Origin of the sequence: Rhodococcoides kyotonense (assembly GCF_900188125.1) — a bacterium.
In the GTDB taxonomy this organism is placed as follows: Bacteria; Actinomycetota; Actinomycetes; order Mycobacteriales; family Mycobacteriaceae; genus Rhodococcoides; species Rhodococcoides kyotonense.
The window spans coordinates 173,015-218,328 of the sequence record NZ_FZOW01000012.1; the positions used below are offsets into that span (position 1 = coordinate 173,015).

The following is a 45,314-nucleotide window of genomic DNA, read 5'->3' on the forward strand; positions in this document are numbered from 1 at the left end:
ATCGCAACGGTGTCGTCGGCATCTCCATGGGTGGATCCGCTGCCCTGACGCTGGCTGCCTACCACCCGGACCAGTTCTCCTACGCGGGATCGCTGTCGGGCTACCTGAACATCTCGGCGCCCGGCATGCGCGAGGCGATGCGTCTGGCTCTGCTCGACTCGGGCCGATACAACATCGACGCCATGTGGGGCCCGCCGTGGAACCCGGCATGGCTGCGCAACGACCCGTTCGTGTTCGCACCGCGTCTGCGCGACAACGGAACGCGCGTGTGGGTGTTCGCAGGTAGTGGATTGCCGGGTGGTCTCGACCAGCCGCGCAGCTTCATCGACTACTACAACACCGGCAATGCGATGGGCCTCGAAGCGATCGCTCTCGCCAACAGCCGCGCATTCCAGGTCCGTATGGCGAGCATCGGCGCCAACAACGTCACGTACGCGTTCCCGGCCGTCGGAACCCACCAGTGGGGTTACTGGCAGGAGCAGGTCCACATCATGGCGCCTGATCTGAGCGCCAACATCGGCTAGGCATTGGTTCGACGCCCCCGCACGACAACTCGTTGTGAGATTTAACCAACTCGACGGGGTGTTCAGCGGGGGCTCGGCAGGATAGTGTCACAGCTTGATATCGGCCCCGAAGCAAACCTGAGATCTAGATCACGGTTTTGCATCGGGGTCGTCGAGTGCAATAGCCTGCCATTTGGCTTCGGACGCTCGAACGCTGGTACTTAAAAACTGAATGACCCGTACTACGGCCCGACAGGGCCGAAGAACAGCCCTGTTGGAATGCCGGGGGCCGCAGCAGACGCGGAATCCGCAGAAGACGAGAGAGAGCACGATTCATGCGATTTGCCGGCCTCAGCCAGAAACCGAGGTTGACCCAGCGATGGCGTCAGCGACTCATGGGACTCGGTGCAGCCGCACTCGTACTTCCGATCGCTCTCGGCGCAGTCGGTGGAGCTACTGCAGTAGCAGCTCCCAGCCCCATCACGCACAAGGCTCCCGCCGGCGGCCGTGAAGACCTCTGGGTCCCGTCCGAGATGGGCCCCATCAAGGTTCAGGTCCAGTGGGCAGCCCGTGGCGGCAGCTCGGCGCTCTACCTGCTCGACGGTCTGCGTGCCCGTGACGACCGCAACGCGTGGACGTTCGAGACCAACGCTCAGGACCAGTTCGCGAACGACGACGTCACGCTCGTGATGCCGGTCGGCGGACAGGCCAGCTTCTACAGCGACTGGTACGCCGCATCGAACCTGAACGGCCAGGAAGTCACCTACAAGTGGGAGACCTTCCTGACGCAGGACCTGCCCGCGTTCCTCGAGGGCTACGGTGTCTCGCGCACCAACAACGCCGTGCTCGGCATTTCGATGGGTGGCTCGGCAGCTCTGACGCTCGCCGCCTACCACCGCGATCAGTTCAAGTTCGCCGGATCCTTCTCGGGTTACCTGAACATCTCCGCTCCCGGCATGCGCGAGGCCATCCGCGTCGCGATGCTGTCGCAGTCCTGGTTCAACGTCGACTCCATGTGGGGACCTCCGTGGAGCCCGGCGTGGCTGCGTAACGACCCGTTCGTCTTCGCTCCGCAGCTGAAGGGCCTGTCGATGTACATCTCGTCGGCCAGCGGACTGCCCGGCGAGTTCGACAAGCCGCGCGCACCGATCGACTTCTACAACACGGCCAACGGCATGGCTCTCGAGGCTCTTGCGCTCGCCAACAGCCGCGCATTCCAGGTCCGCCTGGCCACGCTCGGAATCCCGGCGACGTTCGACTTCCCGTCCAACGGAATTCACTCGTGGCCGTACTGGTCCGCAGAGCTCTGGAAGGCCCGCGGTCAGATCCTCGAGGCTCTGAACGCCTGATTCGGGCTGTTTCACACATGATCCACGAATGCCGTCCTGCGTCCTTCGCAGGGCGGCATTCGTTTTTGCCCGAACCGGGCAAATTCACAATTGCATCACCAGTCACAGCGAGCCTCGATCGCTTCGGCGTCGTTCGCGTGTAAGAAAGACAGCTACAGAGGTCTGTGATCCACCCCCCTCGGGACCTTTCGACCCCGGGTGAATCGGACTTCGGCAGCAGCACCTGCAGAAAGAGAGTCACCAACATGCTTGCTCGGACCGATCGGCGCCGCACAGCCGGAATCCAGGCTCGTAAGGCTGCGATTGCCGCGGCAGTCGCCGTGGCATTGGCGTCGCCGTTCGGTGCCGTCGGGATCGCGCAGGCCACGCCTGCCGCGGCGTCGCTGCCCGGGCTGGCACTGCCTGCTCCGACGCAAGCGCCGTCCGGTGCGACCGTCACGGCAGTGGATTGGCTGTCCGACCGTCGCGTCGCCCTGTGGATCCAGTCGCCGTCGATGGGCACTCCGATCCAGGTGCAGCTGCTGCTCGCCCGTGACTGGAACCTCAACCCGCAGGCGAGCTTCCCGTCCGTCTGGATGCTCGACGGACTGCGCGCCACCGACATGGAAAGCGGCTGGACCGCCGAGACCGACGCGGAGTCCTACTTCGCGGACAAGAACGTCAACGTCGTTCTTCCGGTCGGCGGACAGTCCAGCTTCTACTCCGACTGGGTCGACCAGGACAACGGCAAGAACTACCAGTGGGAGACGTTCCTGACGAAGGAACTGCCCCCGATCCTCGAGAAGGACTGGCGGACCAACGACACGCGTGGCGTCGTCGGCCTCTCGATGGGTGGCACGGCCGCGATGTTCCTCGCCGCACGCAACGAAGGCTTCTTCAAGTTCGCAGGCTCGCTGTCGGGCATGTTGACGACGACGACGCTCGGCATGCCGCAGGCGATCCAGTACGCGATGGCCGACGCCGGTGGCTTCGATTCGAAGGCCATGTGGGGCGCACCCACCAACGACCTGTGGGCTCAGCACGATCCGTACCTGCTCGCCGAGAAGTTGAAGGGCGTCAGCCTCTACATCTCGAGTGGCAACGGCGCCGCGGGACCGTACGACGCACCGTCGGGAATTCCCGGTGTCAGCTCCAACTACGCCGGTATGGGCCTCGAGATCCTGTCACGCCTCACATCGCAGACGTTCGCGACCAAGCTCAACAAGCTGGGCATCCCCGCACAGGTCAACTACCGGCCGTCGGGCACACACTCGTGGGAGTACTGGCAGTTCGAGCTGCACCAGCTCTGGCCGCAGCTCGCGAACGCCCTCGACGTCGAGGTCGACAAGCCCGCATGCAGCCCGACGGGTGCCATCGGCAACGCGTCGGGAGCCAACGCGTGGCTCGGTGACTGCCTGACGCCGGAGTACAACGTGGCAGGTGGCCGGGCTCAGGACTTCCGCTTCGGCCGGGTGTTCTTCTCGCAGGACAGCGGCGCGCAGGTCGTCGCAGGAGCCATCGGCGGTAACTACCAGGCTTCGGGCGGACCGGCAGGACCGCTCGGCTTCCCGACGACCGGTGAATTCGGAACTCCCGACGGCCGTGGTCGCGCCAACGCATTCCAGAACGGAATGGTCTACTTCACCCCGCAGACCGGCGCGCACGCAGTCCGAGGTGCCATTCTCGACGAGTGGGCCCGCCAGGGCTACGAGGGTGGACCGCTCGGCTACCCCGTTCTCGACGAGGTCGCGACGCCGTCGAAGCCGGGTGCCGTCCAGGGCTTCGAGATCGGTGCCATGTACTACAGCCCCGACCTCGGGACGCACTCGGTCCAGGGCATGATCCTCGACAAGTACGGCCAGTTGGGTTGGGAGAACGGCGCTCTCGGCTTCCCGAAGACCAGTGAGATGGGCCCGTTGAAGGACGGTGGCCGCTTCAACGAGTTCGAGGGTGGCAACATCTACTGGAGTCCGCTGACCGGCGCGTGGGCAATCCGCAACGGCGAGATCTTCGACGCGTGGAAGAGCGTCGGCTACGAGGGCGGCCGCCTCGGTTACCTCACGAGCGATCAGTTCGAGATGGACGGCGGAGGCATCCAGCAGAACTTCCAGTTCGGCATCATCACCGTCAAGGACGGCAAGGTCACCATCGCGCCGTAACGATTACCCACGGGAACTACTCAGATATCTCTCAGTGGTTCTCTGTACCGTGACGCGTTGAACCTCGACCAAGGACTGGACACGATGATGCACAAGACCCTGGCCCGGACACTCTCCATGGGAGTACTTGCCGTCGCCGCCGGCGGATTGCTCGTGGCGTGCGGCAGTGACGACTCCACGGCGACCGGATCGCCGTCGACCACGACGTCCGCCGCGGCGGAGTCCACGTCTACGGAAGCGACGACGTCGGTATCGGAGACCACCAGTTCGGCAGCGCCGACGACGAGCCCGGGCGAGGCAGCGACTGCGCCTCCCGAGCAGCCGCAGCCCGTGCCCGACGACTTCCCCGGTACGACCGAGAGCCCCATCGACGCTCGCGGTCAGGCGTTCCTCGCCGAGCTAGAGAAGAACGGCGTCACGCCTGCAGGCAACGGCGAGATCGCGATCTCGACGGCCAACTACATCTGCTCTGCGCAGTCGCAGGGTGTTGCAGCGGACGAGATCTCGACGTTCGTGACCGCGAACGTGGGCGTCGAGGCCAGCGCGTCGGGCACGCAGATCACCGCCGAGCAGGCGGGTGAGATGGCTCAGACGTACATCACCGCCGCTCAGAACACCTACTGCAATTCCTGACGAGACCTAGCCGATGGCAAATCGAACGAAACGCAAGAGGCGACTGCTGCCCAAGCTCCTCGCGGTGGTGGTCGTCCTCGGGCTGATCATCGTTGCGCTGTGGTACCTGCTCGCAGGCAGGCTGCCCCAGGAGATCCCGTCGCCGATTCCCGGGCCGGGACCCGAGGAACCGTCGTCGCAACCCGCTGATTGTTCCGACGTGGCCGTCATCGCGATTCCGGGCACGTGGGAGTCGTCGGCCGCCGACGACCCGTACGCGCCGACGGCCAATCCGGCGTCGCTCATGCTCAATGTGACACGCCCGCTGCAGCAGCAGTTCGATTCCGCTCGTGCCACGGTCTACACGGTTCCCTACGTCGCGCAGTTCTCGAACCCGATCGCGTTCCCGCCCGACGGCCAGGAGTCGTACAACAACAGCCGTACCGCGGGCGCTGCGGCCGCGCGCGCCGAGCTGACTCGCTACAGCGAGCACTGCCCTCTGACGGACTACGTTCTGGCCGGTTTCTCGCAGGGCGCCGTCATCGCCGGAGACATCGCAGCGGACATCGGCGCGGGCAACGGACCGGTTGCCGCTGACCGCGTTCTGGGCGTGACGTTGATCGCCGACGGACGGCGCGACGGCACGTCGGGAACCGACATCGGACCGGCTGTCGACGGCGTCGGCGCGGAGGTCGCGTTGGGTGGTCTGGATCTGCCGGGCATCACGATGACCGGGCCTCGTGCGGGCGGCTTCGGTGCGCTGGACGACAAGGTCTTCTCGATCTGCGCGGCGGGCGACTTGATCTGTGCCGCGCCCTCGGAAGGCTTGTCGCTGCGCAACATTCCGCAAAGCGTCGGCATTCTTCTGGGTGCCGCGGGTAACCCGGTTCACGCGTCGTACAACAGTTTCGTCGTCGACGATGCGGGTACCACTTCCACGCAGTGGACGGCCGCGTGGGCGGCTGGTCTGATCGAGTCGGCACCGGAGATTCCGCACTCCTGACCGGTGCCGTGTAGTTCTCACAAGGTCGCCCAGGGCACTCGATGATCGGGCACAAAGCTCGTCGTCGGGGACCCCGCCAGGTGTATTCGCACGTGGCGAACCTATAGAGTGACGCCTTGGACCAGCCGAGATCGGCACCGAAGTCGATGCCGAAACCTGCACCGAGGAGACCAATAGATGTGTTCCGCCCAGGCCCCAGGTTTGTCTCCCGGGGGCTCAGATCAGCCCGCCGACGGGCAGACCACGGCACTGCGCAAGTTCCGCTTCGCCGCAGGCGGAGAGGGCAATGCCGAAGAGGGCGGGGCGCGGAAGTTCGTCAAGCTGGCGCAGCAGGCAGAGGAGCTGGGCTACGACAGCTTCATGATCCCGGATCACCTGGGTAATCAGGTCGGGCCCATCGCTGCGCTCGGAGCCCTCGCGATCGCGACGGACAAGATTCGTCTCGGTACGGCAGTTCTCGCCAACGGCTTCCGGCACCCGGCCATCCTCGCGAAGGACGCCGCGACCATCGACGTCCTGTCCGGTGGTCGTCTGGAACTCGGTCTAGGGGCCGGGTGGATGCGCGACGAGTACGACAAGGCCGGCATCGAGTACGACCGGCCCGGCATCCGCATCGAGAAGCTGGAGGAGAGCCTCGAGATCCTCGATACGTTGCTGCGTGGCAAGGAGTGCAACTTCGAGGGCAAGCACTTCACCATCAGTGGTCTGAAGGGCAGTCCTCGTCCGCGTCAGGGGCCTCGCCCGCCGATCTGCGTCGGCGGTGGCGGACCAAGGATGCTGGCGCTTGCGGCGAAGTACGCCGACATCATCTCGGTCGTGCCGAGTACCACCAAGGACGGCAAGCTGCGTCTGTCCGGGATGACCCTGGACAAGACGCTGGAGCGTGTCGAGCTGATCCGCAAGGCGGCAGGCGATCGATTCGATTCGATCGAACTCAACTGGGCCATCACCACCATCGTCGTCACCGACGACCGCGAGCAGATGGCAGAGATGGCGTTGGCTGCATTGGACAACGGTTATCCGCCCAACGTCGACGTCGACGTCAAGCTGACTGTCGAGGACATTCTGACGTCCCCATACCTCGCATTCGGGACATACGAGGAAATCGCAGACCAAATTCGTAACGTTCGCGAGAAGACGACGATGTCCTATGTCGGGGTTTTCCCCACTCAGATGGAAGCGTTCGCGCCTGTCGTTGCGTTGTTGAAAGGCGAATAACTCTCGAAAGGCTGTCGATACGATGATTCCGGTGTCCGACCGGAGCGTGAATCGACAGCGGACTAGCTACTTGTAAGTAACATCAAGCGCTGTGTGCGTGGGTGTCGGCGGTATGTCGGTCGCTCGCTGTGGCCGAGAGGCTGGGCAGCCGGCAGGCGTACGGACAGCGGATTCGTGTCGGAGGAGATTGAGCACAATGAGCCACAAGTTCGATGACTACATCGACGAGAACGGCCACATCACCATCGCGGAGGGGCTGACTCTCGTCCGCCACGTCGAGGTGAACGTGGCCGAGAACGCAGACACACTCGCGTACCGATACATGGACTACTCGCGCGAGCGTGACGGCGAGGCACACGAGCTCACCTGGTCTCAGTTCGGCCGACGCCTTCGTGCCGTCGCAGCCCGCTTGCAACAGGTCACGCAGCCCGGAGACCGCGTCGCGATTCTCGCGCCGCAGGGACTGGATTACGTCGTCGCATTCTTCGGTGCCGTCTACGCGGGCACCATCGCCGTTCCTCTGTTCGACCCCGACGAGCCGGGTCACAGCGACCGCCTCCACGCTGTCCTCGGTGACTGCAAGCCCACCGCGATTCTGACGGCCACGAGCTCTGCCGCCGGAGTCCGCAACTTCTTCCGTGCCCTCCCCGCCGCCGAGCGTCCGCGCGTCATCGCCGTCGACGCCATTCCGGACAGTGTCGGCGAGACCTGGGTCGAGCCAGGCGCGACGCTCGACGACATCGCATACCTGCAGTACACGTCGGGATCGACGCGCACACCGGCCGGCGTCGAGATCACGCACCGCGCAGTCGGCGTCAATGCACTCCAGATGGTCGACGCGATCGAACTGACCGAGGATTCCCGCGGCGTCACGTGGCTGCCGCTGTTCCACGACATGGGTCTGCTGACGGTCATCCTGCCGGCCCTGGGCGGCAAGTACATCACCATCATGAGTCCGCGCGCGTTCGTGCAGCGTCCGTGGCGCTGGATCAAGGAACTCGCGGCCGTCTCCGACGGTGCAGGCACGTTCGCCGCGGCACCGAACTTCGCATTCGAGCACGCTGCTCAGCGCGGACTGCCGAAGAACGGCGAGGCGCTGGATCTGTCCAACGTCATCGGCCTGATCAACGGCAGCGAGCCGGTCACGACGTCGTCGATGGACAAGTTCAACGACGCGTTCGCGCCGTACGGACTGCCCAAGACGGCGATCAAGCCGTCGTACGGCATGGCCGAGGCCACGTTGTTCGTTTCGTCCACCAAGCATTCGGACGAGGCCAGAGTCATCTACGTCGATCGCACCGAACTCAACGCAGGCCGGCTGGTCGTCGTCGACAAGGACGCGCCAGGCGCCATCCCGCAGGTCTCCACCGGTTACGTCGCACGCAGTCAGTGGGCTGCCATCGTCGACGCGGATACCGCCTCCGAGGTTCCCGACGATCACGTCGGTGAGATCTGGCTGCACGGTGAGAACATCGGCCAGGGCTACTGGGGTCGCGATCAGGAAACCAGCGAGACCTTCCACAACAAGCTCGTCAGTCGCGTCGCGGAAGGTTCGCACGCCGAGGGTGCATCCGAAGGCGCGAACTGGATGCGCACGGGTGACTACGGCGTCTACCACGGCGGCGAGCTCTACATCACCGGCCGCGTGAAGGACCTCGTCATCGTCGACGGTCGTAATCACTACCCGCAGGACATCGAATTCTCGGCTCAGGAAGCCAGCAAGGCATTGCGCCCCGGCTTCGTCGCAGCCTTCGCGGTTCCGGCCAACCAGCTTCCCGACGTCGTCTTCGAGTTCTCCGGCTCGGCGCTGACGAAGGATCCGGGCGACGCCTCAGAGCAGCTCGTCATCGTCGGAGAACGCGCCCCGGGTGCAGGCAAGGCCGACCCGCAGCCGATTGCCGACGAGGTCCGCGCAGCTATCTCCGCGCGCCACGGCGTCACGGCACGCGACATCCTTCTCGTGCCCGCAGGATCCATTCCTCGTACGTCGAGCGGAAAGATCGCCCGTCGCGCCTGCAAGGCCGCGTACATCGAGGGAACGCTGCGCGGTGGTTACCAGCAGACCGCGTTCCCCGACGCGGTGCTGCCGGACTGACACCGGCGCGCACAGTCCCGTTCCTAATTCGACAGGTAGCTTGGTGAGTTGATGGCAGACCACGTGAACGATGCTGAAGAAGTAACAGTCACCTCCGGCGAAGGCGGTGAGATGACGGTCGCTCAGCTTCGCGCATGGCTCCGCAACTGGGTTGCCGAGGCCACCGGCCAGTCGGTCGATCTGATCTCCGACGACCGCCCGATGGAGGAATTCGGACTGTCCTCGCGTGACGCCGTCGCGCTGAGTGGCGAGATCGAGGAACTGGTCGGCGTCACGCTGACGGCGACGGTCGTCTATCAGCACCCGACGATCGCGTCTCTCGCGACCATCATCATCGAGGGTGAGCCCGAGGTGAACGACGCGGTCGACGACTCGTTCTACACACACGGTCTGCAGACCGGCGACTCGCACGACATCGCCATCGTCGGTGTGTCGACGCGTTTCCCCGGCGCCGGTACGACGCCCGAGGAGATGTGGGCGCTGCTCAGCGAAGGGCGCGACGGCATCACCGATCTGCCCGACGGCCGCTGGGAAGAGTTCACCTCCGACCCGGCGATCAAGGCAGCGGTCGACGCCACGATCACCAAGGGCGGGTACCTCGACGACGTCAAGACGTTCGACGCAGAATTCTTCGCCATGTCGCCCAACGAGGTCGTCAACGTCGACCCGCAGCAGCGTCTGGCACTCGAGCTGACGTGGGAGGCGCTCGAGCACGCCCGGATTCCCGCGAGCTCGGTCAAAGGCTCGCAGGTCGGCGTGTTCATCGGCAGCTCGTCCAACGACTACCAATTGTTGGCCGTCAGCGACCCGAAGGCCCACCCGTACGCGCTGACCGGAACATCGACGGCCATCGTCGCGAACCGCGTCTCGTACTTCTACGATTTTCGTGGCCCGTCCATCGCGGTCGACACCGCATGCTCGTCGTCGCTCGTCGCGGTGCACCAGGCCGTTCGCAGCTTGCGCTCGGGTGAGTCGGATCTCGCGCTCGCCGGTGGCGTCAACATGTTGCTCGCCCCGCCGATCACCGTCGGCTTCGGGCAGACCGGCGTGCTGGCACCCGACGGCAAGATCAAGGCATTCTCGTCCGACGCCAACGGCATGATCCGCTCCGAGGGCGGCGGTCTCGTCGTACTCAAGCGACTGGAAGACGCCAAGCGCGACGGCGACGACATCCTTGCCGTCATCGCCGGATCTGCCGTCAACCAGGACGGTCGCTCCAACGGACTGCTCGCGCCGAGCCCCGACGCCCAGGCCGACGCTCTGCGATTCGCGTACCGCGACGCCGGCATCGCCCCGTCCGGCGTCGACTACATCGAAGCGCACGGCACCGGCACCATCCTCGGCGACCCGATCGAGGCCGACGCACTGGGACGCGTCGTCGGACGTGGGCGCGATGCGGACAAGCCTGCGCTGCTCGGTTCGGCCAAGACGAACTTCGGGCACCTCGAATCCGCTGCAGGCGCAGCAGGTTTGATCAAGGTCGTCCTCGCGATGCAGCAGAACCGTCTGCCTGCGTCGCTCAACTTCGCGGGCCCCAACCCGTACATCGATTTCGACAAGGCGCACCTGAAGGTCATCCCCGAGGGTGCGGAATGGCCGCGCTACACCGGTAAGGCCGTCGCAGGTATCTCCGGCTTCGGGTTCGGTGGAACCAATGCGCACGTCGTCGTGCGTGAGTACGTGGCCGACGAGGTCTCCGAAGGTTTCGACGCGTTGTCCGTGGATCCGGAAGCTGTTCTGGTCGAGGGTGTTTCGGAGATCGTCGAAGCCGATCCGGTTGTCGAGAAGGCTGCCGCCCCGGATGCAGCTCCCGCGACCGTCGTGCTCGCGGTGTCGGCGGCGCTGCCGTCGCGGCGTAAGCGTGCGGCATCGGATCTGGCCGACTGGCTCGAAACCGAAGAAGGCAGCACGACGCCACTCGTCGACGTCGGTCGCGCGCTGGCCAAGCGCAACCACGGCCGTTCGCGCGCAGTCGTTCTCGCATCGACGACGGCCGAAGCCATCACCGGCCTGCGTGCAATCGCGGCCGGTAAGCCCGGTCCCGGTGTGTTCTCGGCGGATTCGCCTGCGTCGAACGGCGCGGTGTGGGTGTTCTCGGGCTTCGGTTCGCAGCACCGCAAGATGGCGTCGCGGCTGTATCGCACGAACACCGTGTTCGCATCGGCTGTCGACGAGGTCGACGAACTGCTGATCGACGAGGCCGGATACTCCATCAAGGAGATCATCCTCGACGACGCGCAGACGTACGAGTTCGAGAACTCGCAGGTCGCCATCTTCGTCATCCAGATCGCCTTGGCCGCAACGCTTCGCGCGCACGGCGCCGAGCCGACGGCCGTCATCGGGCATTCGATGGGTGAGGTCGCTGCGGCGTACGTCGCCGGTGGTCTGAACCTCGAGGACGCGGTCCGCATCATCTACGCACGGTCCCGTCTGCTCGCCGAGGGCCAGGACGGGCTCGGGGCGGCGTCGCAAGGTGCGATGGCACTCGTCGAATACACACCCGACGAGGTCACCGCACTGACCGACCAGTACCCCGACGTCGAACCCTGCGTTTATGCTGCGCCGACGCACACCACCGTCGGTGGTCCGCGTGAACAGGTGGAAGCACTTGTCGCGCAAGCGGAAGCGGCCGAGAAGATGGCTCGCGTCCTGGATGTGAAGGGTGCCGGGCACACCGCCGCGGTGGATCCGCTGCTGGGAGAACTCGCTGCCGAGCTGGCAGGCATCGAGCCGGGCAAGCTTCGTGCAGGTGTCTACTCGTCGGTGGACAAGGAAGCGCACTACCGCGCCGGACACGAGCCCATCCACAGCGTCGACTATTGGACCAAGGGCATGCGCCATCCGGTCTACTTCACCCAAGCCGTCAATGTCGCTGTAGGAGATGGGCATACGACGTACGTCGAGCTCGCTCCGAACCCGGTCGCGCTGATGTCCGTCGCTGCGACGGCATGGGCTGCCGGAGTCGCCGATTCGACACTGATCCCCACGCTGAAGCGCAAGGAAGACGAGGCGGAGACGTTCCTCGCTGCGCTCGCGCAGCTGTACGTCCACGGCCATGCGCTCGACCTCGCGACGCTGTTCGACGACGGCTCCTATGCTCCGATCCCGCGTACTGCCTACTTGCGCAAGGAATTCTGGCTCGGTACACGTGTGAGCTCCAGCGGCAGCGGTCGTATCCCTGGCGCGCGGGTTGCGTTGCCGGACGGCCGCCACGTGTGGGAAGTCGAGGCCTCCGCAGTGGACTCTCTGGATGCCTTGGTGAATGCTGCTGCTGCGCAGGTATTCTCGGGGGTCGCAGTCGGTGCGTCGGTGACGCATGCGTCGGTTCCTGCTGGCGGCACACTGGTGACGACGCTGGCGTCGCACCTCGGTGGCGCGTCCGTGCAGGTTCACTCGCACGTCGGTTCGGCGTTCACGCTGGTGCACGAGGCCGTCGTGACGTCGGGTGAGCCGTTGCCGGAACCTGTTGTCGCAGAGGTTCGGTCGAGCTCGCCGCAGGAGCGGAGCCTGCGGAGTGACCAGAACGGGGTGGAGGAACTGCCCGAGGTTGTGGAGACGTTCGGTGACCGGTGGGACCCCAACGGCACCCAGCGGATGGAAGATCGCCTCGCGATCATCGTCGCCGACTCCATGGGATATGCACCCGAGGATCTGCCTCCCGAGATTCCGCTGATCGAGCTGGGCCTCGATTCCTTGAGCGCAGTGCGCATCAAGAACCGTGTCGAATACGAATTCGACATCCCCACAGTGCAATTGCAGGCTGTGCGCGACGCGAACCTGCTCGAGGTCGAGAAGTACCTGCGGTACGCGCTCGACAATCGTGACGAGGTGCAGGCGCTTGCCGACAAGCAGGCTGCGGAAAAGGAGGCCGAAGCGGCTCCTGAGGCGGTCGTCGCCACCCCGGCAGCCGAAGTTCCGAGTGCCGACTACCAACCGGTGCCCGAGGCTGCGGCTACCGACGTCGGCAACCGTGAGGCATTCGCAGAAGCCGCGGGATCGGATGTGCCACCACGCGACAACGCCGAGCGGCTGACGTTCGCGACGTGGGCCGTCGTGACGAAGGAGTCCGCGAAGGGCATCTTCAACACGCTCCCGATCCTGGACGACGAGACCGCGGAGAAGCTCGCTGCTCGGTTGACCGAGCGTGCGGGCGGCGAGGTCACGTTCGACGACGTTCTCGATTCCGAGACCATCGAGCAGCTCGCCGAGAAGGTGCGTCCGCACCTCGAAGACGGTGAGATCGACGGACTGGTGCGCAACCTGCGTCCACGTCCAGAAGGATCCACGGCCACACCGGTTTTCGCGTTCCATTCGGCCGGTAGCTCGACCGTCGCGTACGAGCCGTTGCTGCGCAAGCTGCCCGCGGGCACGCCGATGTACGGACTCGAACGCGTCGAAGGGCCCATCTCGGTCCGTGCTGCCGAGTACGTGCCGCTGATCCGTGAGATCCAGCCCGAGGGGCCGTATGTGTTCGTCGGCTGGTCGCTCGGCGGCATCCTTGCCTACGAGGTCGCTCGGCAGATGGAAGAGCAGGGCATCGAAGTCGCGTACGTCGGGCTTCTCGACACGGTCATGCCCGGCACCGAGATTCCGGACACTCAGGACGAGGTCCGCAGGCGTTGGGAGCGGTACGCCACGTTCGCGAAGAAGACGTACGACGTCGACTACCCAATTCCGTACGACAAGCTCGTCGAAGCCGACGACGAAGGCCAGATCCGCATCATCACCGATCTGGTGAAGCTGAGCGGCGCGAAGATCCCGGGCGGCATCATCGAGCATCAGCGGACGTCGTGGCTCGACAACCGGGCGATCGCGACCGCAGAGCTGAAGCCGTACGGCGGTCACGTGACGCTGTACATGGCCGACAAGTATCACGACGACGCCATCGCGCTCGAACCCGCCTATGCCACTCGCGAAGAGCACGGTGGGTGGGGTCCGGTCGTGAAGGACCTCGAGATCGTCTACATCGGAGGCGACCACCTTGCCGTCGTCGACGAACCGTACATTGGACGAATTGCGGCCCACCTGACGAAAACGCTGAACGAGATCGAGTCAGCAAGAACCGGAGCTTAGAAACTTGACTGGTACCACCGCGGAAAAGCTGGCCGAGCTACGCGCCAACCTCGAACTTGCCAAGGAACCGGCAGGCGAGATCGGTATCGCCAAGCGAGCGAAGAAGGGCATTCCGAGCGCGCGTGAGCGCATCGACCTGCTCCTCGATCCCGGCAGCTTCGTCGAGATCGGTGCGCTGGTCAAGGCTCCGAACGACCCGTCTGCTCTGTACAGCGACGGCGTCGTCACCGGTCACGGAACCGTCGACGGCCGTCCCGTCGCCGTCTTCTCGCATGACCAGACCGTCTTCGGCGGAACCGTCGGCGAGATGTTCGGCCGCAAGGTCGCCGGGCTCATGGATTTCGCGATCAAGGTGGGTTGCCCGGTCGTCGGCATCAACGATTCCGGCGGCGCGCGCGTGCAGGACGCCGTGACGTCGCTCGCCTGGTACGCCGAGTTGGGCCGTCGGCACGAGCCGTTGTCGGGAATGTGTCCGCAGATCTCGGTCATCCTCGGCAAGTGCGCTGGCGGTGCCGTCTACGCACCGATCAACACCGACATCGTGGTCGCCACCGAAGAGGCGTACATGTTCGTCACCGGACCGGACATCATCAAGTCCGTCACGGGTGAGGACGTCAGCCTCGACGAGCTCGGAAGCGCACGCAAGCAGGCGCAGTACGGCAACGTCCACCACGTCGCGCCCGACGAGAAGGCCGCGTTCGACTGGGTGCGCAACTACCTGAGCTACATGCCGTCGAGCTGCCAGGAAGATCCGCCCGTCGTCAACCCCGGTCTCGAGCCGGAGATCACCGACTCGGATCTGTCACTGGACAAGATCATGCCCGACGCCGACAACGCCGGGTACGACATGCACGACATCATCCTGCGCCTGTTCGACGACGGTGAGTTCCTCGAACTGTCGTCGGAGATCGCACCGAACGTCATCACCGGTCTGACGCGCGTCGACGGTCGGTCCGTCGGTGTCGTCGCCAACCAGCCGATGTACCTGTCCGGTGCGCTCGACGCCGACAGCGCCGACAAAGCTGCCCGCTTCGTCCGCATCTGCGACGCCTACAACATTCCCCTGGTGTTCCTCGTCGATACGCCCGGATTCCTGCCCGGCGTCGACCAGGAGAAGGTCGGCGTCATCAAGCGCGGTGGCCGATTCCTGTTCTCGTACATCGAGGCATCGGTTCCGAAGATCACCGTCGTCGTTCGCAAGGCCTACGGCGGCGGTTATGCGGTGATGGGATGCAAGCAGCTCGGAGCGGACATCAACCTCGCCTGGCCGACGGCCCGCATCGCGGTCATGGGCGCCGAGGGCGCGGTCAACATCATCGGCCGCAAGCAGCTCGCGGCGGCAGGCGAGAACGCTCCCGCGGTGCGTCAGCAGCTCATCAACTTCTACAACGAGCACGTCGCGACGCCATGGGTCGCCGCCGAGCGCGGGTACGTCGATGCCGTCATCGAGCCGTCGAGCACTCGCCTCGAGCTCCGCAAGGCGCTCAGAATCCTGAAGGACAAGAAGATCTTCAAGAACCCGCGGAAGCACAATCTGTTTCCGATCTGATCGGCCTGTGGTCGCTTGAATGGGCGCCCCCTGGTCGCTTGAATGTGCACCCCTGTGATCGCTTGAATGGTCCATTCATACGGACAGATAGCTTGGGTGCGACATTCAAGCGGTGGGCGGTCCGGCCTGTGATCGCTTGAATGGTCCATTCATACGGTCAGATAGCTTGGGTGCGACATTCAAGCTGGACCGAGGCGCAAGTTCGGCCGCGGACGCGCGAGCGCACGTTCGTATCCGGCAATCAGGTCAGCGACGACGCCCGCTGGGTCGTCTCTGATCTGCGATGGCAGGTGAGACACCATTATGGCGCCGGCTTTCTCCATTGCAGCGCGCTTGGCCATGGTGGCGGCGTGGTCGGCAGGACTCAGGTGATGCGCGAGCGAATCGATCTGCCATCCGAAGCAGACGAGGTCGATCCATCCGTCGGGAATGCAGATCAGTTTCCCGTCGGGGCCGAGTACGGGTCGATTGTGGACCATCTTCGGTAGATCCGTTGTGGCATAGAGTTTCTGTGCTTGGGCTTCCGCGACGGAGTGTGCGTCGTCGGCGAGGTCGCGCACCGCCATCCGGGCGACAGCTCCGTATTGCCGTGGCCCTTCCGTGAGCTCACGAACGAGGTCGCCGAGTTCGACGGATCCGCGTTGAATCGCCTGAGCGAACAAGTGGGTGCATCGGGTGGACGAGTGCATCGATCGTGCTGCGTCAGCGAGCGCACGGACCAGGGGCGCCACTCGCAGCTGTCCCCGCCGTTGCATTTCCGGCATGCGGGTCGTTCGTTCGACCCGAACGAAGGAAGTCGATGCTCGACGCATCGTCGACGGAACGAGAATGTGAACGTCGCCGCCGACGCGGTCGAAGCCATGCTGCTGCACCGCGGCGCCACCGGTGAGCGCACTGTGCTCACCTCCGTACAGAAGTGCAGCTGTCTGTTGCTGAAGCGCAGACGGGTTGCCGTTCTGCAGTAGGACGATTCCAGGTAATATTCGACGCCATTTGCCGTCGTCGGCTGTCCTCGCGGTGATCGATCCATCGGAAACACCGCACTGCCGCAATGCCTTTCGGGTGATCACCCCGTTCACCGACGCTGCGTTCAGTATTTCGCGCTCTGTTGCCCATTTGCCACGTTTCATGCACCGGACAGTGGCACGTCCGCGCACCGTCGCAGCTCGCGTGACCAGCCAGTATGCAGACCCTGTGGATGACTGCCGACGCTGTGGACAATGTGCCCGATTCGGGTACCGGCGGAGTCGAGGTTGTCGGGGACGTCTGCTAGGGGCTCGACCGGCCCAACTGCCCACCGCTTGAATGTCACCCACACGCTATCTGTTCGTATGAATGGACCATTCAAGCGATCACCGGCCCAACCGCCCACCGCTTGAATGTCGCACCCAAGCTATCTGTCCGTATGAATGGACCATTCAAGCGATCACCGGTCGAACACCCTCAAATTCCCCGGCGTCCAGAGGCCCGACCTGGTGACCTCCGAGGTCTCCACGGTCGCGGGGACGGCCTGGGGGTAGTAGGCGTCGTAGCGCTCGAGGGAGCCCCAGTCGCGGGCCCAGTCACGGTCGAGGTAGGTGGGCACGGTGACGGGCTGGGCGAGGAGTTCGCTCCAGCCGAGTGGGCCACCGTTGTCGCCGGACTGCCAGGTGTCCGTGGAGCTGACTGCCAAAGGACGGTCCGGGAGGATGCGGTAACCCGGCACCTCGGCGACGCCGTACTCGTGGTCGAACGGCCGCTGGCACGGGAACTGAAGACCGACAGCCCAGTCGAGCAACACAGGCTGTTCGCTGCCGATTACGGAGTTCAGTGTTTCGAGCTGCGGGACGCGCGGGGGTGTGAACGCGAACCACTGATCACCGGTCAGGTTGGGGTCGTTGGCGACGACGCGGACGGCGTCGGCGTCACCCGGTAGGTCGGCGATCGGGATCCGCAGGTTGCGCCACGACGGTGCGGGCCCGATGTCGCGGGGCAGGTAGGTGCCCTTGACGTCGACGGTGCCGTCGGGTTGGCGTGTGCCGTACTCGACGAGCAAGGACTGGCCGTACGTCATGGCGCCGGTGTCGTCGTAGGACAGGATGCGGCCAGCTGCCGAGATGACGATCAGCGGTGCGGAGTCCGAACGTTCCGGCAGCGCATACCAACTCGACGTCGCAGACGCGGGCTCCTGGATGCCCGGCTGGTAGGAGCCGAGCACGGGCGTCGTTGCCGGGTCGAGTCCGAACGGCAGTGCAGCGGTGGAGCCGTTGACGCCGCGGGCGCCGATGCCGCCTCCCGTACCGGAGCTCTGGCCTTCCTCGAACGCGGGTCCGACGCTCTGCTGGTCGGTATTTCCCTGTCCTGGTTTGACTTCCACGGCGTCGGCGCTGAGGTCGGTCGGTACACCGTTGGGGGTGAAGTTCGACGGGCTCTCGCCGCCGAGAGGCCCGGTCTCGGGATCGAACTCTGCCGGAATCGGTTCGAGTACACCGGAATTGGCATCGGACTCGACCAGAACGTCGTTCGCGAGGCCGCATGTGTTGCCGGTCAGTGCCTGAATGTTCGACCGCGCAAGGGAATACGCCGGATACTGCGATACCGCGCCCTTGACCAGCGACAGCACTTCGAACAGAACCATGAGTCCGGCGATGACGGTCAGTGGTGCAGCGGCGAATTTCTTGATCCGTCTGCCGCGTTCGGTACCTGCCCTCGGCTGTGGCGGTGCGTATCCCTCACGGAGGTACTGCCACGCGGCGAGCGCGAGTGCGAGACCGAAGAGTACGAGGAACAGTGTGTTGGACTGGTTTCCGCTCAGCGAGACCGTCTTGTCGAACCACGGCACACCGTAGCTGGAGACGTACCACCAACCGTTGATGCCCGAGAACGACAGTGCCAGAACGAACATCAGGCCAGCGAGGAAGATCGTCCGGTTACGACGCGACCGCAGTGCACTCGCCGACACTGCGACTGCCGTCAGTGCGGCGAGGCTGCCTGCGATGCCCGCGTACGACCCGAAGTGGTGCGTCCACTTGGTCGGGTTGAACATCATGAAGAAGATCGTTCCGAAGACGACGCCGATCAGACGCCATGCCGGGCCGTTGGAGATGCCGGGAACTCGACGACGACGCAGCAGCACGAACAGCGTCGTGAACAGGCACAGCAACATCGTCAGGAATGCGAATCGTCGGGCGACGGACCCGTCGACGGTCTGAACGAACAGGTAGTAGTAACGCAGGAAATCCTGGTACCACGCCTCGCTCGGGCCGATGGCGGTTCGCACACGCGTCGACTCCATGACCGTCGCGAAGGTCTGGTCGGCGAACACGACGACGAGTACGAGGAAGCCGGCAGCGGCGAGCGGCGCCAGCAGCGGCAGCGTTCCGACGAGACGGTGACGACGCACGACGATGCGGGCCATCGGGCGTGCACCCGCGAGCAGCGCAGCCACACACATCAGTCCCGTGGGCGCGGACGCCAGCGTGAACGCGCCGATCAGGAAGGCCGTGGCGGCGGGGAGCAGTCGTCCGGTCGCGATGGCACGTTCGATCGAGCACCACGTCAGCAGCGCGCCGACTGCGACGATGGGCTCGGGGCGCAGGCCGTTGTTGTAGGGCAACCAGAACGCGAGGAACACCAGGCCGCCGGTCCACAACGCGACATTGGACTTGCGTACCGCACGGCCGAGTCGCGGGACGACCTCGCGGCTGATGACCATCCAGCACAGGACACCCGCGATCAGCGCGGGCAGTCGCATCCAGGGGCTCGCCGTGGAGATCTTCGCGAACACCGCGAGCACGTCGTAGTACCAGCCGAACGGGGCTTCGGGGACGCCGAACCAGCGGAAGTAGTTGGCCATGTAGCCGGATTGATCGGCCGCGCGAGCCATCGTGAGGAGATAGCCGTCGTCGGAGGTGTTGGCGCCGACGAAGTGCCAGCCGACGAGCGCACCGAGGACGGTGACGTCGACGCCGGTGAACTTCCACCAGTGCGACGGGAAGAATCGGCGGTGGCCGCGACCGTCGATGCCGTCGAGGCGCCCGAGCGCGACCATCGCGAGGATGGTGCACAGGACGGCGACGAACATCGCGAGTAGTTTCAGGATCGTCGGGCTCGACGAGAAGCGCGAGTCGACGTCGATGGTGACGGACAGGCCCGCCGGAGCCGCGCCCTGCAGGTCGGTGAACACGCCGACGACCTGAGGCCGCAGGTCACCGTCGAGACGCCCGGTGCGGGGGTTGCCCGCGTCGTCGGACAGGCCGGTGAACTCGGCGGTGGTGGAGTCGATGTCCGAGCTGATCTCGATGGACCCGCACGCTGCGCCCTGGACGTCACCGCGCGGCGCCGACGCGACGACGACGTTGCGGTCGAGGACGTCGACAGAGCCTTCGCTGACGCGGACGAACAGGCTGTTGAGAGCGGCGCCGTCGCCCTGAGCCGGGGCGGTCGCGAGCAGCAATCCGCCTTCCGGGGGCAGCTGCGCGACCGCGCTACACGGAATGCTTGCGCTGAAGTCGAGCGGCGCCTGCGACACGAGGGGTGCGTCGATGTCCTCGATCGAGCCGTTCTGCGGCCACGAGATGGTCGACGTCGTCTGTACGACGGGTAGGAACGGCGTCAGGATCGCCAGGAACGCACCCAGCAGGCCGGTGATGATCGCGACCAGGCGCGTCGTACGCACCTGGGAGCGCAAATCGACCGCTGAACCCTTCTTCGATGGAACAGAGGGCACGGCGGATGAATCTGTCACGGCGTCGGGCACGATTGACGATGTTATGCGAGCGTGACAAGAAGGGCACACACGCCTGGTCCAGACCGGCGGCCTGGACCAGACGTCGAAACCGGGTGATCAGTTGTTTTTGATCGGTCCTGGGCTGAACAAGCCGGATCGCGTCGCGTCGGTCACCGTCACCGTCGCAGGTGTGGCGGCCGAATCGAGTGGGGAGTATCTCTCGATCGAGCCCCAGTCGCGGTCGTAGTCGTCCTTCAGATACGACGGCAGTGTCTGTGCCCCGAGCAGCTGTTCGGTCCAGCCGAGCGGTCCGCCGCCGATCCAGTCCTGCCACGCGTTGGTGGCTTCGGCGCCGGTGCGATCGGGGAGGATGCGGTATTCGGGAACCTCGGCGACGCCGTAGCGGTGATCGAACGGCCGCTGGCACGGGAATGCGAGTCCGACGGCCCAGTCGAGCAGGACGGGTGCGTCCGAGCCGACGACGTCGTTGAGCGACTGCGTCTGCGGGACACGTGGGGGAGTGATCGCGGCCCACTGGTTGCTGGCGGTGTCGGAGTCGTCGACGACGATGCGGATCGCGTCGGCCTCGGCGGGCAGGTCCGACAGCGGCACCCGCAGGTTGCGCCACGACGGCGCAGGACCGATGTCCGACGGTACGACGCGGCCAAGCGCTCGCACGTCCGAACCGTCGCGCACGCCGTATTCGACCTCGACGCTCGTGCCGGAGGTGACGATGCCGTCGGAGTCGACCGATCTGATGCGTCCTGCGGCGGCGATGGTGACGAGGTCGCCGTCGCCCGGGAGGCCGTACCAGTCCGTCGTCAGCGACGCGGGTTCCGAGGCCCCGAAACTACCGAGGACAGGGGTCGACGCCGGATCGAGTCCGAACGGCAGCGACACGGTGCTTCCGTTGATGCCTGCGTTGTCCTCGGTGCCGCCGGATGTGCCGGAGTTGTTGGTCGAGACGGTGGTGCTGCCGTCGGTCGGCGCAACGGAATTGGCGCCGCCCTGGGTCGATTCCTCGGCGTCTGCGGTCAGGTCGGATGCGACGCCGTTGGGTGTGAACCCTGTGTTGCCGCCAGCGGCCAGGGGATCGCTGCTGTTCGAAAGTGGCTGTAGCACTGATGCATTCGGATTCGTTTCGACGAGTACATCGTTCGCGAGACCGCATGAATTGCCGGTCAGCGAATCGATGTTGGATCGCGCGATCGAGTACGCCGGGTACTGCGCGACGGCCCCCTTGAGCAAGGACAGCACCTCGAACAGCACGACACCACCGGCGACGACGGTCAGCGCGGACGGCGAGAATCTACGACGCTTCGTTGTCGGCGGCTTCGCGTACGGCATCCGAATGTGTTGGTACGCAGCGTAGATGAGAGTGAGGACGGTGAGCCCGAGGAACAGCGTCGAGAAGCCCTTGCCGAGGAGCTGCGGCGGCTTGTCGAACCACGGGATGCCGTAACTCGAGACGTACCACCACCCGTTGGAGCTGGTGAAAGCCAGTGCGGTCAGGAACAGGACAGCGGCGGTGAACAGCGTTCGGTTGCGCGGCGACTTGATGGTCGCGGCAGTGACCGCGACCGCGGCAAGGGCGGCAACGGATCCGGCGAGTCCCGCGTAGACGCCGAAGTGGTGAGTCCATTTGGTCGGGGTGAACATCATCAGCGCGATCGACCCGATCACGATCCCGAGAATGCGACGCGACGGCCCGATCGCGGTGCCGGGGATGCGTCCGTTCTTGCGGAGCATGACGAGAATCGCGACGCCGACGCACAGCAGCATGACGAAGACACCGAACCGTCGGGCGAGCGAACCGTCGGGCGAGATGGTCATCAGCGCATCCCAGCGCACCCGCTCGTCGAACCACGCGACGTTCGGGCCGACGGCCGAGCGCACACGCGTCGCCTCGAGCACCGTCGACACTGTCTGGTCGGCGAAGATCGCGATGAGAACTGCGGTGCCCGACGCCAACAGCGGCGCGACCAGGCCCGAGAAGCCGACGAGTTTCGCCCGTCGAATCAGAATCTGCACGAGCGGCCGTGCCCCGGCCAGGAGCGCAGCGATACAGATGAGGCCGGTCGGTCCGGCAGCGAGTGAGAACGCGGCGATCAACAAGGCGACAGCCGCGGGCAGCAGTCGACCGGTCGCGATGGCACGTTCGATGGAACACCACGTCAACAGCGCGCCGAGTGCGATGACCGGCTCCGGACGCAGGCCGTTGTCATAAGGCAGCCAGAACGCCAGGAACACGAGGCCCGCTGTCCACAGCGCGACGCGGCTGCGGAACACTGCCTGGCCGAGCCGCGGAATGACCTCGCGACTGATGACCATCCAGCACAGAATCCCGGCGATGAGTGCAGGCAGACGCATCCAGACGCTGGCCGTCGACACCTTCGCGAAGGCGGCGAGCATGTCGTAGTACGGCATGCCGAACGGCGCTTCGGGAACGCCGAACCATCGGAAGTAGTTGGCCATGTACCCCGCGTGCTCGGATACGCGGGCCATGTTGAGCAGATAACCGTCGTCGGAGGTGTTGGCGCCGATGATGTGCCACAGAAGAAGAGTCCCGACGACGATCGCGTCGACTCCGGTCAGTTTCCACCAGCGGGACGGAAGGAAACCGCGTGCGCGACGGCCGTCGACCCCGTCGAGGCGATGTAGCGCGACGAGCGAGATGACGACGGCGATGACACCGACGATCATCGCGAGCAACTTGAACAGCGTCGGGCTCGACGAGAAGCGTGAGTCGATGTCGGCGGTGACGTTCAATCCAGGAACGTTCTGCTGCAGATCGGTGAAGATGCCGACCATCTGTGGTCTGCTGTCGCCGTCGCTGGTGGTGGTCTCGCCGTTCACCGTCACCGCCGTGCGCGACGAGTCGGAGTCGATCGTCACCTCGCACCCGTCGGCCGCCGGTGCTTCGGCGAGCACCTCGTCGCGCAGCACCACCCGCAGGGTCTGCTCGTCGTTCACCTCGACGACGAGGCCGCGGCTCGTCCTGTCGGGGGCGCCGGACGGCAGCGTCGAGACGAGCGTTCCTGGTGTGCTCGTGCACGGGACCGTCGCTTCGAGCCGCAGCGGTGTGTACGAGACGAGCGGAGCCTCGATGCTGCCGAAGTTCTCCTGCGGCCACGAGATGGTGGCCGCGGATTCCTTCACCGGCAGCAGCGGGGTGGCGAGCGCGAGGATCACACCGATCAACCCGGAGAGAACAGCGACGATGCGGGCAGTCTTCAAGTCGGGTTTCGAACGCACCCGATCATGGTAGGTGCCGACACTGTCAGCTCACGCTGCGCACGTCCCAGACCCACACTCCGCCGTGGAACTCACCCTCGGTACCGAGGAGTGAATCGACCGTCGCGCGCAGCACCGTCGCGTTCTTGCCGGGAGGAAGCACGACGACGTCGGCGTTCCAGAACCGGAGATCCTCGACGGCCTGAGCTCTCTGGTCGGCGGTCACGTCCGGAACCGTGCCGGAATCCTGGACGGACCCGAGCAGAAGCGCGGTGGGCCTGTCGACGGCACCGTACTTCGCCTTCTTGTCCGCAGCGTCGCTCGGACCGACGAAATAGCCTGCGGCAAGCGGGAATTGCATGTCGGCGTCGATCTGCCAGTGCAGGGGTCGCGCGTCCTCGGGTCGGGGAAGCGGCACGGTGACGACGGAACCCCCGGACACGTAGTCCTTCCATTCGTCACCCGCGAAGAACTGAGGCGTCGGAGACCGGTCGACGGCCTGCAACGGCGTCGGGATCAGCGGGATCAACGCGAGCGCCAGCGCGACCGACCACAGCGCGGGCACCGGACGCAGCCCACGGCTGAATGCCCTGTCGGTGGCGAGAACGATCAGCAGTGCGAGCGCAGGTATCGCGGCCAGCGCGAACCGTGTCTCGAGCACCGACTCGACGAGGGGCACCTTGGCCAGCCACGACCACGGCAGCTCGATCCCGGTGTCCTTCTTGCCGATGTACAACTCGCTACCCAGCGACAGCGTGCTCACGACGACGACAGTCACCGCCGCGGCGCGCACACGCGCCTCACGCCACATCCACGCGGTCGCGATCAACCCGAGCACCAGCAGCGGCCAGCCGAAGTACGCGTTCTCCTCGGTGGCATTGATACGCACGTTCTGACCGGGCGTCGTCATGCCGCCGATGGACTGGGACGGGAACTGGAACAGGGCCTTCGCGTCGTTGCCCATGTTTCCGTGCTCGAGGAACGAGTAGCTCTGCGGCCCCATGAACTGCCAGTACAGGGGGATGGCGACGAGCACGAGCGCCAGGACCGCGGCAACAGGAATGCCTTTCGACGCGTTCTTCAGCGCAGGCAGGATGCTTCGTGGCTTCCCGAGGTAGTAGGCGACCGTGAAGACCCCGAATGCGATCGCGAAGATCAGCAGCGGTTCTTCGCCCAGCATGATCTGCAGCGCGACGACGAGGCCCAGCGTGATGATGTTGCGACGCGTCGGACCGTTCTGCGCGATACCGATGACCGTCGACGCGATGACCGGCAGCAGGAACAGTACGACGAAGTTCGGGTGGCCGTTGGCGTGCGACACCATGCCCGGCGCGAATCCACACAGCGCGCCGCCGATCGCGGATGCGCCCTTCGACGCGCCGACGCGCCTCGAGAACAGCCAGTACCACGCGTACGCAGTGCCTCCGAGGCCTGCGGTGAGCGCGATCGCCCACGTGACCGTCGGGCCGAACAGCAGCGTGACGGGTGCGAGCGGAATCGAGAGCCCGAACATGGCCGTGTTGGCCATCAGATTCACGCCGAGCGGATAGTTCTGCAGGTCGCTCGACATGGGATTGTCGAGATGCGCGACGGCATGCGCTGCGACGGCGAAGAACCACTCCCACATCGCCTGGTCCTGGCCACTGTTGTACATGTAGCCATTGCCGAGGTTTCGCCACTGCCCTTGCATGACGAACAGCGCGCCGACGGTGAATGCCACGGCCGCGGCAACGTCCCCACGGTGGAGCCGCGGCAGTGCTCCGAGTTTCGATGCCTGCGCTGTCCCCGGTTGCTCGAGAACGGTCTGGTCGGTGAATGTCATCGGAGGGAACGTTACGTGAACGTTATGTGCTTTGCCTATGAAACGTGTGTGACCAGCGCAAACGGGCCGATATCGGTGACCGTGAAGCGTGGATCCTCGAACAGCGACTCGTCGAACGTGACGGTGTATCGACGTACGTTGGGATCGTTCGGATAGACGTCCTCGGCGAGGCGCAGCGTGTAGCCGTCGGCGCCGCGGCGGAACAGGAAAGCGTCGGGTGCTTCCCACGGGCTCTCGTCGAGGGCCTGCAGCAATTCGTCGGGTGTTTCGAGCTTCGACCAGTCGTCGATCGCTGTCGCACGCTTGTCGAACTGAGCCAGCGGATTCGCGTAGTGCGACGTCAAGCCCTGGAACCCGAAGTACGGGTAGTAACTGAGGAACGACGTGTCCGCCGTCAGCACGATCGTCTCGTCGCGCGGCTTTCCGAGTTGCTCTCCGATGGTCTTGTCGACGTCGCCGTAGTACGACACGGCGCTGGGCGGCCGCATGTCGGCGCGAACGCCGTCGCCGTCGGTGTCCGAGTAGGCGACGGTGATCTCCGACTCCAGCACGTGAGGAATGTTCTGCGCGAAGGCAAGTGCTCCGACGACCGCGACCACGACGGCTGCAACCTTGAACCGCGCGGGCTCGTTGATGGCCTGGTAGACAGCCTTCGATCCTTCGAGGAAGCCGAAAACGCCTGCAGCGCCGAGCAATACGATGAGCACTGCTTCGAGTCGGAACGACAGCAGGGTCGTGCCGGCGACCGCGGCCGCCATCGACAGCAACGTCCACAGATATACGGCGACGACGCCGATGGTCAGTGCCTGCGCACGCCGCGACGTTGCGGTCCGGACCGCGAGCCACAGTGTTCCGATCATCGTGAGAGCGCCGAGGAGTGAGAACTCGAACATCGGGAACGGCAGTGTCGCACCGGATTCGGGGAGATAGTGCAGCGCCGTTCCGGAGGTAGCCGGAGTGCCTTTCAGCGCAGCGATGAGATAGGGCAGCCATACAGTCAGCGCCACCAGGCCGGAGATGACGGCGATGACTACGAGCCTGATTGCGACAGGAATCGCTGCGCGCCACGTCTTGTGCGCTCTGATCCCGAGGAATACAGAGACCACGGCCATCAGGGTGACCGCGAACGCCGCCGCGCCCAGGTAGAGCGTGTAGAAAGTCGCCGCGAGCCCGAGGAACAACCCGGTCCCGACGACGGCGCCCCAGCCCCAGGATCGCTGGGATTCGTCCGTACTCCCGGATCGCTTGGGTTCGCCCGTGCCCCCAGACCGCTTGAATGGTCCATTCATACGATCAGATAGCGTCGGTGCGCCATTCAAGCCCGCGTCGGCGTCGGGTTGGTCAGCAACGGGCGCACCCCCGGATCGCTTGGATGGTCCATTCATACGATCAGATAGCTTCGGTGCGCCATTCAAGCCGGCGTCGGGTTGGTCGGGTTCGTCGGCGTCGCCCCCGGATCGCTTGGATGGTCCATTCATACGATCAGATAGCGTCGGTGCGCCATTCAAGCCGGCGCCGACGGGCCGATTCAGCGCACCCCAGGCGAGCAGCAACGCCGGCGCGATGAGCAGCGCGATGACGGCGCTGTACGCCTCGGGCGACGCGTAGGCGATGACGAGCGCAGTCGTGACGGCGCTGACGGCGACGGCCCAGTCGGCGCGGATCAGTTGACGCCACAGAGTGAACGCGACAACGGCTGTGACAGCGAGGAATCCGATTGCGAACGGCTTGAACACTTCCCAGCCGTCCATGCCGAGCAGGTTTCCGACGCGTCCGCCGATCCAGAACCATCCGGCCGGGTAGAACGGCGGAATGTCCGGATACGTCATGTCCCGCAGCGCGGCCGAATCCGTCAGTCGCGTCAGGTATTCGGTGCGAAACTCCTGGTCGACGCTGATGCCGAACAGATACAGTTTGGTTGCCGCCAAAGGCATTCCGAGGGTCACCGTCACGAAGCCGGACAAGCCTGCCCACGCGAGGAGACGTGCGAGCCACTCGCGGCTGCCGCGTCGATACAACACGATGGCTGCAGCGAGTGCGACGGCACACACGACCTGGCCGAGCGTCGTGAGTGCCCGAGTGACGTTGGACGAGTTGAACGCCGGCCAGTCGACGAGCGAGAAGGCGTACAACCCGACCGACGCAACGATCGTCGCGACGAGAGCGGCCAGTACGCCGTCGACGGCGGTCCCGAGCGCTCGTTTCATCTAGATGGGGAGCTTGCGGAAGATGGGCCGCGGGACGTGCCGCAGGATCATCATCACGAAGCGGAACGGGCCGGGTGCCCAGACCAGGTCCTTGCCCTTCTGCGACGCGGCGACGGCCAGGGCGGCGATGTCTTCCTTGTCGACGGTGAGCGGCGCTTCCTTGACGTGGGCACTGAACTTGGTGCGCACCATGCCGGGGCGGATGACGGTGACGCGAGGTCCGAACGGACGCAATGCTTCTCCCAAGCCGAGGTAGAAGCCGTCGAGGCCGGCCTTGGTGGAGCCGTAGACGAAGTTGGACCGACGAACTCGCTCGCCTGCCACCGAGGACATCACGATGATCCGGCCCGACGCCTGTGCCTTCATCTTCTCGCCGAGCAGCACACCGACCGAGACGGAGGCGGTGTAGTTGATGTTGGCCGTCAGCACTGCCTTGCGCTGGTCCTGCCACAGTTCTTCGGCGTCGAAGTCGACGGCGAATGCGACGATCGCGACGTCGACGTCGCCCTTCGACCAGGCTTCCTCGATGACCTTGGGGTGCGACGCGGTGTCGAGTGCGTCGAAGTCGATGACGTCGACTGCCTTGGCGCCCTTGGCTTTCAGCTGCGCGACCGAAGCGTCACGCAGGGGATCGTTCGGCAACGCAGCGAGGACGACGCGTGCCGGTGACTTCGACAGGTACTCCTCGGTGATGGCGAGACCGATCTCGCTCGTACCGCCGAGAACAAGAATGGTCTGCGGGTTTCCCACAGCGTCGATCGTCACAGCAATTCCAATCTTCTGGCCATATCGGAGGCGAAAACGCCTGTGGGGTCTACGGATCGGCGGACCTTGATCCACTCGTCGATCCGCGGGTACATCGCATGGAAGGTCTCCGCGGTCGTGCGCGAATCCTTCGCCGTGTAGAGGCGTCCGCCGAATTCGAGCACGCGCTTGTCGAGTTCCTGAACGAACTCGTTGAGACCGGCCTTGATCGGGAAGTCGACGCAGATGTTCCAGCCTGGAATCGGAAAGCTCAGTGGCGCTTTGTTTCCCGGGCCGAACAGCTTGAACACGTTCAGGAAGGAGTAGTGGCCGGAACGCTGGATGTCGACGATGATCTTCTTGAACTCGTCGACTGCCTCCGGCGGCACCACGAACTGGTACTGCAGGAATCCCTTGGATCCGTACGCACGGTTCCACTCGCCGAACATGTCGAGTGGGTGATAGAACGCGGTCAGGTTCTGCACCTTGTTGCGGTAGTTGCCGGCCTTGCGATACCAGACCTCGCCGACGGCCGAGAACGTGTACTTGTTCGCGAGACCGTTCGGGAAGACATCCGGGAACGTGACGAGTGGCTTGGCGTTGAAGCGCAGCGGATCTTTCTGCAGCTTCTCGGGCAGCTGGTCCAGACGGGCCAATGATCCACGTGAAACAGCGGCGCGACCGAGCTTCGGCGGCGGTGCCACGGCGTCGAACCAGGCGCTCGAGTAGTCGTAGTTGTTCTCGCTGCCGTCGCTGTGCAGCGCGATGGTCTCGTCGAGAGTCTGGGTGACATCACCGTCGGCGATGAAGTACGCAGTTTCCGTCGGTGTCATCTCGATGGTCGCGCGCAGGATGATGCCCGTCAGCCCGTTGCCGCCGATGGTTGCCCAGAACAGCTTTGCGGTGCGGCCGTTCGGGGTGAGGTGACGCACTTCGCCGTCGGCGGTCAGCAGTTCCATCGACCGCACATGATTGCCGAAGCTACCTGCGCTGTGATGGTTCTTACCGTGGATGTCCGTGCCGATCGCGCCACCGATGGTGACCTGACGCGTACCTGGCAGCACCGGAACCCACAGGCCGAACGGGAGAGCCGCACGCATCAGCGCATCGAGACTGACACCGCCGTCGACGTCGACGATTCGCGTTGTCGCATCGATGCTGTGAATGCCGTTCAGCGCCGTCATGTCGACGACGAGACCGCCGGAGTTCTGCGCGTTGTCGCCGTACGACCGACCCAGCCCGCGCGCGATGACGCCTCGGCGGAGGTGGGACGGCTTGGTGTCGTTCTGCTCTGCGACCTGCTTGACGGCCTTCGCGATGAGCTCTGGGTCAGAGGTGGAGAGCACCTCACCCGTCGAGGGCGCAGTGCGTCCCCATCCGGTGAGTGTGCGGGTCTGCGTGGGTAGCGGCGCAGTGTCCCCGGCCTGTGGTTCCAGGGGGAAGAGTGCGTCGTCGGCTGTCGTGGACATCGATGTAGAGGGTACCCGGTAGCTAGGACAGCTAGTCTCGATGATCGTGCCCACCCAAGACGACTGGTCAGCAGACGACGAAGAGCTGCAGCATCACGTTCCCCTGCCCGTCGAGTTGCCACTGACCGAGAACATCGCCGACGAGTCTCTCGACTTGAAGACGCAGGTCGTGCGGTTCCTGGCGACGGGTGTGCTGTCGGCGATCGTGGACCAGGGCGTCAACCTGCTGCTTCACTTCGTCTTCGGTGTCGGTGTGACGCTCGCCAAGGCCATCGGGTTCGTCCTCGGCACGACGACGGCCTACCTCATCAACAGGCGCTGGACGTTCAACGCTGCGCCTTCCCGCTCACGGTTCTTCGCAGTGGTTGCACTCTATGCGGCGACCTTCGCCGTGCAGGTCGGCATCTACACGTGGCTCTACCAGGTCTTTCCCGACGGTTTCTGGTACTCCAACATCGCGTTCGTCGTCGCACAGGGCACCGCGACAGTCATCAACTTCGTCGTCCAACGTGCGGTGATCTTCAAGATCCGCTAGGTATCCGTTCCGGCCGCGCAGGTTGCAGCGGTTGCGCAGGTTGCAGTGCAACATGCGCGTGTGCTGGAAGGTGCGCGGTCAGCCCTCGAACTTGGGGAGGTACCCGGCCTCGAGGGATTCGGCGAGCGAGGGTGCGGCCTTGTCCTTGTCGGAGAGTTGGTAGTCGAGCGGGGAGCCGTCGCGGGCGTGGGTGGGCCAGGCGATCGCGAGGTCCGCATCGAGCGGGTTCAAGTCCCGATCCAGGGACGGGGTGTACTCGATCGAGCACAGATACATCACCGTCGAACCGTCCTCGAGCGACAAGATCGCGTGCCCGAGACCCTCGGGCAGATACACCGCCCGCCGGTCGACGTCGTCGATCAGCACACTGTCCCACTGCCCGAACGTCGGCGACCCGACCCGCAGATCCACGATCACATCCAGAAACGCGCCCTTGACGCACGTGACGTACTTCGCCTGCCCGGGCGGGTTGTCGGTGAAGTGGATTCCGCGCAGTACACCGGCAGCGGAGACAGAGCAGTTCGCCTGCTGCAACTCGAGCGGACGCCCGATCGCTTCTTCGAACGCCGTCGATTTGAACCATTCGAAGAACACACCACGGTCGTCGCCGAATTGGCGCGGGGTGAACTCGTAGGCGCCGGCGATCTTCAACTCACGAAAACTCATTACTTCCCTCGGTCGAGCAGTTCGAGCAGGTACTGCCCGTATCCGGACTTGACGAGCTTCTCGGCTCGCTCACGCAGCTGGTCGTCGGTGATGAACCCGCGACGCCACGACACTTCCTCGGGCGCCCCGATCTTCATGCCTTGGCGTTCTTCGATGGTACGGACGAAGTTCGAGGCATCGAGCAACGAATCGAAGGTGCCGGTATCGAGCCAGGCGGTGCCGCGGGGCAGGACTTCGACGGCGAGCTTGCCGGCCTCGAGGTAATGCCGGTTGACGTCGGTGATCTCGTACTCGCCCCGCTCGGAGGGCTGCAGGTCCCGGGCGATGGTGATGACGTCGTTGTCGTAGAAGTACAGCCCCGGGACCGAGAAGTTCGACTTCGGGACCTTCGGCTTCTCCTCCAACGAGATCGCCTTGCCCGCGTCGTCGAATTCGATGACGCCGTACGCCGTGGGGTCCTTGACCTCGTAGGCGAACACCGCGCCGCCGTCGAGGTGATCGAAGCGGCCCAGCTGCGATCCCAGGCCGGGGCCGTAGAAGATGTTGTCGCCCAGAACGAGCGCGGCACTGTCGGATCCGATGTGATCGGCGCCGAGCACGAATGCTTGAGCGAGGCCGTTCGGAACGCGCTGAACTTGGTAGGTCAGGTTGATGCCGAACTGGGAACCATCGCCGAGCAGGCGCTGGAACTGATCCGAATCCTGCGGGGTCGTGATGATCAGGATGTCGCGGATGTTCGCCAGGATCAGCGTCGAGAGCGGGTAGTAGATCATCGGCTTGTCGTAGACAGGCACCAACTGCTTACTGATCCCCATCGTGATCGGATGAAGACGCGAACCGGTACCACCGGCCAGAATGATTCCCCGCATGACGTGCATCCTCCCAGATCAAGGCCGACGCTGCTCGCCCGCTATCACTGCCACGGGATGCGATACGGCTGGTCGTCGGCTTCGATTGGCCAATTCGGGGGCCAGCCCGCCGACGGATCGGCCCTGAGTTCGGAAACTTCCGGCGGTATCGGTCGAGCGTCGACTTCGATGCGATCCCACGTGCTGCCACCCGCAGCAACGGTCGACGCGAATGCATGCAGTTCGGGGGAGGCCCACGGCGACCGCGCCAGCCGTTCCAACACTGCTTCAGTGACCACAGTTCGTTTTCGGATCGGGGCGACTGGGCTGGCGTCTGCACGACGGCATGCTTCCTCGAGCCGGCCGACCGCATCGAGGACCTTTCTGGCCGCTGGGTCGTCGATCATGCGTCCTGCCAGGGTTGCGTTCCTTCGCCAACGGAGAATCGCTCGTCGGGCGTGAAGATCACCGGCGTGATGTCGGCTGTCTTTGCAGTGTCGACGGCGACCTTGCCTCTGTCCAGTGCGTCGTTGAACGGTTCGAGGTGTCGTTCGATGGACTGGTTGATCTGGCCTTCGGGATCGGTGATCGCGTCGAGGAACTGAGCGAATCGATCGACGACGTCTTCGATCTTCCGTACCAGATCCATCGTGAGGTCCATTGTCTTCCACAAGATCTCGATGATGGATTCGATTTGCCACGCGGTCCCGACGATGGGGATCTTCTTCAAGGCCACTTTCATCGCGGAACGCCCGGACCCCAGGTCGACCTCGGCTTCGAGCATCTCGACGAGCTTTCGGACGACGGTTCGTACCCCGTTCCTGATCTGCTCGGTGATGGCTTCCGCGAGTGCATGGATAGTTCGACCGCACGGGCCTTCCCAGTACATCGCAGCTATCTGTCGTTTCGAGTAGTCCGAGAATGCTTGTGCTGCACGTCCGTCCCAGTATTCGTCGACGCGCAGAACACCGTTCTCGAGCGATTCGGCTGCAGCTTCCATCGCGCGTCCGGCGATGTCGAAAGCCTCTCCGAGGCGACGGATCTCGTTCCAGTTGCCGCTGATCGGGAGTGTGGCTTCGTTCAATGGGCTCCAGCCGGTCAGTTCGAAGATTGTTCGGTCGACTTCACCGAGCCAGCCGGCTGCCTCGTCGATCGTCTCGCGGGTGTCGTCGACAGCGGGATTGGGTGGTGGATAGTCGATTCCGGAGGGTGAGCCGTAGTCGGCTGCACTGCCGTAAACCTGAACGTTCCCGACCGCGGGCGTCTCGGAAGTACCCGCTCGGGGTATCGGCACGGGAATCAATTCGGTGTGCGCATTGAGTGCGTCGTAGTTCTTCTTCTCCTGGTCGTCATAGAGCCACGCTGCCTTTCGCAACTCACTACCGATGTAACCGCAGTTGGTCGACAAGTGCACTTGTCGCGTGCGTGTGTATTCCTGGTAGTGGGCAATGAAGGGTGCCAGGCGTTGCAAGATTTGGCCTGGGATGTTGCTGCTCAGTCCAGCGTGGTCCGAGATGTACCGATGACTGGCCATGGTGTCGATGCTGATCTGTTCTGCAAGTAACCCGAGCCCAGCGATTTGTTCGGAGCGAGCGAGGAATCCTTCGGACATGTCAGCTTCTCCGAATCGTCGAGATCAATTGGTCGATGTCCGAGTCGGTGAGCGCGTCCTCGACACCTCGGGCAGCGTGGACGACGAACACCACTGTCTCTGCTGATGCGTATCCGGGGGTGGTGATCACATCGAACGTCGCACTGCTGGAACGGCATTTCTCGGCGGCCTCTGGAATGTCGGTGGCGGTCGCTCGATAGCGGACCGCAGGCCGATCGCCGATCGAGAAGGTGTGTGGACCGGTGATGGTCACAGTCGCCTTCTTCGGCTCATCGCTGCCGGAGAAGATCAGGTCAGCGCGCTCGACTTCGATGCGGGCAGTTTCGACGAGGTCGGTCATTCGTCGTCCCGTCATGCCCGTCATGGCAAGCTCGGTGTATTCGCCGTCCGAACACTCGGTGCGTGCATAGAAGCCCAGAGACCCGAACACAACCGAAGACCCGTCGTCGAAGTCCCACCCCGCTACCCCGTCGGACCAGTTGTCCCACCCTGCAGGAATGTTGTATGTCAATCCGTACTTGGTCGTAATCGGTTGTGGCTCGCCGTCGCCAACGGTGATCTGGGGTGGCCGTTCCATCGACGGAAATCCCGACGGCAGGGGAGGGGCTGTCGTTCGGACGGCCGAATCCGTGGGCCGCTGCGACGTCGGGCCCGCCACCCCCTCGTACCTCCCGGGCACCTCGGGTGCGAGTTGGGGCAACCCCCACAGCACCAGGTTGAACACGGCCAAGGTTCCGGCCAGTAGTAGTAGCCGTTTACGCAGTCCCATCGACACTCCCCCCGAAGTCGCGCCGGAACGCTAACACGCAGCGCTGACAAACTCGCCTGGACCGGTAGGGTCGTCCCCATGAAACTGCTCGTGACCGGGGGCGCCGGGTTCATCGGTGCGAATTTCGTCCATCAAACCGTCGCCGAGCGGCCCGATGCCGAGATAACGGTGCTCGACGCCCTGACGTATGCCGGAAACCGGGCTTCGCTGCAGTCCATCGACGACAAGATCGAGTTCGTCGAGGGCGACATCGCCGACAAGGATCTCGTCGAGAACCTGGTGAAGAACACCGATCTCGTCGTCCACTTCGCCGCCGAGTCGCACAACGACAACAGCCTCGCGAATCCGTGGCCCTTCGTCCACACCAACGTCATCGGTACGACGACGCTTCTGCAGGCCGTCCGCGAGCACGACGTCCGGTATCACCACATCTCCACCGACGAGGTGTACGGCGACCTGGAACTGGATGATCCGGCCCGCTTCACCGAGTCGACACCGTACAACCCGTCGAGTCCGTACTCCTCGACCAAGGCGTCGAGCGACCTGTTGGTCCGGGCGTGGGCACGCTCTTTCGGTGTGAGAGCGACGATTTCGAACTGCTCCAACAACTACGGCCCGTATCAGCACGTGGAGAAGTTCATTCCGCGGCAGATCACCAACATCCTGTCCGGACGTCGCCCCAAGCTCTACGGCGAGGGCAAGAACGTCCGCGACTGGATCCACGTCGACGACCACAACAGCGCCGTCTGGACCATCATCGACAAGGGTGTTCTCGGCGAGACCTACCTCATAGGCGCCGACGGCGAGAAGAACAACCGTGAAGTCCTCGAGACCATCCTCGAAGAGACCGGACAAGCCGCCGACGCGTTCGATTTCGTCACCGATCGCCCCGGCCACGACCTCCGCTACGCGATCGACTCGACCAAGCTAAGAACCGAATTGGGTTGGACGCCACAGTACGTGAACTTCCGCAGCGGTCTGAAGGCCACGGTCGACTGGTACCGCGAGAACGAGCAGTGGTGGCGCCCGCAGAAGGACGCGACCGAAAACACTTACGCGCGTACCGAATCCGTCGTGTCCTAGGTGCGCGACATGCGATTGCGCAGTAGTAAGTAGACCGCGCGTCGCATGAACGACGTCGCCAGCGCTTTGGCGTTGCCGAGCCGAACATCGGTCTGGGACAACAAGCCCGGCTGAGAAGCGCTCAACGCGCGGTGGAAATCGGCTGCCTGACGCGCCTGCTGCGTCGCGAGTTCGACGCTCCACTGACCGGCATTGATGCGGAACGACGCCAGCGGCTGCGGCGTTGCGACGACGTCGCCGTGCAGTGCGACGCCGATGAACGTCGCCTGGTCGATGAGATACGGGTGCGAGTTGTCCCAGAGCCTGTTCTGCACGAGCACCTCGCGCTTCATCAGAACGCAGCCGGGCTCGCCGAAGATGTTGGCGCCCGCCCGAACTGCGGTCCGCGCGGCGACGCGACCCGACACGAGCCCGGACAGTCCGCCGAGCCCACGGGCGGCGATGACGGTCTTGCCGTTGGCGTCGATCAGCGTGCGTTGCGACGCCACCAGCACGGCCGAAGGATGCTCGTCGAACGCCGCCACCTGCACAGCAAGGGATGTGGGGAAGATGGTGTCGTCGCCGCACACGAGTTTGATCAGTTCACCGCCTGCCTCGGCGGTGACTCGGTCCCAGTTGCGCTTCGCGCCGCCGCCTGCTTCGGTCGTCAGGACTCGGATGCGTGGGTCGTCGTACTTCTCGACGACGGCCATCGTCTCGTCGGTCGACGAGTGGTCGGCGATGATCAATTCGAAGTCCGTGAACGTCTGCGCCAGAATCGATTCGATGGTTTCGGCGATGTATTCGGCGTTGTTGTACGCCGGTACGACGACGGATACGCGTGGGCTCATGTTGTTGTCTTTCTGCGGAACGAGAAGTCGCGGTAACCGAAGAAGCTTGCGACGGCCATGATCGCCGTGACGACCAATTGCGAAGGGATGGGCGGGAAATGGAGGAACGACACCGCGACGGTCATCAGTGAGATGTTCGCGAGGAACGCTCCGAAGTTGACGACGAAGAACCGCCACAGGTCACGAAGAAGGTGCCCGCGGACTCGGAACACGAGATACCGGTACATCGCGAACGCGCACAGCACATTGCACAGATATCCGAGAACGATGGCAGCGTGATAGCCGAACTGCTCGCCGATCAGCAACTGCCACACGATGAACCACGCTGTACCGAGCGCGGTGTTGATCCCGCCGACGAGTAGGAACGCGAAAGCCTGGTTCTTGATGATTCGCATGAGCGGCCCAGGGGTGCCGCTCATTCCAGCGGGAGGCGCGCTCACCGGCGAACTCCGAGTGTTCGACGCGTCGCTTCGAGTGTCGATGCGATTCCGGCGGGCAGGGTTCGGTGGGTCCGTCGGTCGATCTCGGGCCAGATCGTCGACCGGAGCCGGAGGTCTCGGCCTTGGAACGCAGCAAGCGGCGACGCGGCGAGGACCACGTTGGGGCGTCGTCGAAACACCGTCCTGCAGGCGCCGAGAATGGAACCGATGGTGACAGCGTGACCCGACGCGAAGATCTTGGTTGTCGGCGGCGCTTGTCGTTCTTTCGACAGAGCCAGTGCGTCCGCGACCATTTCGGCTGCATCGGACACGAACAGGTAGTCGCGCAGCGTGTCCATCGGAACGTAGATCGACACCGGTGAGGCCATCAGGTATCCGCGGCACAGGTGCGAGATCAGGCCTTGTGGTTTGGCGAGATTCTGGCCTGGCCCGTACAAGTTGGCGAAACGTCCCATCACGACGTTGACATCTGTGGCCGACCCGAATTCTCGTGCTATCTCCTCGGATTCGAGCTTCGCGCGCCCGTAGTCACCCAACGGAACGGGTGGGCTGTCCTCGTCATGCGGTGCACCGGGCGCTCCGGCGTACACCCCGCCTGCAGACGACGCGAGGAACAACGTCCCTTGGCGGGACCTCCCGCCGATCGACTGCGTCAACGTGCGGATCAGGTCGTTCTCGGCGTCGAACTCGGCCACCGTCGTGCCGTTGACTCCTGCCCCCGCGGCCCACACGATGTTCCACGGCTGCGAATCGAACGAGGAGAAGAACACCGAACTCTGCTGCTGCAGCGCCTCTTTCGCAGAATCGTGATTCGCCCACGGCACCGCCGACGTCCGTACGACGTGACCGCGTCGTCGAAGTTCCCGCGAGACGGACGATCCCAGCAGGCCACCGGAACCGACGACCCACGTGTATGTCGTTGTCACGCCGTCGAATCGGGCTCGACGGCGCGTTCGGTACGGCCGAGTGGACCGTCGGCGGGATCGGCGACGATGAGGTACGGGGGCTTGCCCATGGCGGTCTTGACGTTGACACCGATGTACTCGGCGACGATCCCGAGCGAGAACAGTGTCGCACCGAAGCCGAACAGCAGGATCACCATCGTCGAGGCCCATCCGCGTACGACGGTGTCGGCGTCGAACAGCACGTACGACGCCAACACGTAGACGACGAGCACGATACCGAGCAGCGCGAATGCGATGCCGATGAAACTGACCAAACGAAGTCCCTTGGTGCCGCTGGACAGAACCATGCGCCAGAAGTGCGACAGCAACGTGCGGAGGCGATAGCCGGAACGGCGGTCGACCTCCTCGCGCAGCGCGACGGGACTCGTCGTGACCTTGCCTGCGATCCAGCCGAGCGCGACGTCCAGATACGCCTCGGACCCGGCGTAGGCGGCGACGGAGCGGCCGACCTCACCGAGCACGAGTCGGAAGCTCTGGTAGTCGACGGTGTTGTCGGCGGCCAAGGCCTTGGCGATGACCCATTTCGATCCACGTGACGCCGCATTACGCCACAAGCCATGGGGCGCAACGTTCGTCGGCTTCGCGTACACGAGCGAGGACTGGTGATCGAGCGCCGTGTCGAGCAGGCCGCCGATGGCAGCGGGATCGTGCTGGCCGTCCTCGTCCATCGTGACGATCCACTCGCCACCGCTCGACGCCATTCCGGCCAGCGTCGCGGGATGCTGACCGAAGTTCCGGCTCAACCAGACGCCGCGGACGACGTCGTGCCTTTCGACGAGTTCGCGAATGACCTCGGCGGAACCGTCGGGACCATGGTCGAAGACAAGCAGAACTTCCTCGACGACCATCGGCCGTCCACCCGGCGTCGAACTGGGGTGCGTCAGCGGAAGGATTTCGTCGACGAGAGCGCGCAGCGTCCGTTCGCCTTGGTATACCGGCACGACGATGGATATGCGGTGCGGCTCGGACGGGGGCATCACGGGATATGAGCCTATCTGCTCGTGCTCTGTGTACTGGGCTTCGACGGCGTTGGTTCGTCGATTTCCTCGAGAATCGGTGTCCGACGACCGTCTGCACGTCGTCGTCGCACGTCGAGAATCACCAGACCGCCGAGGATCACGAGACCTCCGGCGATGCCGGCGAACCCGATGCGCTGACCGGGCGGGCGGAAATCGATCTGCAGGTCGGCGTCCGACGTTCCGGGCGGCAGGTCGACGTACAGGAAGATGTCGCCGATGCCCTTGGTCTGCAGCGGCTCGCCGTTCAGCGTGGCGGTGTATCCGGGCCAGGCCAGGCGTGCGAACACGACGCTGCCACCGTTCGGGGAACTGACGCGCACCTCTTCGGAGTCGGGCCCGGACGATATCGACGTCGCGGTGGCGCCGACGGTTGCCGAGATGCGGCCCTGGTCGTCGGGCAGAGGTCCTGCGATGCGTTCGAGTGCGTACGTCTGACGCGCGGCTTCGGCGGTCGGAGGCGTGACCCATTCCCATCCGGGCGGAGCCGGCTGGTCGGCGATCATCGGGTACTGGTTCTTCTGCAGCACGACGCGATCGAGGCGCATCAGATCGGCGTACGTCTTCCCGGTGTACGCGTCGACCTGGAAGAGGCGCCGGTAGGCGTCGGGGCAGGTGGACCCCTCGTGCTCGAAGCACAGCAGGTTGGCGAAGTCGAGGTATCCGACGGGTGTGTAGGCGTTGACATAGTCGAGGCCCAGGACCTTCGCCGAGTTGCCGTAGACCTGCGAGTGCCACGGAAGGCGAGGGTCATCGGGTTCCGTGGCGCTGGTTTCGGTCAACGTGCGGTCGCCGAGCTGAAGCGTCGACCCTTCCCAGTCCGGGAACTCCGATCGGGCCTCGGACTGCGAGGCGGGCAGCCACCATTTGTCGAAGGGCGGGTCGTACGACGCCACCTGATACATCGCGACGGGTGCAATGGTCACCAAGAGCAGCGCTGCGGAAAAACGCGGGCCGAAGCGTCGGGCAAGAAACAGAGCCGACGCACCGAACGCGGCGACGAGAATTCCCGCGAGGACGTGCCGTCCGAACAACTCCGGACCCGACGAACCGGCGCGCAGCACCAGAACGACAATCAGCAACGACGCCGCCAGCAGTCGCGGCCGCAACTGCCTGAGCGTCCCGTAGCGACTGAGAACCGTCGTGGCCAGGATCAACGCGAGGATTCCGACGAACGGGAGGATCCGCGCCGGCCATCGGATCGGGCCGATGTCGCTGGGTCCGGCGGTGAAGATCAGCACGAACGCGAGCAGGATCAGCGGCGCGGTGAACTCACGCAGAGCGGCGGGAACGCGTTGCCACGCCACGAACGCGAGGGCGGGAACGAGGAACCACGCGATGTAGGTGACCGGGGATGCCGTCGTCTCACCGGTCCAGGACTCGATGCTGGTGACCGACGTCGGGATGCTCGCGGTGAGGGTTTCCGACCAGGGTGCCGTCAGGAAGTTGTCGTTGAACGCGCCTTCGACGCCGCTGCGCCACGTCACCGACGACGTCAGCACACCGGGGAGGAACGTGATCGCGCCGCACGCCGCAGCGGCGATCCCGACGGACGCCACCCGCGCGGCCGGCTGCCAGCGTTTCTGGAAGACCCATTCGCCGATCGCCAACGAGCCGATCATGACGCCGGCCATCACCGCGGCGTGCACGTAGCCGACGCTGATCGCGAGGTAGAGGAAGACGAACGGCAGGATCGGGCCCGAGCGCCCGCGTGCGTACGACACCGAGCTGGCCCACGCCTGCATGATCCAGGCCGTGCCCATCAGTGCCGTGATCCACGAGGTGTTCTCGAAGAACAACGTGAAGCCGACGAACGGCGCGCTCGCACCCGCGACGGCCGCCCATGCCGGACGCGACCCGTAGGCGAGGCCGACGCGATAGACGCCCCACGCCAGCACGATGGAGAAACCGAGCTTGACGATGGTAGCCAGCACGACGAGGTCGTCGATCGACGGCGAGATGTAGTTGATCGCCATCTGAACCGGATTCCACAACCCGCCCTGGCCTTCGACGGGGTAATTGCCTGCCATCCATTGATCGAGAACGAGCGACGGGAAGTGACCGTCGCGCATGATGCGACCGAGCTGCAGCCAGTTGGGAACGGCGCCGGATTCGGTGTCGTCGATGTAGAAGAACCGCGGGTCGACGGCCAGAATCAGCAGATATCCCACGACGACGACGGCCGCGATCGCCGCACCCCAAGCAAGGCGTTCGGTTCTGTTTCCGAGCCCAGGATCTCGGTCGTGGTGAGTCGTGCTGGTGGTCACTGTTCGCTCCGTATGTGATCAAGGGCTTCACGACTCTATCGCCCGAGGTCGCGTAGGTCCGAAACGCCGGGCCGAAGCGCGCATCGAAACTCCCGCGTACAGGTCTGTGCGACCATGGTCACTGGCCGTGCTGCCAGGTGGGACGGCCCCGCACGAAATTCGACGAAGATGGAGTTCTTCTAGGTATGGACGGCACTGCTCTCAATCGTCTCGATGCACCACGAAGTGGGTCCGCAGCACGCGCAGTCGGGCTCACGGCGCAAAGGACGCTGTTCGACGGGCCGTCCCCGCTGGTCAGTGCGGATATGTACGCGACAGTGGCCAAGGGCAACGCCGAGCGCTCGCGCTACGTCGCGAAGCTCGCCAAGCGCAGCATCGTCGACACCAACAGCTATTTCGGGCGCTTCCCGGCCAGCTACTGGCAGCGATGGACCGAGGTGACCGAGGCGCGTTTCGCCGCGACCGTCACCGGTTCGGGCCGTATCGACGTCGTCGCCACCGATTACAAGGGCAAGAAGCGCACGGTCGCGAGCACGACCGTCGACACCGACGGGCAGCCGAGTCGGCTCGTCCTGACGGCCAAGGTCAATCAGTTCCTCGACGGCGGCGCGCTGTTCGTCCGCTTCACCACCTCTGCCGGTGAGCTGACGGTCGAGGATGCCGAGTGGACCGTCGACGCGCCCGAGAAGCTGCGTCCGACGTCCGTCGTCATCTGCACGTTCAACCGCGCCGACGACTGCGCCAACACCGTCGCCGCCATGGCCGACGACCCCATCGCGCTCCACGGCGTCGACACCGTCTACGTCGTCGATCAGGGCACCGATCAGGTGCAGACGCGTCCGCTGTTCCAGCGCGTCCAGGCCGAGCTCGGCGACAAGCTCGTCTACATCACCCAGCCCAACCTCGGCGGCGCAGGCGGGTTCACCCGCGGCCTGTACGAGGTGCAGGGCAAGGGCGGCGATCCAGCGAACGTCGTGTTCATGGACGACGACGTGCTGTGCGAGCCCGAGGCGATCGTGCGGATGAACTCGTTCGCCAACAAAACTGTCGAGCCTGCGATCGTCGGTGCGCAGATGCTGTACCTGCTGCATCCCGATCGAGTGCATGTCGGTGCCGAGGTCGCGAACCTGCAGAAGCTCGAAGCCGGGCTGCATGTGAAGAACGCGGTATCGGACAAGAGCGCACTGAAGAAGAAGCAGGAAGTGCGTGTCGACGCCGGATACAACGGCTGGTGGTCGTGCCTGATCCCGTCGGAGATCGTCTCGCAGATCGGCTACCCGCTGCCGCTGTTCTTCCAGTGGGACGACATCGAGTACGGATATCGTGCTCGCGCAAACGGATTCGCGACGGTGACGCTTCCCGGCGCGGCGGTCTGGCACGCGGATTTCGCGTGGAAGGACTGGGACGAGTGGCACCGCTATTTCAACCTGCGTAACGGCATGATCACCGCGGCTCTCCACGGCGGTCTCGACGGCAGGCAGCTCGCGCGCCAGCTCGGCACCGACCTGTTCCGCTACCTCGTGTCGATGCAGTACGGCATGGCGTTCACGCTGATCAAGGCGGTCGAGGACTTCCTCGTCGGACCGAGCAAACTGGTCGACGGCGGAATGGATGCGGCAGCGGCTATTCGACGCGACCGCGCCGCGTACGACGAGACCAAGCGTTACGACGCCAATGCCGTGCCCGGTGTGCGTCCGGCCGACATGTTCATCACCCCTGCCGGTCCGCATCCGAAGAAGAGCCTCGAGTGGGCCGTACTGGCCAAGCGGGTGCTGAATCAGTGGCGCGGGACAGTGCAGTCGGGCCCGGTCGCGATTTCCGCCGACGACGCGCACTGGTGGCACGTGTCGCTGTTCTCGCACGCTGTCGTCACCGATCGTTCGCAGGAAGGTGTGCGGGTTCGCAAGCGCGACAAGGCCGCTGCGATCGAGCTGGGCAAGCGCGGCATCGCTGCGCTGCGGCGGCTTCGTACCGAGACCGACAACGTCTCGGAGGCGTACCGAGTATCCATGTCGGACTTGACCAGCCGCGACAACTGGGCGCGGTTGTATTCGTCGGAGGGGTGACGATGTAGGTGTCCAGCCCCGGTGCCACTGCGACGAGATCCGCTGTAGCACTGGGGCTGTTCGCGTTCTGTCTCGGCGCGTGGGGGATCTGGCGCCCGTCGTTCTGGTACGACGAGGTCGCGACGGTGTATGCCAGCAGGCGGTCGTGGGCGGATCTGGTGGATCTGCTCCGGAACACCGATGCAGCGCATGGCGTCTACTACGCGGCAATGCACCTGTGGGGCAGTGTGTTCGGGTTCTCCGAACTGTCGACGCGTTTGCCGAGCGCGCTTGCGATCGGGGTGGCCGCGGCCGGCGTGGTGGTTCTCGGCAACCTACTGGCGACGGCGCGCGTCGGAGTGTTCGCCGGAATCGTGTTCGCTGTATTGCCCAGGGCCACATGGGCTGCCACCGAAGCGCGTAGCTACGCGCTGACCGCTGCACTGGCGGTGTGGTTGACGGTGGTTCTGCTGATCGCGGGGACGCGGTGGTGGTGGTGGATCGTCTACGGCGCCGTGCTGGCAGCGTCGATCGTGCTGTTCGTCTACCTCGCCACGCTCGTCGTGGTTCATCTGGTGGTCGTGCTCGTACGACGTCGGGATGTGGTGCTGCCGTGGGCTGTATCCGCCGCGGTTGCAGGTGCGATCGCCCTGCCTTTCGTGAAAGTGGTTGTCGGACAAGTCGCTCTGCTGTCCTGGATCCCACCGCTGGACCGAGACTTCCCGAGAGTCCTCGGTGAATACCAGTACTTCCTCGGAGCGCCCTGGTTCGCCGTGATCTTCCTTCTGATCCTCGTCGTCATGCGGCCGGACCGACGAGTTCTGGCAGTCGCAGTGCCCTGGATCCTCGTCCCGGCGATCATCATCGCCGTCTACTCGATCATGAAGTCGCCCCTCTACCTCGACAGGTACTTCACGTTCACCACACCTGCCGCCGCGTTGCTCGGAGGTGCTGCGCTAGGACGTCTTTCGGTGCACCGATGGCTGCCGTATACAGCCTTGGGTGCAATGATCCTCGCCTCGCTCCCCGCCTACCTGCAACAACGAACGACCACCCCCAAACCGTTACGCATGGATTTTTCGCTGGTGAACGGCTACATGTCGTCACATATGGGGGTGGGGGACTGCGTGCTGTTCGGCCGAGCGGCGTGGAATCCGTCGTCGATGAGGCTCGTGGAAGACGTGGATCCGAGTGCGTTCGCCGGAACTCGGAGCATCGGACTGGCGAAGGACGCGGCGAGTTCGGGTCAGCTGTGGGACGACGAATTGCCCGTTGCCGACACAGCTTTGGACCAGTGCGAGACCGTCTGGTACTTCACCGACCGCGAGCGTGCGGAGACCGAGATCGTGCAGCTGACGTCGGGCGACCAGTGGGTCCTGCCGCCGTATCGGTTCGAGTCCTCCGAGGACTACGGGACGTTGAGACAGGCGGGATTTCACGTCGACGAGCGGGTGACGTTCGAGATGACGCAGGTAGTGAGGCTCCGCCATGTGCACGAAAATCCATAGCCCTCTATGTATTTTCGTGCACATGCGCCGAAGGCGCCTTACGGATCCTGACCACCACCTGCTCGTTGTCGGCGGTGTAGCCCAGGTAGTCGAATTCGGTACCCGTTCGCCCGACGAACTCGGTCCACGCCCGGTACTCGTGGTTGCGCCAGCCGGGGAAGTTGAAGTACTCGTCGAACACGATGACGGTCCCGACGGCCAGGCGATCGGCCACGAGGTCCAACACGGTGACGGTCGACGAGTAGAGGTCCGCATCGAGGTGCAGGAACGCGATGTCCTCTGTGTGCGACTTCAGGAATCCGGGCAGCGACTCCTCGAACAAGCCGGGCACGATTTCGGCGCCGGCGACGACGGGCTCGCCTTCCTGCTCGAACAGACCCTTCGGGAACCCCGTACGCCAGGTTTCGGGAAGACCGGAGAACACGTCGAACCCGGCGACGATGGAGATCTCCTTGTCCGACGCCAACTCCTCGGCGATGATCTCGAGCGTCGTGCCACTTGCGACGCCGAACTCGAGGGCCATGCCCGGCACGGACACCTCACCGAGTGCGAACCGCAGCGTCGCGTGGGGACGCAGGAACGTCGGCGCCTTCGGCATCATCTCCTCGGCGAACTCGGCGCTCTGTGCGGCGGCCTCGACGTCGGAGGCATACGGGATGTCCCGACGCATGCGCATCTCGAGGCCTCGGATGAAGGCGTGGAGGTCGTCGATCTCGCGGCGCTGACGTTCGAGAATGTCGAGGAGCTTCGCCTGCTGATCGCTCGTCTGCTCGGCCAACTGCGCGGTCTGCTTGTCGAGAACTTCACCGAGCGCACGTTGGACCTTCTCGCGCGCGGACTGTCGAAGGCGATCCGTCAGCTTCCGAGGTTCCGTCATGGGCACACGGTAGCCCACGGAGGAGCCTCCGGCTCTCGTGATGCTCCTATGACTGTCAAGTAGTGATTTTTCGGGTCAGGAGCTGAAACATTTCGCGGGCGACGGCTCGTTTGAGGCAGCGAATGATTT

General features: G+C 64.6%; 31 protein-coding genes (1 of these 31 cut by a window edge). 13 read left to right on the plus strand and 18 right to left on the minus strand.

Features of this window, described 5'->3' with window-relative positions; genetic code table 11:
• From CHB96_RS20095 to CHB96_RS20135, 9 genes are all read left to right on the plus strand, one after another.
• On the plus strand, positions 1–524 hold the 3' portion of the coding sequence (locus CHB96_RS20095; RefSeq protein WP_245865938.1) for an alpha/beta hydrolase. 469 nt of this gene lie to the left of the window's left edge; only the last 524 of its 993 coding nucleotides appear in the window; its start codon lies beyond the left edge, outside the window; its stop codon occupies positions 522–524.
• Positions 525–838: 314 nt separating this feature from the next.
• Entirely contained in the window at positions 839–1,852 is a 1,014-nt protein-coding gene (locus CHB96_RS20100) for an alpha/beta hydrolase (RefSeq protein WP_176444385.1), read from the plus strand.
• Positions 1,853–2,097: 245 nt separating this feature from the next.
• A complete protein-coding gene (locus CHB96_RS20105; protein WP_089249505.1) occupies positions 2,098–3,990 on the plus strand; it encodes an alpha/beta hydrolase-fold protein in 1,893 nt (630 codons plus the stop codon).
• An 87-nt stretch (positions 3,991–4,077) separates the two neighbouring features.
• Positions 4,078–4,623 carry a DUF732 domain-containing protein gene (locus CHB96_RS20110; protein ID WP_089249605.1) on the plus strand — a complete coding sequence of 182 codons (546 nt, stop codon included), beginning with the start codon at positions 4,078–4,080 and terminating at the stop codon, positions 4,621–4,623.
• 13 nt (positions 4,624–4,636) lie between these two features.
• Complete coding sequence (locus CHB96_RS20115) at positions 4,637–5,605, plus strand: cutinase family protein (RefSeq protein WP_089249507.1); 969 nt, start codon at positions 4,637–4,639, stop codon at positions 5,603–5,605.
• 177 nt (positions 5,606–5,782) lie between these two features.
• Positions 5,783–6,823 (plus strand): LLM class F420-dependent oxidoreductase, encoded by a 1,041-nt coding sequence (locus CHB96_RS20120; RefSeq protein WP_089249509.1) that lies wholly within the window; start codon positions 5,783–5,785, stop codon positions 6,821–6,823.
• Positions 6,824–7,019: 196 nt separating this feature from the next.
• Positions 7,020–8,918 carry a long-chain-fatty-acid--AMP ligase FadD32 gene (gene fadD32, locus CHB96_RS20125; protein WP_089249511.1) on the plus strand — a complete coding sequence of 633 codons (1,899 nt, stop codon included), beginning with the start codon at positions 7,020–7,022 and terminating at the stop codon, positions 8,916–8,918.
• A gap of 111 nt (positions 8,919–9,029) precedes the next feature.
• A complete protein-coding gene (pks13, locus tag CHB96_RS20130; RefSeq protein ID WP_176444396.1) occupies positions 9,030–13,991 on the plus strand; it encodes a polyketide synthase Pks13 in 4,962 nt (1,653 codons plus the stop codon).
• Positions 13,992–13,995: 4 nt separating this feature from the next.
• On the plus strand, positions 13,996–15,540 hold the full coding sequence (locus CHB96_RS20135; protein WP_089249515.1) for an acyl-CoA carboxylase subunit beta: 1,545 nt from the start codon (positions 13,996–13,998) through the stop codon (positions 15,538–15,540).
• Between the two features lie 179 nt (positions 15,541–15,719).
• Here CHB96_RS20135 and CHB96_RS20140 read toward each other — a convergent pair whose 3' ends face one another.
• The 7 genes from CHB96_RS20140 to dprE1 all read right to left on the minus strand — a co-directional run bounded on the left by CHB96_RS20140 (position 15,720) and on the right by dprE1 (position 29,724).
• Entirely contained in the window at positions 15,720–16,670 is a 951-nt protein-coding gene (locus CHB96_RS20140) for a hypothetical protein (RefSeq protein WP_089249517.1), read from the minus strand.
• 296 nt (positions 16,671–16,966) lie between these two features.
• Positions 16,967–20,278 (minus strand): arabinosyltransferase domain-containing protein, encoded by a 3,312-nt coding sequence (locus CHB96_RS20145; protein ID WP_089249519.1) that lies wholly within the window; start codon positions 20,276–20,278, stop codon positions 16,967–16,969.
• Positions 20,279–20,365: 87 nt separating this feature from the next.
• Complete coding sequence (locus tag CHB96_RS20150) at positions 20,366–23,503, minus strand: arabinosyltransferase domain-containing protein (protein ID WP_089249521.1); 3,138 nt, start codon at positions 23,501–23,503, stop codon at positions 20,366–20,368.
• 25 nt (positions 23,504–23,528) lie between these two features.
• Positions 23,529–25,304: a glycosyl transferase gene (locus tag CHB96_RS20155; RefSeq protein WP_089249523.1), complete on the minus strand. Its 1,776-nt coding sequence runs from the start codon at positions 25,302–25,304 to the stop codon at positions 23,529–23,531.
• Positions 25,305–25,339: 35 nt separating this feature from the next.
• Entirely contained in the window at positions 25,340–27,511 is a 2,172-nt protein-coding gene (locus tag CHB96_RS20160) for a galactan 5-O-arabinofuranosyltransferase (RefSeq protein WP_089249525.1), read from the minus strand.
• On the minus strand, positions 27,512–28,276 hold the full coding sequence (gene dprE2, locus CHB96_RS20165; RefSeq protein ID WP_089249527.1) for a decaprenylphospho-beta-D-erythro-pentofuranosid-2-ulose 2-reductase: 765 nt from the start codon (positions 28,274–28,276) through the stop codon (positions 27,512–27,514).
• The gene (gene dprE1, locus CHB96_RS20170; RefSeq protein ID WP_089249529.1) at positions 28,273–29,724 is read right to left on the minus strand and encodes a decaprenylphosphoryl-beta-D-ribose oxidase; all 1,452 of its coding nucleotides are present in this window, start codon (positions 29,722–29,724) and stop codon (positions 28,273–28,275) included. The genes dprE2 and dprE1 overlap by 4 nt, the downstream gene beginning before the upstream one ends.
• A gap of 40 nt (positions 29,725–29,764) precedes the next feature.
• Here dprE1 and CHB96_RS20175 point away from each other — a divergent pair, with 40 nt between their 5' ends.
• Positions 29,765–30,259 carry a GtrA family protein gene (locus CHB96_RS20175; RefSeq protein ID WP_089249531.1) on the plus strand — a complete coding sequence of 165 codons (495 nt, stop codon included), beginning with the start codon at positions 29,765–29,767 and terminating at the stop codon, positions 30,257–30,259.
• A gap of 78 nt (positions 30,260–30,337) precedes the next feature.
• On the opposite strand, the gene CHB96_RS20180 is transcribed toward CHB96_RS20175, so the two are convergent.
• Genes CHB96_RS20180 through CHB96_RS20200 form a run of 5 tightly spaced genes read right to left on the minus strand, consistent with a single transcriptional unit; the run spans position 30,338 to position 34,154 of the window.
• Complete coding sequence (locus CHB96_RS20180) at positions 30,338–30,925, minus strand: dTDP-4-dehydrorhamnose 3,5-epimerase family protein (RefSeq protein WP_089249533.1); 588 nt, start codon at positions 30,923–30,925, stop codon at positions 30,338–30,340.
• Complete coding sequence (gene rfbA, locus CHB96_RS20185) at positions 30,925–31,794, minus strand: glucose-1-phosphate thymidylyltransferase RfbA (RefSeq protein ID WP_089249607.1); 870 nt, start codon at positions 31,792–31,794, stop codon at positions 30,925–30,927. The genes CHB96_RS20180 and rfbA overlap by 1 nt, the downstream gene beginning before the upstream one ends.
• Before the next feature lie 44 nt (positions 31,795–31,838).
• Entirely contained in the window at positions 31,839–32,180 is a 342-nt protein-coding gene (locus CHB96_RS20190) for a hypothetical protein (protein ID WP_089249535.1), read from the minus strand.
• Positions 32,177–33,385: a hypothetical protein gene (locus tag CHB96_RS20195; protein ID WP_089249537.1), complete on the minus strand. Its 1,209-nt coding sequence runs from the start codon at positions 33,383–33,385 to the stop codon at positions 32,177–32,179. The genes CHB96_RS20190 and CHB96_RS20195 overlap by 4 nt, the downstream gene beginning before the upstream one ends.
• A gap of 1 nt (position 33,386) precedes the next feature.
• Positions 33,387–34,154: a DUF8017 domain-containing protein gene (locus CHB96_RS20200; protein WP_245865940.1), complete on the minus strand. Its 768-nt coding sequence runs from the start codon at positions 34,152–34,154 to the stop codon at positions 33,387–33,389.
• 78 nt (positions 34,155–34,232) lie between these two features.
• Here CHB96_RS20200 and rfbB point away from each other — a divergent pair, with 78 nt between their 5' ends.
• Complete coding sequence (gene rfbB / locus CHB96_RS20205; protein ID WP_089249539.1) at positions 34,233–35,237, plus strand: dTDP-glucose 4,6-dehydratase; 1,005 nt, start codon at positions 34,233–34,235, stop codon at positions 35,235–35,237.
• On the opposite strand, the gene CHB96_RS20210 is transcribed toward rfbB, so the two are convergent.
• The 5 genes from CHB96_RS20210 to CHB96_RS20230 are packed head-to-tail and all read right to left on the minus strand — an operon-like array spanning position 35,234 to position 40,755.
• Entirely contained in the window at positions 35,234–36,067 is an 834-nt protein-coding gene (locus CHB96_RS20210) for a glycosyltransferase family 2 protein (RefSeq protein WP_089249541.1), read from the minus strand. The genes rfbB and CHB96_RS20210 overlap by 4 nt on opposite strands.
• Positions 36,064–36,486 (minus strand): GtrA family protein, encoded by a 423-nt coding sequence (locus CHB96_RS20215; protein ID WP_089249611.1) that lies wholly within the window; start codon positions 36,484–36,486, stop codon positions 36,064–36,066. The genes CHB96_RS20210 and CHB96_RS20215 overlap by 4 nt, the downstream gene beginning before the upstream one ends.
• A gap of 17 nt (positions 36,487–36,503) precedes the next feature.
• Entirely contained in the window at positions 36,504–37,433 is a 930-nt protein-coding gene (locus CHB96_RS20220) for an NAD-dependent epimerase/dehydratase family protein (protein WP_089249543.1), read from the minus strand.
• Positions 37,430–38,449 (minus strand): glycosyltransferase, encoded by a 1,020-nt coding sequence (locus CHB96_RS20225; protein ID WP_176444399.1) that lies wholly within the window; start codon positions 38,447–38,449, stop codon positions 37,430–37,432. The genes CHB96_RS20220 and CHB96_RS20225 overlap by 4 nt, the downstream gene beginning before the upstream one ends.
• A 14-nt stretch (positions 38,450–38,463) precedes the next feature.
• On the minus strand, positions 38,464–40,755 hold the full coding sequence (locus CHB96_RS20230; RefSeq protein WP_176444386.1) for a DUF2339 domain-containing protein: 2,292 nt from the start codon (positions 40,753–40,755) through the stop codon (positions 38,464–38,466).
• Positions 40,756–40,940: 185 nt separating this feature from the next.
• Between CHB96_RS20230 and CHB96_RS20235 the strand changes: the two genes are divergently transcribed.
• Together CHB96_RS20235 and CHB96_RS20240 are read left to right on the plus strand one after the other, a co-directional pair.
• Positions 40,941–42,821 (plus strand): glycosyltransferase, encoded by a 1,881-nt coding sequence (locus tag CHB96_RS20235; RefSeq protein ID WP_089249545.1) that lies wholly within the window; start codon positions 40,941–40,943, stop codon positions 42,819–42,821.
• A gap of 8 nt (positions 42,822–42,829) precedes the next feature.
• Entirely contained in the window at positions 42,830–44,308 is a 1,479-nt protein-coding gene (locus CHB96_RS20240; RefSeq protein WP_245865942.1) for a glycosyltransferase family 39 protein, read from the plus strand.
• Positions 44,309–44,312: 4 nt separating this feature from the next.
• Here CHB96_RS20240 and CHB96_RS20245 read toward each other — a convergent pair whose 3' ends face one another.
• Entirely contained in the window at positions 44,313–45,185 is an 873-nt protein-coding gene (locus CHB96_RS20245; protein WP_089249617.1) for a TylF/MycF/NovP-related O-methyltransferase, read from the minus strand.
• Between the last annotated feature and the right edge of the window lie 129 nt (positions 45,186–45,314).

Bases quoted from the DNA above. Each gene is read 5' to 3' on its own strand.
- CHB96_RS20100 (WP_176444385.1), top strand. From the start codon at position 839: ATGCGATTTGCCGGCCTCAGCCAGAAACCGAGGTTGACCCAGCGATGG.
- CHB96_RS20105 (WP_089249505.1), top strand. From the start codon at position 2,098: ATGCTTGCTCGGACCGATCGGCGCCGCACAGCCGGAATCCAGGCTCGT.
- CHB96_RS20110 (WP_089249605.1), top strand. From the start codon at position 4,078: ATGCACAAGACCCTGGCCCGGACACTCTCCATGGGAGTACTTGCCGTC.
- CHB96_RS20115 (WP_089249507.1), top strand. From the start codon at position 4,637: ATGGCAAATCGAACGAAACGCAAGAGGCGACTGCTGCCCAAGCTCCTC.
- CHB96_RS20120 (WP_089249509.1), top strand. From the start codon at position 5,783: ATGTGTTCCGCCCAGGCCCCAGGTTTGTCTCCCGGGGGCTCAGATCAG.
- fadD32 (WP_089249511.1), top strand. From the start codon at position 7,020: ATGAGCCACAAGTTCGATGACTACATCGACGAGAACGGCCACATCACC.
- pks13 (WP_176444396.1), top strand. From the start codon at position 9,030: ATGACGGTCGCTCAGCTTCGCGCATGGCTCCGCAACTGGGTTGCCGAG.
- CHB96_RS20140 (WP_089249517.1), bottom strand. From the start codon at position 16,670: ATGAAACGTGGCAAATGGGCAACAGAGCGCGAAATACTGAACGCAGCG.
- CHB96_RS20155 (WP_089249523.1), bottom strand. From the start codon at position 25,304: ATGACATTCACCGACCAGACCGTTCTCGAGCAACCGGGGACAGCGCAG.
- CHB96_RS20160 (WP_089249525.1), bottom strand. From the start codon at position 27,511: ATGAAACGAGCGCTCGGGACCGCCGTCGACGGCGTACTGGCCGCTCTC.
- dprE1 (WP_089249529.1), bottom strand. From the start codon at position 29,724: ATGTCCACGACAGCCGACGACGCACTCTTCCCCCTGGAACCACAGGCC.
- CHB96_RS20175 (WP_089249531.1), top strand. From the start codon at position 29,765: ATGATCGTGCCCACCCAAGACGACTGGTCAGCAGACGACGAAGAGCTG.
- CHB96_RS20180 (WP_089249533.1), bottom strand. From the start codon at position 30,925: ATGAGTTTTCGTGAGTTGAAGATCGCCGGCGCCTACGAGTTCACCCCG.
- rfbA (WP_089249607.1), bottom strand. From the start codon at position 31,794: ATGCGGGGAATCATTCTGGCCGGTGGTACCGGTTCGCGTCTTCATCCG.
- CHB96_RS20190 (WP_089249535.1), bottom strand. From the start codon at position 32,180: ATGATCGACGACCCAGCGGCCAGAAAGGTCCTCGATGCGGTCGGCCGG.
- CHB96_RS20195 (WP_089249537.1), bottom strand. From the start codon at position 33,385: ATGTCCGAAGGATTCCTCGCTCGCTCCGAACAAATCGCTGGGCTCGGG.
- CHB96_RS20200 (WP_245865940.1), bottom strand. From the start codon at position 34,154: ATGGGACTGCGTAAACGGCTACTACTACTGGCCGGAACCTTGGCCGTG.
- rfbB (WP_089249539.1), top strand. From the start codon at position 34,233: ATGAAACTGCTCGTGACCGGGGGCGCCGGGTTCATCGGTGCGAATTTC.
- CHB96_RS20210 (WP_089249541.1), bottom strand. From the start codon at position 36,067: ATGAGCCCACGCGTATCCGTCGTCGTACCGGCGTACAACAACGCCGAA.
- CHB96_RS20215 (WP_089249611.1), bottom strand. From the start codon at position 36,486: ATGAGCGGCACCCCTGGGCCGCTCATGCGAATCATCAAGAACCAGGCT.
- CHB96_RS20225 (WP_176444399.1), bottom strand. From the start codon at position 38,449: ATGCCCCCGTCCGAGCCGCACCGCATATCCATCGTCGTGCCGGTATAC.
- CHB96_RS20235 (WP_089249545.1), top strand. From the start codon at position 40,941: ATGGACGGCACTGCTCTCAATCGTCTCGATGCACCACGAAGTGGGTCC.
- CHB96_RS20245 (WP_089249617.1), bottom strand. From the start codon at position 45,185: ATGACGGAACCTCGGAAGCTGACGGATCGCCTTCGACAGTCCGCGCGC.